The following is a 56665-nucleotide window of genomic DNA, read 5'->3' on the forward strand; positions in this document are numbered from 1 at the left end:
CCACCAACCGCCCCAAACCCCCAGAACCGCAGCCCGGGCCACGTGACCTCTGGAGCAAAACCCCACAGAACCACGCCCAAAATGGCCACGGCCAAAGGTGCGGAATACACAAACCGGGCAAACGTGGCCCCGGCGGCAGACAACGACACCTGCGCCAGATGCTTTTGCAACATAAAGCGCACCGTTTGAAACAACGCTGCAGCGATCGAGGCGACAATCCAGAATTCCATGCAGCCTTACTGCCTGCCTGCTACGACTTTGGCCAGAGCGGATGTGGCACCGGATCTTTGCGCACCCGGAAATAGCGTCGGAACACCTCGGCATAAGACCGATAATAATAGCCTCCGTTGCGCGCCAGATAGCGCGCCCGGTTATCGCGGAACATTTTTGGCAATTGATACCACGGCATTCGCGGATGCGCGTGATGCACCACGTGCAGATTGTTGTTCAGGAATATCCACGACAACGGCCCGCGATCTTCGATAATCACGGTACGTCCACGCGCGCACTCATGCGCCTGATGCTCCAGAAATGTTCGGATTTTCAGGATCGACAGCGCCAGATAGGCCGACATCAGATAGGCCCAGACCGGCATTTGCGCCACACTCATCATCCACCCCACAACAATTGCCAGCGCGGGAATATGCCACAACCAACCGCGCAACGTCGCCTTGTCTCCGCCCCGGATAGCGACCCGGTCAGAGGTCATGAACGCCACTTGCGCCACGATTGGCCCAATCAGCAATCGCCCCGCCAACGTGTTGTTAAAGCTCAGAACCTTACGTCGCCAACGCGGCAGATCAGCCCAGATTTCCGGGTCCTGATAATTGCTCTCGGGATCGTCATAAGGATCGGTCAGGATCGCATCCAGATGATGCGCCAGATGCGTATCGCGAAACCGCAGATAGGGAATGAACACTCCAATCGCAGGAAATACCAATGCCTCGCTTAACGCGCGAGACCGGAACGGATGCCCATGTAACACTTCGTGGCTCAGTGATGAATGCAGCGCCATCGACAATGTTGTCACCACAATCCCGGCAGGCAACCACCAGTCCGCAAGCCAGATCGTTCCCAACCCAAACGCGCTATAGCATAAGACGATCAGCGCCAAAGTGGGCCATTCGACCCCCAAAGATTTGCGGCGCGCTTTGTCAGACATGCAGCCGACCCCACCGCACTTTGGACCAGACACGCTCGTAAATCACATACAACGTCAGCCCGATGCCGGTATTGATCACCGCCATTTTGCCCCCCGTCTCCAATGATCCGGTTGCCACCACCCCAACCAGCGCCATCACAGCCAGTCCAATTGCATTCCAGATCATTGCCTTCAGAATTGAACGCCGTCGGGTTTCCATTTCGTTACCTTGCCTGTTTTTCGGATGCCTCACGACTTTGTTACCGACAGGGTGTGATTTGCGAAATTCTGAATATGATTAACAAAATTCAGCATTGATGATATAAATCATCATATGACTGAAATTATCGACAAACGCCTGCGCGCCGACCGTTTTCGCCAAAGGCTCGCGGCCGCAATGCAGGGTCAGGGCATGACGCAAAGCGCCCTGTCGCGCCGGATTGGCGTTGACCGCTCCACCGTTTCGCAATTGCTCAAAGACAAGGGCGCGCGTCTGCCCAATGCGCAGGTCGTCGGAGAATGCGCCGCCGCATTGGGTGTTTCGGCGGACTGGCTGCTTTCGCTGACCGACCGTCCTGAAAGTGCCGCCGACATTCTGGCTAATTCGCTGACCGTGACCCATGCCCCCCGCGCGCTGGTGGATGAGCAGATATTCAACTGGCATCAAGAGGCCGCAGGCTACAAAATCCGTCACGTCCCGGCGAGCATGCCAGATATGCTCAAGACCAACGACATGCTGGTTTGGGAATATTCCCCGCATCTGGGTCGCACCACAGAACAGGCGATCAACGCCTCGCGCGACCGGCTGAACTGGATGAGCACATCACAATCGGATTATGAGATTGCGTTACCCCGGCACGATCTGGATAGCTTTGCACGTGGCACCGGCTATTATCGCGGGGTTCCATCAGACGTGCGGCGCGAACAGCTCGACAAATTTGCCGAGCTCACCTCAGACCTTTACCCACGTCTGCGCCTCTATCTGTTTGACGCCCGCCGACTTTATTCCAGCCCGATCACAATCTTCGGGCCGCTCCTCGCGGTGCTCTATCTGGGCCGCAACTACCTTGCGTTTCGCGACACTGAACGGGTCACGTCCTTTACCGAACATTTCGACAATCTTGTGCGCCAGTCCGACATCACTGCACGCCAGATCCCGGATCACTTCGCAGGCCTCAAAACGCTGATCTGATCCGCCAGCCATCACGCCGGGAACAGGAACCGCGTCGTTATACTTTTGGGTCCGGGTTCACCGTAAACCCATCCACCGCGATCACCTGTCCAGACACCAGCCGCGCCGCGTCTGAGGCCAGAAATACAGCCATCTCGCCAATATCGCGCGCCTCAACAAACCGGCCCATCGCCGTACCGCTGGCATAACCATCATAGACGTCATCGCGCGACATGCCCTTTTCGGCGGCTTCACGCTCCAGCACACCCTCCATGCGTGCGCCTTCCACGGCACCGGGGCAAATCACGTTCGCCCGCACACCATAAGGCCCCAATTCCATCGCCAAGGTTTTGGTCAGCCCGATCACCGCCCATTTCGCCGCCGCATAGGGGGCGCGGTACGGATAGCCATATTGCCCGGCGGTGGAACTGGTCACAACAATCGCCCCGCGCCCGGCGGATTTCATCATCGGGGCGGCGTATTTTGCAGCCAGAAAAGCACCCTCCAGATTGACCGACACGCAAGACTGCCAATCCTGCAAGGATACCGTCTCTATCGGCGCTGTGGGACCTGCGATACCTGCATTTGCGCAAAGCGCATCCAACCCGCCCCATTGCGCGTCAACCTCGGAAAACATCGAAGAAACAGCGGCTTCGTCTGTCACGTCCACCATACTGCGCTGCCAGTGATCCGGCACAGATGCCAGCGCAGCATCATCCTTGTCCGACACCCACACCTGCCATCCGGTTTGGTCAAACGCTTCGCCCATCGCGCGCCCAATACCAGACGCACCAGCCGTGATCAGAACCCGCCGCGTCACCGGGGTTGTCCAACATATCGCCCTGCCCCGTCAGGGGCCGCCAACCCGGACTGAGCCGCGCTGATCATCTCAAGGTTCTTTGCAATCTCGGGACTGAACGGCGCCGGACGCCGGGTCTCAAGACTGACATGGATCAGGATATGCTCCCCGGTTGCCAACAGCGTCTCCCCGGCAAACATCTCGTGCCAAACATGCATTTTCTTACCCTCAGCCATCAACACCCGGGTGCTGATCTCGATCACCGACCCCAGATGGGTTTCATCAATGTGGCGGATATGGGTTTCTGCGGTGAAAAAGCTGCCACCAGTCGCGATATAGGCCTGATCACAGCCGACAATCTCCATCAACCGATCCGTGGCATCCGCAAACGCCTGCAGATACCGGCTCTCGGTCATGTGCCCGTTATAATCCAGCCAATCCACCGGAACCGCCCGACGCACCGTGACAATGGGCAACGACGGATCAACGATCTGATCTGTGCGCCGGACCATCCCGGCCTCTTCGGAAATCTTCGCGTCATGCTTGTTCAACACCGCACCCGAGGCCCAATCCCGCGCCTTGAGCGCGCGCATCATCGACACCAGGTTGTCGTCGCGAATGCGCTCCATCTCGCGAATGCTCATATGCCCGGATTGCGCATCTGATTGCCCTGCGATCAGATCAACCAATTCGTCCGTGAATTCCGGCACATCCATCAGCTTTGTCCATGGCCATTCCAAAGCCGGGCCAAACTGCGCCATGAAATGCTTCATCCCGGCTTCGCCCCCGGCCACACGATAGGTGTCAAACAACCCCATCTGCGCCCAGCGAATGCCAAACCCCATGCGGATGCTTTCATCGATTTCCTCGGTTGTGGCCACGCCGTCCTTGACCAGCCACAACGCCTCGCGCCAGACTGCCTCCAGAAACCGGTCCGCGATATGCGCGTCAATTTCCTTGCGCACATGCAATGGATACATCCCGACCGAGGTCAGCAATTCCTTGGCCTGCACCACCATTTCGGGTGGGTTCTTTTCGGTTGGCACCACCTCGACCAGCGGCATCAGGTAGACCGGGTTAAACGGATGCGCCACCACAATCTGCCCGGGCCGCGTTGCACATCCCTGCAATTCGCTCGGTTTGAACCCGCTGGTCGAAGACGCCAGAACCGCACCCGGATCGCAATGCTCCTGCAGCGTCTGATACACCTTGCGCTTCAACTCCAACCGCTCGGGCACGCTTTCCTGTATCCAGACCGCTCCGGAAACCGTCTCAGACATCGTCGTATGAAAGCTCAGCCGCCCTTCTGCTGGCAACGCCGTATCGCTTAACCCGGGCATTGACCGGCGCGCATTGTCCAGAACTTCGCCAATCTTACGCGCAGCGTCCGGGTCAGGGTCAAACACCCGCACATCCCACCCGTTCAGCAGAAACCGGGCCGCCCAGCCTCCGCCAATGACACCACCACCAATTATCGCTGCTATTGTCACGTCGCATTACCCTGCATCATTGATTGTACTTTAACCGCAATCGCCGCCCCCAGCGCGCGATGCGCTGCGGCATCGAAATGCACCCCTTCGTCCGGGTGACTTTCAATCACGCCCCCCGCATCAAAAAACGCCACCCCCTGTTCCTGGGCCACGTCCGCGAATTTCGCCGCCAAACCTGCGCTGCGCGCCTCGGCCCCGGTAAAAACCTCGGCCGGATCGCCGCGCTCTAATACCTTGGGCGGACATACCAACAACACTTGCTCCGGCAGGCCGCTGGCCAACGCAATTTCCACAAGCCGCCCTGCCCCCAGCGCGATATCACGTCCTGTTAATCCAAACCGCGCCTTGTGATCGTTGGTGCCCAGCATCAAAACCAACACCTCCACGGGCCCGTGGGTTTCAAGCACGGCCTTTATCATCCGGCGTCCATTGCGATACGGGCCCTCGATTGGATCATCATGCACCGTAGTACGGCCAGGATGCCCCTCTTCGATCAGATGCCAATCAGGGCCCAAATCCCGCGCCATCACACAAGGCCAGCGCACATCACGCCCCCAGCGGCGCACATCGCCAAACTCTGGCAACATCGGACGTGAACCATGTGTATTGCTGTCTCCAAAACATAAAATTTCAGGCATCGCTCATTCCTTATCCTTTGGATCGACCATGCACCGCACCAGATTGTCAGTCACCCCGGTTTCATCGACGATCAGCAAGCGATCCTCATGGGTCACCATGAAAATCTGCGCCTGAGTGTACTCAAATCCAGCGTCCAGACAGGTTGTCGAGATGGCCCAGCTTTGCCCCACGCCGATTTCGGACACGCTTTCGATCTCACAGCTCCATTCGATCCCGAAAAACCCATCGCGTCCAAACCATGTTGGGGTCTCATCCCCCACATCGCCAGCCCGGGCGCACCAGCTTGCGTTCCCGCTCCAAAATCCCTCCCAGCGTGGCGCGTCCTGCGCAGCTAGCGCTGCAGGAACCACCGCTGACAAAATAACAAGCCCGGACCGACGCAATACCGACGGGATACCGACGCAATGCCGAAACGTGTTTTCGGCCACGTTTGCGGCCCGAGCCAGCTTCACTGATCGACCGGCGCGCGCTTGGTCAATCCAAGCTTGGCGCGTGCATCTTCTGGTCCAATGACCCGTGACCCCATGTTTTCAACAATCGTCTGCGCACGTTCCACCAGTTGCCAGTTCTCTGCCAAAACACCTTTTTCCAGCCACAGATTATCCTCTAGCCCAACCCGAACATTGCCCCCGGCCAGCACGGATGCCGCGACATAAGCCATCTGGTTGCGCCCCAGCGCAAACGCGCTGAACGTCCAGTCGTCCGGCACGTTGTTGACCATAGCCATGAACGTATTCAGATCATCCGGCGCGCCCCAGGGCACCCCCATGCACAGCTGAACCAAGGCCGGGCTGTCCAGAACGCCGTCTTTAACCAACTGTTTTGCATACCACAAATGGCCGGTGTCAAATGCTTCGATCTCGGGCTTAACCCCAAGCTCTGTCATCATTTTTCCCATTGCCGTCAGCATGCCCGGCGTGTTGGTCATCACATAATCAGCTTCTGCGAAATTCATTGTTCCGCAGTCAAGTGTGCAGATTTCCGGCAGGCATTGCGCCACATGTGCGACCCGCTCTGTCGCGCCAACCATGTCGGTGCCGTCCACCACCGGAAACGGCGCTTCGGTCCCGCCAAAGATGATGTCGCCGCCCATCCCGGCAGTCAGGTTCAGAATGACATCTGTGGCGCTGTCACGCACCCGGTCCGTGACTTCGCGATACAGCGCCATATCCCGGCTGGGCGCGCCAGTGTCCGGGTCACGCACGTGGCAATGGACAATCGCCGCACCAGCTTTGGCAGCAGCGATCGCACTGTCAGCAATTTGTTTGGGAGACCGCGGTACATGAGGGCTTCGATCCTGTGTCCCCCCTGATCCGGTCACAGCACAGGTGATAAACACATCGCGATTCATTTCCAAAGGCACGGCACTTCCCTCTCTTCAGTTGCCCCCACTATCCCCCGGCTTGCGCCGCACAACTTTTCATTTTACGAATTTTAATTAATGAAACTCGCAAAAAATATCTATTCTCCGGACACATCGCCGCTGAAAACGGCGATCCTTGTTCTGGACGACTGCAACACACTCAGCTTTGCCGCAGCAGTGGACCCGATGCGCGCTGCCAACCGACGGGCCGGAAAACCCTTGTTTAACTGGGAGTTTTACACTGCCTTAGGTGCCCCGGCGCATCTGACCAGCGGTCTGAGGGTCGAAGGCGCGCCCATCGCTGATCTTGTGCAATGTGATCTTCTGATCATCGTCGCGGGATTTCGGTTAAAAGACCACGCAACTCCGCGTTTGCTGTCCAGCCTCAAGCGGTTGGCACGTTTTGGCACGCCAATGGCCGCCATCGATGGCGGGCCGTATTTGCTGGCCAGTGCCGGGTTGCTAGATGGGCATCAGGCAACAACGCATTGGGAAGATCTGGATGAATTTGCATCACAATTCCCAAATATTCAAACGCGCCGCGATCGGTTTTGTATCTCTGGCCCCTTTGCCACCAGCGGCGGCGCTGCCCCATGTATCGACATGATGTTGCATCTGATTGACGCGCGGTACGGATCGGATTTGGCCCAAAGCGTGGGTGGCGCGTTTTTGTACGATCCCATGCCCGCCGGGCAGCAAAGCCCACGCTCAACTCCGCGCCCTGTCCGGCACCAACCCCAAATTGCCCGGGCTCTTGAGTTAATGGAAACAACACTGGACGACCCCTTGCCGCTTGCACGTATCGCAGCCCATGCAGGCGTTTCTCTGCGCACTCTTGAGCTTCGGTTTCGCGCCCATCTTGGCCGCTCGCCCAAGGCACATTACCTGTCGTTACGTTTGGCCGAAGCACACCGGCTGGCAGCAGACACATTGCAACCGGTTCACGACATCGCACTGGCAACCGGTTTTGCCTCTCCGTCCAGTTTTTCACGGGCATTTCGCGCGGCATTTGGCACCACAGCACGCGCGGTCCGGCAAGCTCAATCGGCACGAAAATAGACCCGTGAACCTATCGTGCAGTCGCCAGAATTTGTTCTACATCAAGGTGTTGTTCGACATGGTCAGCCAGCTGGTCCAACACGCGCTGCACTGTCACGTCATAACCGTCCGTCTGTGCCATCGCGCCAAACCCCTGCAGCCAGGCAGCCCGGAAATCATCATCACGAAACATACCGTGCAAATAGCTACCCGCGATCCTGCCATCCGCGCTTGTGGCACCTTCGGCGCGAGACTCCACAGTGGCAAACGGACGCGCCCGGTCAGCGCCTTCGGTCCGGCCAATATGAATTTCATAGCCCTGAAAGCTTTGATTTGTGGCAACATGAACCGCGCTCGCTTCCGTCAACCGCTTGTCCGGTGACATCACGGTTTCCACATCCAGAAAACCCAAGCCTTCGGTATCTCCTGCAGGGCCTTCTATGCCTTCCGGATCACGAATAACGCGGCCAAGCATCTGATACCCCCCACAAATTCCAAGCACATGCCCGCCACGCCGCACATGCGCCTTCAGGTCAATATCCCAACCCTGCGCCCTCAGAAAAGCCAGATCACCCCGGGTCGACTTGCTGCCCGGAACAATCACAACATCCGTATCACCCGGCAATACCTGCCCGGCCCGCAACATCGTAACGCTCACACCGGGTTCCTGTAGCAACGGGTCTAAATCATCGAAATTGGCAATCCGGGACAGGCCAAGACACACCACATTTAACGCACCGGAACGCTGCGCATCGCGAATGTCCAGACCATCTTCTGCCGGTAATTTCCACGCTTGATCGAAATAAGGCAGAACCCCAAATCCGCGCCAACCGGAGTGTTTCTCGATAAACGCGTACCCGTCGTCAAACAGGCTCGGATCACCGCGAAACTTGTTGATCAAAAACCCGGATACCAGCGCCGCGTCGCCCGGATCGATGACCGCTTGCGTGCCGATGATCTGCGCAATAACCCCGCCCCGGTCGATGTCTCCCGCCAGAATAACGGGCACATTTGCGGCTTGGGCAAACCCCATATTGGCAATGTCCCCGGCTCTCAGGTTCACTTCAGCCGGGCTGCCTGCGCCTTCAACAATCACGAGATCATGCTGCGATTTCAGGCGATTAAAGCTCTCCATCACGCTTTTCAAAAGCTGCGGCTTTAGTTTGGCATAATCGCGCGCCCTGGCCGTGGTCAGCCGTTTGCCCTGCACAATCACTTGCGAGCCGACATCCGATTCCGGTTTCAGCAAAACCGGGTTCATGTCCACCACCAGCGGCACGCCACAGGCCAGGGCCTGCAATGCCTGCGCCCGCCCGATCTCACCCCCATCGCTGGTCACGGCGGCATTGTTGGACATGTTTTGGGGTTTGAATGGCGCCACCGACAGCCCACGCCGCGCGGCCGCGCGGCACAAGCCCGCCACCAACATGGATTTGCCCACATTCGACCCTGTGCCTTGTATCATTAGCGCGCGCGTCATCCGGCATCCCTCAGAACCGTGTCAGATTGATACCCGACGAACCGCATCATTTCCGGCATCAGAATATGCAGACGAGCGCAATTCACCCCTGTTTCCGCAGAAACGCTTCAACGGCGGCGGACGCCACCACGATCACATTGCCAGTGTCTGGATTGGTCACGTTCAAACCGCCAAAAACCGCCGTAACCGTCGCCTGTCCACGCGGCAATCCGGCGACCAACGCCGCACAATCCACCTTATCCGGCTCTTGCACGCCCACAGTCACCTGAACCCGCATCTCGCCATGATCCATCCCCAAAGCATCAAACATCGGGATCGTCGAATGGCGGATCGCGTCCTCAATGGCCCGGGACGCGGCTTTGGTATAGTCCTGACCGTATTGGTCATTTCCCATGCCCATCTCAATAATGAACCGCTGATCGCTCATGCCCCGGTCTCCAGATCAAGCGCTACCGAGATGGCGACATTCGCAATAACGGTTGGATTTCCACCATCCGCGCGCGGCACATCCAGCCCGCCCGCCACCGGAAGAACCGTGACCTGACCATACGGAAAAATCGACGCCACCTTGTCGACGGCGATCTTGTCAGGTTGCTGCACACCAACCTCAACCGTAATGCGCATGTCTTCTTTTTCTTTGCCAAACAGCTCGGCCAGATTGATCGAATTGTGCCACAACGCATCCTTCACCGCACGACAAGCAGCTTCGGTATAATCCTGACGGCGCAGGCTGCTGCCCATTCCGAATTCTGTGAGAAGCCTCTTATCGACCATCAGAATTCAACCCCCTTCTGCGCCTTAATACCGTCACGGAACGGGTGTTTCAGCAGCGTCATTTCTGTCACCAGATCAGCGGCCTCGATCAGTTCAGGCTTGGCGTTGCGGCCGGTCAGCAAGACATGCGTCATGTCGGGTTTTTCGGTCAGAAGAAAATCGACCACATCGTCGATGTTCAGATAGTCGTTGCGCAGCGCGATGTTAATTTCATCCAGCATGACAAACTGGTTGGCAGGATCACGGATCAGGTCTTTGGCCAACTCCCACCCGGCCTCTGCCTTGGCAATGTCACGTTCGCGGTCCTGTGTTTCCCATGTAAACCCTTCTCCAGACACATGGAATTTCACCTCTTCGGGGAAATGTGTTTCCAGAAATGCGCGTTCACCGGTGGCCATGGCGCCCTTGATAAACTGCACAACCGCAACCGGCATATCATGGGCGATACAGCGCATGATCATGCCAAATCCGGACGATGATTTGCCTTTGCCGGGGCCGGTATGCACGATGATGAGACCTTTTTGGTCGGTTTTGCCCGCCATCATGCGGTCGCGGGCGGCCTTGATTTTCTTCATCTTTTCGGTGTGGCGGGTGTTTTGGTCTGTCTCGGACATAGAGGCCTCATGAGCGTACGCATTTGCCGGGCAAAAAAGCATAGCGAAACTGCAAGCACAAGGCAGGTGGCGACGTTTCAGCGGCTGCGCGCGCCACTGAACACCGGGCGTGGCACGGGTCCGTGCAATAACGGCAGGAGTGTGAGGAAATAAATCAGCCAGCCGAAGCACCATGCGATGGCGGCAAAGTCCAGAACTCCTGCCATGCGCAAAACTGTCGCCAGAGTGATGAGAGCAAAGCACAAAACCACAGGTCCACGAACTCTGAGACCGTCGTCCATACGATGCGCAAAAGCACGCGCTGAAACGGCCATGATCAGGCCCCCCATCGCACCCATCGTCAAAGCGTGGGTCGCCCCGGACGTCCCGACGCCGCCGATAAAAAACAGCAGTAGTCCTATCGGCAACCACATGAATCCAATCACCAGCATTGCAAGAAGTGGGTCGCGTAAAGCGGCCCGCAATGGCCACCGGACCATCTGGACGATAAGCACAAACGCAACCAGCGCAAAAACCGCCTCGCCAATCTGCTGATGTCCAGCCACGAATACCACGTTTCCAACGATCAGCAGGACCATCCCAGGCCAATTTTGCCAGACAGGTATGACTGAACCGGTTCTACCCGCCCGTTTGTCGGCAGTGTCCAAATACGCGGGCACCATGCGTCCCCCACCACGGTCAACAGCACCGCACAGCCAAGGACCGGCCAGATAAACCGGGCTTGATCAATCATCGGCATAGCATAGATCCAGATCGCTGACCCAAAACCTGCTGCAAGACAAACCGCCACAAAAAATGGCCGGCCTGCTTTTCCTCCCTGCTGTGCTTCACGCAGCAACAGGGCAGCAATGCCCCAGAAAAACCCCAGCGTTGTGACAATGGCCACCCCTTCTGCCAAAGCACCGCCAAGCAAAAGGCAAACACGTGTGGCCGTCCAGAATGATGCAAGCATCACCAGCGCCACGCCGCCCACTGGGGCGCGGCCTGTCCAACTGCTGCAGGCTGTCAGCAAATAGCCCGCCACCGCGGCGCCACCAAACCCAAAAACCATCTCGTGAATATGCCATTCCAGGGTCAGCCCTAGATTCGGCCAAATCTGATTTCCCCACTGCCATAAAGCCACGCAAACAGCCGCCCAAATCGCTGATAGCGGAAACATTACGCGAAAAGATGCGGCCCAAAAGCCGGTTTTCGGCCAAACCCGGTCGCTTAGGGGACGATCCGATACCAACGGGCGACTCTCCTTCTTGACAAAGCCTGCCTTGCTGCCTCACTTGGGCGCGCTGGTGCCTGTTCTAGGACAGGTGAATAGGGAATGCGACACGCGGTTTCACAAAATCGCCAAGCGCAGCCGCCCCCGCGACCGTGACCGGAGAGGTTGCCCAATGCCACTGGTTTTCCGGGAAGGCAGGGTCACCGAAGGCCAGATGGGCCGAAATCCGCAAGCCGGGAGACCTGCCAGCGACTGAGTTGACGTAAACCGGACGGGGTGTTTCCGGTGTCGGGCTGACGCATGGCAACCCGTCCCTTCCCCCCGTCCCCGCAAGGGAAGAGTCCATGACCGACCCCAAGGCACCTGTCGAATTGCTGGTCTGTACGACCTGCCGCGCTGGCGCACCAACCGATCAGGAAGGGCCCCGCCCCGGCACCCAGCTGTTTGAGGCACTTCAAGGCTGTAAATTGCCAGACAACGTCACCCTGCGCGGTGTCGAATGTTTTTCGAACTGCGATTTTGGCTGTTCAATCACATTACGCGGTGGTTCGGATCGCTGGACTTATGTTTATGGTCAGTTCACCGGGTCTAAGGACGCTGATCTGATCGCAGACGGGGCCAGTAAATACGCTGCAACGCCAGATGGTCTTGTGCCCTGGCGCGAACGCTCGACCCATTTTCGCAAAAACTGTATCGCCCGTATCCCACCCCAGGAGATCCCTGAATGAGCACTCTCGAAAAACTCCCCGTTACTGTGATCACCGGATTTCTGGGGTCTGGCAAAACCACCCTGATCCGCAACTTGATGCAGAACCCCCAGGGCAAACGTCTGGCTGTGATCGTCAATGAATTTGGCGATGTTGGGGTCGACGGCGACATCCTGAAATCCTGCGCGATCCCAGATTGCCCCGAAGAGAATATTCTGGAGCTGGCCAATGGATGCATCTGCTGCACAGTCGCGGATGATTTCATTCCTACCATAGAAGCGTTGATGGCGCTGGAACCACGCCCCGAACACATTCTGATTGAAACCAGCGGTCTGGCGCTGCCCAAACCTTTGCTCAAGGCGTTTGACTGGCCCGATATTCGCTCAAAGATCACCGTAGATGGCGTCATCGCGCTGGCCGATGCCGAAGCTGTTGCGGATGGGCGCTTTGCGCCCAACGTGGCCGCTGTTGATGCACAGCGCGAGGCGGATGGCTCGCTGGATCACGAAACACCGTTGTCCGAAGTGTTTCAGGATCAGGTATCTTGCGCCGATATCGTATTGTTGACCAAGCCGGATCTGGCAGGACAGGCTGGTGTGGCCAAGGCCAAAGAAATGGTGCTGGCCGAAGCCCCCCGCCCATTGCCAGTGGTCGAAGTCGCCGAAGGCGAAGTTGATCCGCGCATTATTCTGGGGCTTGGCGCCGCAGCCGAAGACGACATGGACAACCGTCCAAGCCATCACGACGACCATGACGATCATGAACATGACGATTTCGAAAGCGTCGTGATTGACATCCCGGAACAAAGCGATCCGGCCGCGCTGGTTGCGAAAATCGAAAAGCTGGCCAAGGATCAGAACATTCTGCGCGTCAAAGGCTATGCGGCTGTCTCGGGCAAACCGATGCGGTTGCTGGTTCAGGCCGTTGGCGCTCGCGTGCGTCACCAGTTTGACCGCCCATGGAAACCAGATGAAGCGCGACAAGGTCGAATGGTCGTGATTGCTGAACATGACGACGTCAATGAAGAAGCGATCCGCGCGGCGCTGGTGGATTGATAGCTGATGCACGTCGTCTTTCGCGAAAGCCATGGGTTGGATGAAACCGAAACCCCGATTGACCTGGGTCAAACCCCGGCTGATCTGGTTGTTTTGTCGTTTTCTGATTCCGACCTTGGCGCTTTCGCGGCGGGATGGCACCGTGCCGACGGCAGCCTGCCGACCCTGCGGCTGGCGAATCTGACGGCGCTCAAGCATCCTTTGTCCGTAGACACATATGTCGAACAGACGTTGTCAGGCGCCAAGGCCATTTTGATCCGCCTGATCGGGGGCATTTCGTACTGGTCCTATGGCATTCAACAGCTGCGCGCGCTGGCCCAGGAAAAAGGCATCGCGCTGGCCGTGTTGCCTGCGGATGGTCGGCCTGATGAACGGTTGGACGAAGTTTCAACGCTGCCCGTCAGCACGCTGCACCGTTTGACGCACCTGTGTGACACGGGCGGCGCGATTGCGGCGCAGGCCGCGCTGGCGCAACTGGCTTTGGCAGCCGGGCTTTATGCCCGCCCCGTGCACGGTTCAAAAAACCTGCCAGACACCGGTGCGTGGACCCCGGAAACAGGGCTTTGCGCCATCGAAGCGACGCGCGATCCTGCAAAACCATTGATCGCAATCACTTTTTACCGCGCCTATATCAGCGCTGCGGATACTGCCCCGATCGAGGCGATGTTCACCGAATTTCGCGCCCGTGGGTTCGACGTGATTGGTCTTTTTGCCCCGTCTTTGAAACAGCCTGACACAGCGAAATGGTTGTCACAAACCCTGCGCGGTCTGCAACCATCCGCCATTGTGAATGCCACCGCTTTTTCAGGCAAAGGCAGCACCGGTATTTCACCGCTTGATGCCACGGATGCGCCCGTGTTTCAGGTCGCGTTATCCACCGCGCGCCGCAAAGACTGGGCCGGGTCTGAACGTGGCCTGTCGCCTGCCGATCTGGCGATGCACGTCGTGTTGCCCGAGGTCGACGGGCGTCTGTTCGCCGGTGTTTCGTCGTTCAAGGAACCCGGCAAGAAAGACGCCGCCCTTGAATATTCACGGTTTGCCCATCGCGCCCATGCTGAACGGATCAGCGCTTTGGCCGACAAGGTTCAAGGCTGGATCAAACTGGCGCGAAAGCCGAACGGTGACAAGAAAATTGCCATTGTGCTCAGCACGTATCCCGGCAAAAACTGGAATATGGCCCACGCTGTTGGGCTTGACGCGCTCGCCAGTACCGAAAGCATTTTACTCGATCTTGCCAGGGATGGGTTTTCCATTTGTGATGGCCCGGCGCTTGCCAATGTCTTGTCCGAGGCAACGCTGGACTGGTCAGTCGACGCCTATCGCGGCGCACTGAATTCGCTGCCTCAGCAGCTTCAAGATGATCTGAACGAAACATGGGGTGATCCAGAGGCTGACCCCGCTGTGCAAAACGGCGCGTTTCAGTTCAAAGCCGTAGCGCGCGGCAACGCTTTGATCACCCTTCAACCCGAGCGTGGTCAGCCTGACAAACGCGACGAAGAATATCACGATCTGACGCGCACCCCGCGCCATGCCTATGTTGCCTTTTACCTCTGGCTGCGTCATGCCCGCAGCATTGATGCACTGGTGCATATCGGTGCGCATGGCACGCTGGAATGGCTGCCGGGCAAGTCCGTTGCGCTGTCTGACACCTGCTGGCCCGAGGCGCTGATTGGATCGATACCGGTCATCTACCCGTTTATCGTCAATGACCCCGGTGAAGCCGCGCAAGCCAAACGTCGGATCGCGGCAATCACACTTGGCCATGTGCCACCACCGCTCAAAACCTCGGCCACCCCGCAACGGTTTGTCCGCCTTGAGACACTGCTGGATGAATTTTCAAATGCCGACGGGTTGGACCCGCGGCGGCGCGACCGGCTTCAGCAAGACATCAGCGACGAGGCTCAGGCCCTTGGTTTACAGCAAGAGCTGGGACTGGAAACGGCCATCTCACTTGCGGAAACCATCACCCGGATCGACACGTTTGTTTGCGACATCAAGGAAAGCCAGTTTGGCGACGGTCTTCATATCTATGGCCGTGCCCCTGTAGTGGAAGGCAGCTTCGACGCCGCACCTTCCGCACATTCGGAACGAGACGGTCTGTTGCGCGCCCTCAAAGGGCTGCGTGTCGGAGCTGGTCCATCCGGGTCGCCCTATCGCGGCCGCCATGATGTGCTGCCGACCGGACGCAACCTTTATACGACGGACCCGCGGTCTGTACCGTCCCGGGCGGCCTATGCACAAGGCGTTGCACTTGCCGAAGAGCTGGTGCGCAAACATCTGCAGGATGAAGGCGATTACCCGCGAAACCTGATTGTTGATCTCTGGGGATCAGCCACCATGCGCACAGCGGGCGAAGAGTTTGCCATGGCGCTGCATCTGCTGGGTGCCAAGCCGATCTGGGACGAAGGCAGCGAACGGGTCAGCGGTGTTGAAATTCTGCCAATCACGCTGCTGGAACGCCCGCGCATTGACGTGACATTGCGGGTTTCGGGCTTGTTCAGAGACGTGTTCCCCACGCTTTCAACCCTGTTTGGTCAGGCAATCAAAGCCCTGTGTGAACGTGATGAAGCCAAGGACTGGAACCCATTTGCAGGGCGCGTCACCGCGCCGCGTGTGTATGGCCCCGCGCCGGGCAGCTATGGGCTTGGCATGGGGCAGGACATTGAAAACTATACGGATACCGGGCGACAGGCAGCGGGCCAGGCATGGCTGACAGCCTCGTCATGGGCGCTGGACGGCGACAAACAAACGATGGACCGGGATGGCATTTCGGAACGCGTCGCCCAAGCCGACAGTTTCGTGCATTTACAGGACCTTCCCGAGACCGACATTTTGCTGGCGGCGGATTATGCTGCCCACGAAGCGGGTTTTGCCGCTGCTCAACAGATCACAGGCGGGTCTGCCGCGCTTTATCACATTGATAATACCAACCCGACCGCCCCCCGCGCCCGCAACCTGACCGAAGAAATTGCCCGCGTCGTTCATGCCAGAGCGACAAATTCTGACTGGCTGGCCGGTATGCGGCGTCACGGATTTCGCGGTGGCGCAGAAATAGCTGCAACGCTGGATCACATGGCGGCCTTTGCGCATCTCGCAGGCGCGGTGCCCCCGCATCTGTTTGACGCCTACCATGACGCCACGCTGGGCAATGACGCCATTGTTGATTTCCTGAACCGCGAAAACCCACAGGCTCTGGCCGCGATGCGCGACCGGTTCGCAGCGTTGTTTGAGGCCGGACTTTGGTCAACCCGGCGCAATTCGATCCTTGCCGATCTGGAGAACCAGCCATGAGCCGCCCCGAGGGCAAAGGATGGTGCCCCGGGGCTTATCGCCCGATGATGTCGGGCGACGGGCTGGTTGTACGGGTGCGCCCCATGATGGCACGCCTTGATCGCGACCAGATACTGGGCCTTAGCGAAACGGCACTTGAATATGGATCGGGGCTTATCGATCTGACCAGCCGCGCCAATCTGCAAATTCGCGGCGTCGCGGAAAAAGATCACGAGGCAGTTTTGACCCGGCTCAACGCCCTGTGTTTGCTGCCGGATGATCCCGATCTGGAAAGCCGACGCAATATTCTGGTGTCCCCGCTTTGGCAGCAGGACGATGAAACCTTTCAACTTGCGTCCGAGTTGACCAACCGCCTGCGTGAACTGCCCGACATGCCTGCCAAAATCGGGTTTGCAATCGACACCGGCCCTGCCCCGTTGTTTTCATCGGATTCAGCAGATTTCCGGCTTGAGCGCAGCGATGGCGGGATTGTGTTGCGGGCCGATGGCAACTCCAAAGGTCTGGCCGTTTCTTTGAACACCGCAATCGACGCGCTTATCGATATGGCGCGCTGGTTTGTGGCAACCGGCGGCGTCGAAAACCGTCGCATGGCTGCGCACTTGTCGCATGAGCCTTTGCCATCAAAATGGCAGACTGCACAATCCGACAGACCTGCCCCAGAGATCACACCCGGCCCCTGCAAAGCAGGCGACGTCTACGGCGCCGCCTTTGGCAAAATCAACGCTACAGAGTTGCGCGACTTGATGCACACAACAGGCGCAACCGCCTTGCGGGTAACACCCTGGCGATTGTTTTTGCTGGAGTGCGCAACCTCATTTTTGTCGGACGCCCCAAATTTCATCACGCACCCTGCGGACCCGCTCTTGCAGGTCGACGCCTGCCCGGGTGCCCCGCTGTGCAATGCGGCGACGGTCGAGACACGCGCCCTGGCACATACGCTCGCCAAAGTGTCCCCCACGCCACTGCATATCAGCGGGTGCGCCAAAGGCTGCGCCAGACCGCGCGCCTGTGCCACAACCCTTGTGGGACGAGATGGTAAATTCGACCTTGTTCGCAATGGGCGCCCATGGGATGAGCCGCACCTGACCGACCTCACACCTGAAACGCTTGTCCGACATATCGGAGACATTGATGCCCTATGAATACGAAAAAAACGGCCAGGCAATCTATGATGAGAGCTTTGCCACCATCCGACGTGAGGCTGATCTGACAGGCTTTGACGCCGATGAAGAACAGGTGGCTGTTCGTATGATCCACGCAACCGGAATGGTCGGCTTGGAAAAACATGTAAAATTTTCGGCAGGGATGGTCGCCGCCGCGCGCAGCGCTATGGAAAATGGTGCGCCGATATTCTGCGACGCCCGTATGGTGTCCGAAGGTGTCACGCGCCCGCGCCTGCCAGCGGATAACGAGGTGATCTGCACCTTGCATGCACCGGGAATACACGAGCTGGCGGCAAAACTGGGCAACACCCGGTCCGCTGCCGCACTGGAACACTGGCGCGACCGGCTGGACGGCGCCATTGTCGCTATCGGCAACGCGCCAACCGCCCTGTTTCACCTGCTGAATATGCTTCAGGATCCGAACTGTCCGCGCCCTGCTGCCATCATTGGGTGTCCTGTTGGGTTTGTCGGCGCCAAAGAAAGCAAAGACGCGCTTTGGAAGGATCAACCGGTGCCATGCTGCATCGTCGAGGGCCGTCTGGGCGGTTCTGCCATTACTGTTGCCGCCATCAACGCAATCGCGAGCCGTAAAGAATGACCAAAACAGGTACCATCTATGGCGTTGGCCTTGGCCCCGGAGACCCCGACCTGATGAGCGTACGCGCGCATCGGTTGTTAGGCGCGGCCAATCATGTCGCTTTCTTTCGCAAGGCAGGCCGCAAGGGTCAGGCCCGTCAGATCGTGGATGGGCTTTTGGCACAGGATGCGGTTGAAATTCCGATGGAATACCCGGTCACAACCGAAATTCCTGTGCATGATCCACGCTACAACGTACTGCTGTCAGCGTTTTATGAAGAGGTGACCCAGCACCTGATTGCTTTGGTTCAATCCGGTCAGGATGTCGTGGTTCTTTGCGAAGGGGATCCGTTTTTCTACGGCTCGTTCATGCATCTCTATGCCCGTCTGCGCGACGTGGTTCCGGTCGAGGTTGTGCCTGCGATCACCGGAATGTCCGGGGCGTGGACGGCCACCGAAACCCCGATCACGTGGGGCGACGATGTTCTAACAGTGTTGATGGGCACGTTGCCACAAGACAAACTGGTCGATCATATCAAACGCACCGATGCGCTGGTCATTATGAAGATCGGCAGCAATTACCAAAAGGTTGTGGCCGCGCTGAAAGACGGCGGAAAATTCGATGACGCATGGCTGGTTCAATTCGCGACCATGGGCAAACAAACCGTTACCAAGCTGTCCGATATGACCGATTCCGGCACGCCTTATTTCTCGATCATCATTGTGCATGGACAGGGGCGTAGACCATGAGGGGGTCCTTGGTGATCGCCGGTCTGGGGCCGGGAAATGACGCGCTGATCACACCCGAGGTGCAGGATGCGCTGGACAGGGCGACTGATATTGTTGGGTATATCCCTTATGTCGCGCGCATCGCCGCGCGCCCGGGGTTGACCTTGCATCCTTCAGACAACCGGGTGGAAATTGACCGGTCACGCCTAGCGCTGGACATGGCATGCAACGGTAGGCAAGTCGTGGTCGTATCTTCCGGGGACCCGAGTGTTTTTGCAATGGCTTCTGCGGTTTTTGAAGCTGTCGAACACGGCGAACCCGACTGGCGCGATCTGGACATTCAGGTTCTGCCCGGCATTACTGCCATGCTCGCCGCATCTGCAGCCTGTGGCGCGCCGCTTGGGCATGATTTCTGCGCCATCAACCTCAGCGACAACCTTAAGCCATGGGACCTGATCGAAAAGCGTTTGCGCCTTGCGGGCGAGGCTGATTTTGCAATGGCGTTTTATAATCCCAGATCGAAATCACGCCCCGAAGGGTTCGCCAAAGCGCTGAAAACGCTACAGGATACTTGCAATGACGCGCGCCCGATCATCTTTGCGCGCAATGTGTCCCGCCCTGATCAGACAATCAATATCGTGCCTTTGACAGAGGCCACGCCAGACATGGCCGACATGCGCACCGTGGTTTTGCTTGGATCGTCGCGCACACGGATTATTCAGCGTAACGGCACGCCCTTTGTCTATACACCCCGGTCTGTCGAGGGATGACCAATCCAGTCAATCACTTGCTCAACATGTGCCACTTCCGGCCGGGGCGGCAGTGCGGGGCGGTCAATCATGATCACCGGAAGCCCCAGCGCGCGCGCAGCATGCAACTTGGCCTCGGCTCCGACACCTCCTGCATTTTTGCAAAGCACAATGTCCAGTTTATGGTCCCGGAAAAGCGCCGTATCCTGCGCAATTTCAAAAGGTCCCCGCGCCAGCACAACCGAATGGTGCGGCAAGGGTATCGACTCACCGGGCGCATCAACAAGCCTCAGCACATAATGATGCTGGGGTTGGCCGCCAAACGCGGGCAGATTGAGCTTGCCAAGTGCCAGCATCACACGTCTGGCAGGTCCGTTCAGCGCCGCCACAGCACCAGTCACATCCGCCACGTGCCGCCAATTATCCCCGGCTTGCGCCTGCCACGGCGGGCGGGTCAATGCCAGCAAAGCAACATCCTGAGCTCGACACGCCTGATAAGCATTCCAGCTCATCTGCGCGGCAAATGGGTGAGTGGCGTCGACAACATGGGTAATGTTATGATCCCGCAAATACCGGGCCAACCCGTCGACGCCGCCAAATCCTCCGACCCTTTGGGCAATCGGCTGGTCTTTGGGGGTCGCCACACGGCCCGCATAGGAAAACACCGCCGTAATCCCACGCTCAGCAATCGCGCGGGCCAGCGCACTTGCTTCGGTGGTACCACCGAGAATAAGGAGATTTGGGTCCATGGCTGATACTCCGTGGCTGACCATAGTGGGCCTTGGCGAAGATGGACCGGATGGCCTGCCCGCCGCAAGCCGCAAAGCGCTGGACGACGCGCAGATTGTCATGGGCGCGGCGCGGCATCTTGGATTGTTACCGTACCTAAACGCCAAAACGATCGAATGGCCTGTGCCATTTGCCGACGGTTTGCCCATGCTGATCACGCAGCGCGGCACGCCAACAGTTGTGCTGGCCTCTGGCGATCCATTCTGGCACGGCGCAGGCAGCACAATCGCCGCGCTTTTGGAGTCTTCCGAATATCGCTGCCTGCCTGCCCCTTCGACCATGTCCCTTGCGGCGGCGGCTCTTGGCTGGCCGCTGGACCAGACCCCAACGATTGGCCTGCATGCTGCCCCTTTCGCCCGCCTGCGCCCCCATTTGCACGCAGGACAACGCGCCCTTGTCACTGTGCGTGATGGCGCGGCCGTTTCCGGTTTTGCCAATTGGCTGTCCGATCTCGGGTTTGGCGACACAACCTTGCACATTCTCGAAGCGTTGGGCGGACCGCGTCAACGCATCCGGCAGGCTTTGGCGAGCGATATGACATTCCGGGATATCCAGCATCCGGTGTGTATCGGACTGGACATATCCGGCAACGGCGCGGTCATTCCGCTCAGCTCAGGTCGCCCTGAAAGCCTGTTTGATCATGACGGCCAGATCACCAAGCAACCGGTGCGGGCCCTGACCCTTAGCGCCCTTGCCCCACTTGCGGGCGAACATCTTTGGGACATTGGCGGCGGATCGGGGTCGATCTCCATCGAATGGCTTTGGGCGCACCCGGCCAACCGCGCCACAATAATCGAAACCGATCCCACGCGCGCCGAACGTATTTCCGCCAACGCGTCCCAACTTGGCGTCGACCGTCTGACAGTTATCACCGGGACCGCCCCCGAGGCGCTGCGCGACCTGCCCTCCCCAGACGCAGTATTCATTGGGGGTGGGCTAAGTCATGAAATGCTGGAAAGCGTTTGGACAATTATTCCCGCTCAGACACGTCTGGTGGCGAATGCTGTGACGCTTGAATCCGAAGCGGTGCTTGCTAACTGGCATGGCACAAAGGGTGGCGACCTGACCCGCATCGAATTGGCGCACGCAAAACCTCTGGGTCGCAAGCACGGTTGGAAATCATCTTATCCCATCGTGCAATGGAGCGTGCGCAAATGATTGTCGCAGGTTTTGGATTTCGAGCCAGCGCCACCGTGGCATCCTTGCGGGCCGCGATGGCGGCAACCGGGCACCCTGCGCCGGACGTTCTGGCCACACCTTCAGACAAAGCGCATTCCGACTGTATCAGGCAAATTGCCCAGGAACTATCGCTTGAAATTTTGCCGATCCCCCCTCAAAAGATGCAAACCATGGCCACAGAAACGCATTCCGAAACCGTACGCGCAAAGCGTGGCACTGGCAGCGTCGCAGAGGCTTGCGCGCTTGCTGCAGCGGGCAACAACGCCCGCCTTTTGACACCGCGCCACGTTTCCCCGGATCGACTTGCCACCTGCGCCATTGCCAAAGGAGAGCCACAGTGACTGTCCACTTCATTGGCGCCGGTCCCGGTGCCCCGGACCTTATTACCCTGCGCGGGCGTGATTTGATCGCGTCCAGCCCGGTTTGCCTTTATGCGGGGTCGCTGGTGCCCGAGGGCATACTTGCCCACTGCCCGGACAACGCCACTGTCATCAACACCGCGCCGCTTGATCTGGATGCCATCATCGCACATTGCAAATCCGCCCATGACGCGGGTCAGGATGTGGCCCGCCTGCATTCCGGCGACTTATCAGTCTGGTCCGCGATGGGCGAACAACTTCGACGATTGCGGGACTTGGATATTCCGGTCTCTGTAACGCCCGGTGTGCCCAGCTTTGCTGCCGCCGCCGCCGCGCTGCAAACCGAGCTGACCCTGCCCGGTCTGGCGCAATCAGTGATTCTGACCCGCACGCCCGGGCGCGCCTCTTCTATGCCGCAGGGCGAAAGCCTGACCAATTTCGCAGCCACTGGCGCAACTCTGGCCATCCATCTGTCAATTGGAAATCTTGAAACCGTGATCAACGATCTGACACCCGCTTATGGTTCGGATTGCCCGGTTGCGGTGGTGTACCGGGCCAGCTGGCCTGATCAACAAGTGATCCGCGCCACATTATCCACAGTACAACAGGCCATTGGCCAGGACATCACCCGAACCGCATTGATCCTTGTCGGCCCTGCCCTTGGAGCTGAGGGTTTTGATGATTCCTGCCTCTATGCCACCGAATATGACCGGCGTTATCGCCCACAAACCGCCGACAGCCAGTGGTCGGGCTGGAGACATGGCGATGATTAAACCCAGCGATGCTTGCTGTCGTAATCCACGCGCACAACTGCCCATTCTTGCCAAGGACGTCCAACCATGACCGCAGCTCCCGGCCTTTTGATCTCTGCCCCCTCGTCGGGCACGGGGAAAACAACCGTTATGCTTGGCCTGCTGCGCGCGCTCGCGGATGATGGCCTTACCGTGCAACCTTTCAAATCCGGTCCGGATTATATTGACCCCGCGTTCCACCGCGCCGCAGCGCATCGCCCGTCATTCAATATCGACACATGGGCCATGCCACCGGCGCTGATTGGGGGTATCTCGGAACAAGCGGGCGGCGCTGACATTATTATCTCCGAAGGCTCGATGGGGCTGTTTGACGGAGTGGCGACAAAAGGTGAAAGCGGGTTTGGGTCATCGGCGGAAACCGCGCTGAAAATGGGCTGGCCTGTCATCCTCGTGATTGATGTTGGCGGGCAGGCCCAATCGGCCGCGGCCACGGCCCTTGGGTTTCAGTCTTACAATCCCGATCTGCCATTTGCCGGTGTCATTCTGAACCGCTGCGCTTCTCCGCGTCACGAAAGACTGGCGCGGCTTGGCATGGATAAGGCCGGTATTAACGTTCTGGGCGTCCTGCCACGACGCGGAGACCTTGCACTGCCAGAAAGGCATCTGGGGTTGATACAAGCGGTCGAACACCCCGATCTGGAACAGGCCATTCAGGGCTATGCAACATTTCTGCGCGAAAATGTCGATCTGGACGCTATCAAGGCTGCGGCGCGCGCCGGGGCCGCCGACACCGGTGCATTACCCAAACCACCCGCACAAAGCATCGCACTGGCACAAGACGCCGCCTTTTCCTTTACCTACCCCCATGTTTTGACCGGATGGCGCAATGCCGGCGCGCAAATCCTGCCATTTTCTCCGCTTAACGACGAAGCTCCTGCACCAGATGCCGATCTGGTCTGGTTACCCGGCGGCTACCCCGAATTGCACGCGGGAACGCTTGCCAACAACGCTCAATATCTGGCTGGATTGCGCAAACACGCCCAGACCAAACCCGTGCACGGCGAATGCGGCGGGTACATGGCGCTTGGCACTGCACTGATCGACAAAGAAGGCACACGGTATGAAATGGCCGGGCTTTTGGGATTGGTGACATCTTACGAAAAACGCAAGTTCCATCTTGGCTATCGTCAGGCGACATTGCACGCGCCAATGCCTGGCTTTGGCACAGGTGCCCGCTTGCGGGGCCATGAATTTCACTATTCCACCATTCTGGAAGAACCTGACGCACCGCTTGCGCAGGTTGGAGACGCAGACGGCAATCCCGTCCCTGAAACGGGGTCTGTGCGTGGCAACGTCACCGGCACGTTTTTCCATATGATCGCAGAGGCCACGACATGAGCGGTTTTGTCAGTTTTGTCGGTTCAGGTCCCGGTGATCCTGAACTCCTAACACTCAAGGCGGTTGATCGGCTCAAACGCGCCGAGGCGGTGTTGTTTGACGACCTCTCATCCGGTCCCATTCTTGAGCACGCAAGTCCGGAATGTGACCTCGTCGGCGTTGGCAAACGCGCAGGTCGCCCCTCGCCCAAACAGGACCATGTCAGCCAGCTCCTTGTAGACTATGCCCAATCCGGAGCGCGCGTTGTGCGTTTGAAATCAGGTGACAGCGGTATTTTCGGGCGCCTCGAAGAAGAGATCGACGCCCTGCGCGCCGCCGGGATTGAGTTCGAGATTATTCCCGGCGTCACATCGGCTTGTGCCGCCGCCGCCGCTGCGCAAATTCCGCTAACCCGCCGCATGATGGCGCGGCGCGTGCAATTTGTAACCGGCCATGACGTTGCAGGCGCCCTGCCCGGCGATCTGCACCTGCAATCATTGGCCGATCCCGGAGCAACCACGGTTTTGTTCATGTCCAAACGCACGTTCCCCGCTCTTGCGGAAAAACTGTTTGATACCGGATTGCGGCGCGACTGCCCTGCCTTGCTGGCCGAAAACGTCAGCCACCCGGATCAGACGTTGCTCCGAACAACGATGGAAGACCTTGCAACACTGCTGGCGCAGGACATCACCGGCGCACCGGGTTTGATATTGTTTGGGGAACTGGCCGAGTCACCTTAGGTCACAAGCCGAAGGTTCAGAACACAGGGTGCGAAAGGACGATTATGATCCAGCTTTCACTTGTTGGCATCGGCTCGGGAAACCCCGACCATCTGACGTTGCAGGCCATCCGCACTCTGGAAAATGCGGACCTCATATTGTTGCCCCGCAAAGGCACGGACAAATCCGAACTGGCCGATCTGCGCCGTTTGATTGCCCGCGACCACCTGAAGACCGCACCGCACATTGTCGAGTTCGACTACCCGGTGCGCGACACCTCGACCCCCAAATATCTGGACGGGGTCAACACATGGCACGACGCGCTGGCGGCGATCTGGGGCAAATTGATCGACCAGCACATCCCCAATGACGGCCATGTTGCTTTGATGGTTTGGGGCGACCCGTCGCTTTATGATTCAACCCTGCGCATCGCCGAACGATTGACGGCGCAAGGCTTGGCAATCGACGTCAATGTGGTGCCCGGAATAACGTCTTTGCAAATGTTAACCGCCGCCCATGCAATACCGTTGAATACACTCGCAGGCAGCGTGCAGATCACCACAGGGCGCAACCTCAGAGATCACGGCTGGCCGTCTGACGCCGAAACCGTCGCCGTCATGCTGGATGGAAATTGCTCTTTCGAACACCTGATCGCGGACAATCTGATGATTTGGTGGGGGGCATATGTAGGCATGCCTCAACAGATATTAATACACGGTTCACTGGCAGATGTGGCACATCAGATTTCGCAAACCCGCGCCAGTGCGCGAGTCGAAAATGGCTGGATCATGGACATTTACCTGATGCGAAAATGCACGCCTTCTTAGCGACGCACTCGCCTTAAAGTACGATTCCACCCCCAATTTGCACGCAATTGCATATCGAATACGCGGTTTGATTATTCCAAAATTCGCGTTTTTGCCTAACAAACACTGATCATTTCACGCTGATTGGCGTCAAACCCGCCATTCAGCCGATCAAATTCGCGTCAAATTGCAATAACCAATTTTTCGTCAATTTGTCGACGCATTCCACCAGCAAAATCAGCCTGTCGAACACAGTATCTTTCTGTTGTCCGGCGTGTTTGTAAATTGTGCTTTGCTTGGTCCACCGAATGAACAGCCAAACTGAAAGGGCTGATAACATGAAGATTCTGGCCGTCGACGATGACGAAAGTATCCGTGAACTGCTGACCGAGGCAGTTGCGGCAAAGACATCTCATTCGCTCCAGACTGCGCCTTCGGGGCCAGAAGCCATTCGTATGATTGCGCGTGAAACTGAGCCATTTGACTGCTTCCTGCTGGATATTCAAATGCCGGTCATGGATGGCATCACACTGTGCTCAAAGATCCGCAAGACCAAAGGATATGCCCGCAAACCGATCATCATGCTGACAGCCATGTCGCAGAAGAAATACATCGACTCGGCCTTTGCCGCAGGGGCGACGGACTACGTGACGAAACCATTTGATTTTCTGGAATTGTTCAGCCGGATCAACGTTGCCGAAAAGCTCGCCAGCGAACAGATGCGTGTAAACGAAGGCATCTCGGAGATGTCAGCACTCAAACGGGATTTGCTTGAGAATGCCGCCCACAGCCTGAACGAACCGGTCGAAATCTCGGGTGTGACCCAGGTCGTCGGCTATGTCGCCTTTGAGAACTATATCATGCAGCTATCGCGCGCCTCATTGCTGCGCGCCTCGGTATTTTCAGTGAAAATTGCCGGTGTTGAGCGTCTCTTTGACTCCGTCAGCCACCTGTCTTTTAAGCAAATGATCACGGATATCGCCAGCGAGGCCGTGTCTGTATTTGCAGATAACAACGCGCTGGCCACGTATCGCGGCAATGGCGTATTTCTGGTGATTGCTCCAAAGATGGGGCATTTCTCGCATACGAAATTCGAAGTTGATCTGAACAGCCGGCTGGATTTTGTACCGTCCCTTCATGTGGAAGGCCAGAATGTCAAAACCTGTGTTGGCGAACCTGTTTCCATGCGGTCTCTGACCAAAGCTGGCGCTTTGTTTTCGCTCCAGAAGGCCTCAGCGAACGCAGAACAGCGCGTCAAGAACCAGAAAGAAGTCCTCGCGCTGCTGCGCAAGTCCATGCGGTTGCACCGCCGGTCCGGATTCCAAAACGAAATGGAGCGCCGCGCTTACGAAGTGTTGTTGCAGGACGCTCTGACTGAGGACACGTCAGGGGCCGGAACAAAAGCCTACAGCTAATCCAAAAGGCCTCCTACAACCTTTTGGGTTAATGGTGATGCGTATGTTCGAGGTCCATCAGCGCAACCTGAATTTTGACACCGTCCAGCAACATAACCGGCCCAGCAGGTTCAGCAACAAGACCCAGCCGACCAATCCATCTAGACCACACAGCGGGTACCAGCCCCAGGACTTTTTTTGCCCGCAGATCACGCGCCGTTTCGATCAATTGGTTCATCAGCTGAGCTTGCACTTTGGTACGGTCTTTTGCCGGAACATTGTGGGAAATGAACACGCGGCTGGATTCCCAGATATCGGGGTCCACTGGGGCCTCGAAATTCAACAAGTCAGACGGTATCGACTCCAACATACCCTTTTGCGCATCGCGGATCATATACGTGTACATGCCGCACTTTGCCGTCGTAGGCGTCAGCCTGATACCAGCAAGAACCTCGCCCGCTTCATGTACCGCGATCCAGCGGCTGGCGGGTGTATCATACTGGTCGTATTCCATGCCCTCAGCCTCGGGCAGGTCCCAGTTATTCTGAACAATAAAACACTGACGGCGCGCCTTTAGAAGCTTTACCAAAAGCTCGCCATGGTTGTGCATATTTTCAAAGGACAGGGTAGTCGTAAGCATGTCCCCATCTCTCCTCAGTCGAAAGATTATCAGCGGAATACAAGCAGAACTAATTCACCAAATCCGTTCGAAAACAGAAGTGTTTACCAAGCAGAGTCAGGCAGAAATGGTTAACAAATGGTAAACAACATGCCAGGGAACAGGCCTCAAACAGGTGTCGATTGCATTTCTATTTTGGCACCAAGCCACAATAGCTCCGAAATCGATATGAACATCACCCAATCGAGGCACTTGCCGCCCTATTTCATATCTGCGCTGCCACCGATACTGCTCACCACTCTTCCACCTCAACGTTTTTCTTTTAATAGAGACACATAAGCGCCACTCTTTCCACAAGAAAAAGCCGCAATTCATCCAACAACACTCTGACTGTGGCAGAAAAATCGCCAAATGTTACACGTTTTGCGGTAGCGACAGGCATTGATGTGTCAAACTGTCTCGCCTCGGCAGATTACGGCCTAATGATTTTCCTAAAATCGGCAATGCGACTTCGCGGAAATTCCCCCTCAACACCACGAAATCGCCACCTTGGCCTACCAAATTCAGTAAGCGTTCTGGAGCTCGCCTCCTGATATGCAACGCCTGATTGCTGCCAAGAGGATGCCATGCAACCGTTTTTTATGACTTTTCATGTCAAAGGTGAAATCGCCGGAACACTGCTTCTGCGCGAACCGCAGAAAAAGCTTCTGATCGACCTTTCGCCGGAAGTGAGCACCGGAGCCAGAGCACCAGGCTACGCCTATCCAGAACGGGTGTGTTTCACGCTGACAAATGAAGACCTGATATCGCGCTTTGATCAGGACATCGCCGCAGGCGACGTGATCGAGGCGACCGGCACGTTTTCTCAATCTGCTTATATCCCGCACAAGACCAGCCACATCGACACGACATTTCTGATGCTCGACTTTGTACGCTGTTCACGCCGACTGCCGGACCCGCGCCATAAAGGGAACGTCTACCCTATGCCTGATATGGTCTGGATGCATTGAACCCAAATGGTCGAAACTGGAACATGGCGATGCCACATTCGCCTGATTTACTGGATTTGAACTAACAGGTGTCAAAACGACATCCTGAAAGCCGGAAATCGCAGAATGCACACCGACTATTCAAATGATCAAGCGCCGCCGCTTACAATCGAACAACGCTTCGAACGTTTGATTGCGCGCGTGTTCTTGTCTGGCAAGCCGACACTTGAGAGCGCGCGGCGGCATGAAAAACAGATCCGCGATTTTGCCAGCGGCGGACTCGCCTTGTTCTGGCAGCGGCAGGGTATTTATTTTGGCGCAGCCCTTTTGTGCGGCTTTTACTATAGCATCACGATTGCAGTACTCTGTTATCTGCTGTGTCAGGTTGCAGATGCATTTGACAGCTTTGTATCTCTCAAAGTTGTTAAGCGCACTGATCGCTCTTTAAGACACACCCGGCGCTTATTAGGGCTTCTCTTTTTCTCCAACCTGTTCAGCTCGCTTGCAGTAGCCACGTTCACCTTGTTGGTTGCGGACCTCGAAGGTCCAGCGGAACACTTTACATCATTGTTCTTCCTGTTTGCGGCTGGGTTGTTTGCTGCAGTGAACAACCATCAATTGCCCCAAGTACTCGCCGTGCGACTGATCATTTATGGTGCCTTGTTCATCTACATCCCGGCCCGCGACATCTGGAATGAAAGCCCATATTACGGCTCTCAGATGTGGTTACACTTTGCGACCGCGATATTCGTGCTGTATTTCGTCCTTGAATGCTCGATGATCTTCCTGCGGCTCTATCAACGTGGCCTGGACCAGCTAGATGAATTGCGCACCGAACGTGACCGCGCACGCGAAGCTTACGAGGTGAAGTCACAGTTTGTGTCTGTCGTCAGCCACGAGTTGCGCACCCCGCTAACATCCATAAACGGCGCCCTGGGTTTGCTGCGCGATTCCGATCTGTCCAATAATCCCGAAAGCGCGGCGCGCATGCTTGATATCGCCCATAAAAACAGCCAACGGCTGAGCAAGCTGATCAATGATCTGCTGGATATCCAAAAGATGGAGTCCAGCAAGATGACCTATGATTTTGCACCGCTCGATCTGACTGAGTTGATCAACGAGGCTGCTCATTCAATCGCGCCGTATGCAGAAAAATATGACGTTTCCGTTTGTCTCACGGGCGACAGTGACGCGCTTCATGTTAGCGCAGACCGAGAGAGGTTGATGCAGGTTCTGGACAATTTGTTGTCCAATGCAGTCAAATTTTCAAGCGCCGGTGGCGAAGTGCACCTTAGCGCCCGGGCCGAAGACGATTTTGCGATCCTTGAGGTGCGCGATTTTGGGGTCGGTATTCCCAAGGATTCCGAGCATCTTGTTTTTGGCAAGTTCACTCAGGTCGATGGCTCGGACAAACGCAATCACGACGGCACCGGTCTGGGACTGTCCATCGTTCGACAGATTGTCACCGACCACGACGCGCATATCGATTACGAAAGCCAGCCCGGTCAGGGCACCCTGTTTTATGTCGAATTCCCCTTATTGCGGAGACCATCATGAACCAAGCAACCCATATGTTTCCGGCCGAACATCAGGATAAATTTGCCCAACTGCGCGCGCATTTCTTATCAGGTCTGCCAAAACGCGAGACGGAGTTGGAGGACCTCACTGCGACGCTTTTGATCCAACCAAACTGCTCAAAAACTCTGGAAAACCTGTATGTGGCAACGCACAAGCTGGCCGGGATTTGTGCGACTTACGGCCTCGCGTCTGCCGGGGTTCAGGCGGCACGTGTGGAAGAGCAAATTGAACAAGCGCAGAATCACGAAATGAGCGAAGACTCGTTGTATGAGATTCTAGCAGAAATAGAATTGCTGTCGGACGAATTGCGCCGTGTTGTGAGCGTGCCGCAGGCCTAGGCCAATGCCTTCATCGCAAGCTGGCGAATTTGATCGGGCAACGTCACCGGATCAAACGGCTTTTGAATCGCTCCAATTGCCTGATTGCGGATCGCCCCCTGATGTTCGGTCGCGACGTTTTTAGACGTCATAAAGATCGCCGGCGTTTCAGCTAGCGCCGGTATTTCACGCAGCGCCGCGAGCGTTTCAATGCCGGTCATACCTGGCATCATCATATCCAGAACAATCACATCCGGCCCAAAACCTTCGGCCTTTTGCACCGCAATATCACCACTCTCGCATTGCAATAGCTCAAATCCGCCCAGATCAACCAGCGCAAGACTGGCGATTTCGCGAATGTCGGGATCATCCTCCACATGCAGGATTTTTTTGATGTCTTGCATTTTCATAGCCTTACACGTGTATCCGCACTTAACTTAAGGCCCAATTTCAACCGGCGAAAGAGTCCGATTGTGTCAGCCTGACCCCAAATAGCACCAGATTTGGCGACATGATGCTATTTGGCCTCGGTCAAAAGCTCCTCTGACAACACGCGCGATTCACACAAAATCGATGCTATGGTACAAGGGCAATTCGCGAATGCGCTGGCCTGTTGCCGCAAAGATTGCGTTGGCCAATGCGGGCGCAGCTGGCGGCACGGGTGGCTCGCCAATACCTCTGACTTTTGCGCCGTTCTCTAGACCTTTTACGAAAATCTCAGGGCATTGATACAATCTCATACCTTCATGACTGTCGAAATTCGATTGCTCTGCCATGCCATCTGAATACGTGATTTCGCAATTGATCGCATGCCCCAGCCCAAAGATCACGCCGCCTTGCACAAGGTTTTCAAAGTTGACCGGGTCCACAACCGTGCCGACATCTGCCGCAACCCAAACCTTGTCGATTTGAATACCGTCTTCCGTTGCGGTCACTTCGATAACCTCAGCCGTCGGCACACCAAAACTTTCGACAAACGCAACCCCGCGCCCTTTGCCCGGCGCAAGCGGTGCGCCCCAGTCTGACATCTCGGCCACTGTCTCCAAAACCTTACGGCTCACATCGTGTTGCATCAGCCGAATGCGCTCTTCCATCGGGTCCGCCCCGGCCGCATGGATCAACTCATCCAACACGCTGTCAAAAAAGAACCCGTTGGCGGACGCGCCCACCGACCGCCAGGACGAAACCGGTGCCAACTCTGGCGCGCGGTAGGCCCGCATGCGATAGTTCGGCAGCGCATAAGGATTGTTCCAGGCGCCCGCCGCAATCTGGCTGTCTGGCCCGGGCACCGGAATATTGGCACGCCCCATCTGCGACGAAATAACAGACGGCATCGCCACCTGAAGATCCATTGCAACGACCTGACCGTTTTTGACGCTACCGGTAGCGCGGGCAATACCCGGCTGACGCGGGAAATCATGTGTCATGTCTTCTTCGCGCGAATAAGTCAGCTTGACCGGTGTTCCCCGCATCTGGTTGGCAATCTCAGTGGCTTGTTTGATGTGTTCAAATTCCAGCCGGTGGCCAAAGCTGCCGCCCATAAACTGGTTGTTAAAGGTGACCTGCGACGCATCATGCCCCGTCACACCAGCAACCATGTCCTGCAAGATACGCGGCATTTGATGTCCGGACCATACAGTGACCCCACCCTCTTCCACCAGAACTGTGGCGTTCAATGGCTCCAACGGGGCGTGCGCGACATAGGGCACACGGTATTCCAATGGGGCGACGGCCCCCTCTTTCATCGCCGCATCAACATCCCCGTCATCGCGCCAGGTGCTGTCCAAATGCGTTTCGGTAAAGGACGCCGCAATTTCCTGCCAATGCTGGTCCTGTTCTGCCGGATACGGCGCCTCTGCCCATTCGCAGTCAATAGTTTCAGTCGCCTGAATGGCCCGCCACGTATTGTCTGCAATCACGGCAACACCGTTGGTCACCTCTAGCACGTGCTTTACACCGCGCATGCCTTGCGCCGCGCTTGCGTCATAGCTGATCATGCCGCTGCGGCGCGGATTTACTTTGACAGCCGCGTGCACTGCACCTTCGATCTCCAGATCGATACCGTAGGTCTGCGTGCCTGTCGACTTTGCGACAATGTCCAACCGTTGCGTGGGTTTGCCGATCAATCGCCATTGGCTTGGGTCGCGCAGCTTTGGATCGCGCACCGGCGCAATATTCGCCGCGACGCCCGCCAGTTCCTGATAGCTCAGCTTGCTGCCATCAGGCAGGATCACATGCCCCGCCTTGGTTTTCAGCGCAGTTGTGTTGATCCCGGTCTGTTGGGCCGCCGCAGCCTTTAGCGTTTCCCGCGCCATCGCGCCTGCCTGCCGCAGCTTGTCAAAACTGTCCGGTACACTTGTCGACCCGCCCGTTCCCTGCAAACCGATCAGCTTGATCACGCCCCCCATAACACTGCGCATAGACTCCGCCGGAAACCCGGCATCTGACGCCATAAACGGCACGCCTTCGCCCGCCATCGCAGTATTCCAATAGGCTTTGTCAGGCTTTCCGAAACTGATTTCAAATTGCCCCGGTTCAAGGTCCATCTCTTCTGCAATCAGAATAGCCTGCGCATGCGCCACACCCTGCCCTTTGTCCGCATGCGGTCCGATAAGCGTGATCTTATCCGCGTCGATCAGAACCCATGGGTTAAACGATGCTGCCCCGTCGTTCAGATCCTGTTCCAACGGGTTTGGATAAGGTGTTTTGACCTTATATACACCAAACGCCACACCACCGAGCACCGCAGCAGAGCCTATCAGAAAACTACGACGCGCTATTTTGCCAGCTTTACCCATCAATCAGGCCCCCTGCATCTTGGTTGCGGCCAGTTTGACGGCGGCGCGAATGCGTGGATACGTCCCGCACCGGCACAGGTTGCCTGACATCGCTTCGTTGATTTCTTCATCTGTCGGGCTTGGGATCTCGCTCAGCAATGACGCCGCCTGCATGATCTGACCAGACTGGCAGTATCCACACTGCGCCACCTGTGTTTCGATCCAGGCTTCCTGAACCGCGTGCAATGCATCGGGCTGCCCCAACCCGTTGATCGTGGTGACAGGCCCGTCAACATCCGACACAAACGTCTGACATGATCGCACAGCCTCGACGTTGATGTGAACGGTGCACGCGCCGCAGGCCGCAATGCCGCAGCCATATTTCACCCCTTTGATATTCAACTCATCCCGTAACACCCACAAAAGCGGCATGTCGTCTTCAACATCCACCTCATGACGTGCACCATCTACGATCAATTCCACGGCTCTTCTCCGGCTCTCAAGTCTGCTGTCACTCTCAAGATAGGGTGCGCCAACAAGTTCACACTCGCAGATTGCGCCATTCTACATGCAACTCGTGCCAGAACGATTAAAGGCCAAGTAGCGACCTGCCTCATCAGATACCCAGAATCGGACCGTAATTGCCCAGTTCGCTGCCCCGGAACGCAGCGCGATGGGTCGTCAGAATCCCTTTTCTCGCCTTTGCCCCCCGGATAAGCCATGATCGTTAGCGCCACCGGGCGACAAGCCGCCACATTTTGCGCTAACACTTTCAAATATTGCGATTTTTTTCTTCCCCCACTGCGACCCGCCCCGTATAGCAACCTCAAATCGAACCACGTATTTGTAAGTCAGGAGATCGACATGACTGTCACCGTAGGTATCAACGGATTTGGCCGTATCGGTCGCTGCACCCTTATGCACATTGCCGAAGAAGCGCGCGAAGATGTTCGGGTGGTCAAGGTCAATGCGACGGGCCCGCTGGAAACGGCGGCACACCTGATCCGATATGACAGCCTGCACGGCCGCTTTCGCAACGAAGTTATCGCCGGCAACGGCAGCATGGATGTGGGCCAGGGCCCGATCCGCATGTTCTCGACTTATGACATGGACGAACTGGACTGGAGCGGTGTTGACGTTGTTCTGGAATGTACCGGCAATTTTAACGACGGCGAAAAAGCCCGCAAACATTTGGAGCGCGGCGCGCGCAAAGTTCTGATCTCGGCGCCCGCTAAAAACGTTCAAAAGACAATTGTGTTCGGCGTGAATGACCACCGGCTCGAAGCCAATGACAACATGGTTTCGAACGGGTCCTGTACCACAAACTGCCTGGCCCCGATTGCCAAGGTGCTGAACAACGCTTTTGGCATCGAAAACGGCATCATGACCACGATCCACGCCTATACTGGCGATCAGCCAACGCTTGATCGTCGCCACGACGATCTTTACCGCGCCCGCGCCGCCGCCATGTCCATGATCCCGACCTCGACAGGTGCCGCCAAAGCACTGGGCGAAGTTTTGCCAGAGCTCAAAGGCAAGCTGGACGGTTCAGCCATCCGCGTTCCAACACCAAACGTATCAGCGGTTGATCTGACGTTCACCGCCAGCAAAGACGTCACAATCGCGGACGTCAACGAAGCAATGGCCGAAGCCGCTGCCGGTGAAATGAAGGGGGTTCTGGGCTACAGCGACGCACCGCTCGTGTCTGTCGACTTCAACCACACCACCGAAAGCTCAACTTACGCGGCCGATCAGACCAAGGTTCTGGGGTCACGTCTGGTGCGCGTTCTTGCATGGTACGACAATGAGTGGGGCTTCTCGGCACGCATGGCTGATCTGGCCTCCAAGATGGGCCGCATCTAAGCCGGTCTTTCACAGTAAGCTTGCGCCCATCGGGGCGGTCGGTATATCTGAATCAACCGACACTTTTTCCCGGGGGCGTTCCGCGTCATGACCAATCCAATTGCAGTATTTTTGGCTGTCCTGATCATCGTGGGCCTGGGTGCGGATATGTTGTTGAATAATGGCGACGCTACAATGCTACTTGCACGCAAATTTTTTGACTTGATCGAGTGGGTCGCGTTCTGGCGATAACCGGCCTAAACGGTCCTCTGCCCTGCGGCTATAATGGCTGGGACAACGACGCTGCCACCGGCAAGACTTGCTGCAGACTGATCAGGCTTTCAAACGATAACCCGTTTTGATCATCCACCACGCCAGCGCCATCACCAAAAAGGTTACGCCGCATACCACGGCCATCCCCACACCGGGTGCGCCGTCTGAGACGCCAATAAACCCATAACGCGCGCCATCAATCAGGTAAAATATCGGATTGATCCGGGCAATGCTCTGCAGCACCTCAGGCAGCGCCGTCACTGAATAAAACGTGCCGGATAGAAACGCCAACGGCGTGACGATAAAGTTCGTAATCGCAGCCATCTGGTCAAACTTGTTTGCAAATATCCCCGCCACAACACCAATGCTGCCCATCAATGCCCCCCCTGTGGCCACGAAAACCAGCGCCCAAATCGGATGTGCAATCGACATGCCCAATACAAGCACCATGCCAATCGCGATTCCGACCGCCACCAGTATGCCTCGCACCATGGCCCCGGTAACATAGCCAATCACTAGTTCCAGCGGCGCCAACGGCGGCATCAGCGTGTCCACGATATTGCCCTGTACCTTGGAAACCACAATAGATGACGATGTGTTGGCAAACGCATTCTGGATAACCGTCATGGTCAAAATACCCGGTGCCAGAAAGACAATAAAGGGCACCCCCATCACATCACCCCGCCCCGGGCCAATCGCTATAGAGAAAATCAGCATAAACAACCCGGCCGTAACCAGCGGGGCCAACAACGTCTGTGTCCACACCACCATAAACCGCATGACTTCCCGGCGGATCAACGTCCAAAGACCAAGCCAGTTCACGCGCCCGAACCGCCTGACACCCAAATCCAACTGACTCATTTGCCTGCTCCCCTGCCTGCGGTGATTCTCGGCCTTGTAACTCGGACCGGGGTGACTAGAATAGGCCCCTGACCAAGAAATGCAGGGGCGGCCCCAAAGGGCCGCTTTTTAGCTAAGGAAACATTGATGTCCTGGACCGATGAGCGCGTAGAGCTTTTGAAGAAACTTTGGGGCGAGGGCCAGTCGGCCAGCCAGATCGCCAAGGAACTTGGCGGCGTGACCCGCAATGCAGTGATCGGCAAGGTCCACCGGCTGGGCCTGTCAAACCGCTCGTCCGGCGGTGCCAAGGCTGATGCAAAGCCCAAGGCAGAGGCCAAACCCAAAGCGCCCCCCAAACCCAAGGCGCCGCCGAAACCCAAGGCCGCTGAACAACAACCCAAGCCCGATCTGAAAACCGAGCCAGCAGTCGCCCCCAAAACCGGGAACTCGCTGCGCAAGGCGATTATTCCCGCCGGACAGCCGCTGCCACCGCAGCCGTCCGCGAACGAGATCAGCCCCGAAGCGCTCGCCAAGGTGAACGAGGTCGAAAAGACCGCCAAAAAGCTGGGCTTGATGGAATTGACCGAACGCACCTGTAAATGGCCTGTCGGCGATCCCGCCACACCTGATTTCTGGTTCTGCGGTCTGCCTGTTCAGGCTGGTAAGCCCTATTGCGAAGCCCATGTCGGCGTCGCGTTCCAGCCCATGAGCGCACGCCGCGACCGCAAGCGCTAATCGGCGTAGCCGCACATAATTAAACCTGCAAACCCCGGTCCATTGGACCGGGGTTTTCCTTTGGATCACGCCTGCTTATCAAACTGAATACGCAGTTCTGCGGCCCGGTCAAAAAAGGCACCCCGCACTTCTGCCGCGTATGGGTTGGCGGTTTCAATCGCATGCAACACCGTGGGCGGGTCGTTTTTCACCATCTCCACCGCCTGCTTTAGCAAATCGAAACTTGCGGTGGTCATCTGATCTGGCAACGGTCCAATATCAGACAACACTTTCGCAATCAGATGCGTCAGCCCTTGTACCGTTGCCGCCTCCTTGTCGTGCGCCTCGGGCGTGGTGACAACAACCTGCAATCCAATGCGCCGCAAGAACCCGGCCACCACTCGCCAGCGCGGCCCACGCAACGGACAAACCGCAATCTTACGCCCGACAACGCCGCCATCCGCGCTCTGAGGGCCAAACAACGGGTGAGTCCCGACAATATCCACCGCCGCCGGCAGACACCGCGCCATCACCTGCATTGGCGCGACCTTCACTGAGCTGACATCGACAACCAAACACCCCGGACGCAAATATGGCGCGATCTGGGTGCACAGATACTCCATGCGCGCCACCGGCACACTCAAGACAATCACGTCACACCGGGCAATCTCGCTCAGCTCGACTACGGCCAGGGCGCGCCCATCCTCCAGAAGAGCCCCGACATAAGCGGGGTCACAGACACGTATGTCAAAAAGCGCATTCAGTTCGCGCGCCATCAGTTTTCCAAAGGCACCAAATCCAATGAGCCCCAGTGTTGGTTTTGTTCGATGTCCCATAGCAGGACCCCTTATTTAGGGCCGCACAGGCGGGAACTGAATGTTTTTAGATGCCTTTCACTGCAACCCCCGACGACGCGCGGCAGTTGACCATGATAAAAGCCCCGCCACTATGTGGACAGGCGATAATACTCAATCGTGAAGAGGCGTTTGTGTTTCATGTATGTTTCCTGCCACGGCGCGTAGCTTGGGTCAAGCCACTTGCCCCTCACGTAAATCAATCAGTCGCACATAGAGCCCGGCGACAAGAGACACCAATACACTGCCCAGCATCACAACCAACAACATAACAGCGCCGTTCCCGGGGGTCAGAATTGCGCCCGTGATCGATGTCAGAAAAGCCCCACCCGCAACACTCATCGCACCTGAAAGCCCGGATGCGCTCCCGGCAAGGTTGGGACGCACAGACATGATACCGCTGGTTGCGGCAGGCATAGTTAACCCGTTCCCGACACCAACAAACATGACAAACCCGACATAAGTCACCGGATGCAAAATGCCGCTTAACACCACGACCAACCCCACACTCAGGCCCAACGCAGCAACAATTCGACCTGCCAGTACCATCACAAAAAGCGGATAACGCCGGGACAGTTTGCCTGATAAAAAGCTGCCGAACGCAAACCCAACTGTGATCGCGCCAACGGCCAGACCGATCGCCGCTGGCGTCATGCCGAACACCACCGCACCAACCAGCGCCGCCCCGGTGATATAGACATAAAAGCCACCCAGCGAGAATGTCACGCAAATCGAATATCCCCAAAACCGGCGCGACCGAAACAATTCCGGATACGCCCGGAACTGCGCCGCAATGCTGGAGGCACGATTTGAATTGGTTTCGCCCAGATCGCACCACGTCAACACAAACAGCCCGGCCCCTGCCAACGCAAAAAACGCAAAATTGGCCCGCCACCCCAGAAACTGATCCAGCAATCCGCCCACCAACGGGCCTGTCATCGGTGCCACGGCCATGACCATCGAAATATACCCCAACAGGCTGGCGGCATCGCGCTCTTCATATTGGTCCCGCACCACCGCGCGGCTTAACGCCATCGCGCCAACCACCGCCCCCTGAATCATCCGCCAGGCCAGAAACACGCGAAAATCCTGCGCCAGCAGGCACCCGATTGACGCCACCGCGAACATGGCCAATCCAATCAGCAGAACCGGTCGGCGCCCAAACCGGTCGGACAACGGCCCCATCACGACCTGCAACACCGCCGTCACCGCGAGATACCCACCAATTGCCAGATTGGCCACGCCGTATGAAACGTCAAAATCTGCCGCGATATGGGCCAACGACGGCAGAAACATATTCAGCGAAAGCACTGAAATTGCGGTCAGCAACACCAAAGTGGTTAAATGTGGCGGTGTCCGTGCGGCAGAAAACATGCCCACTTGTGGCATGCGGATCAGTTATTGCCCAGCAGCTTCAACAATCCTTTGGTCGCTTCGTCCTCAAGCGTGCGCCGCACCGCGTCCTCGGTCGACTCGCCTTCCTGTTTTTCAACACCCAGCTCTTCTTCGACGCGTTTCACCGCTTCTGCTTCAAGTTCTTTCAGTTCTTCATCCAGATTCTGTTTGAGGATCGCGTCCAGATCCGGTGCAATACTGGGATTGTCCCAACTGCCCTCAACCTTAACCGGCACGGCCAGCCCTGTGCCCTCTTCTTTGCGCAGCTGCGGCGTAAACCGGTAATCAATGACCCTTTGACCCAGCCCCACCGTCCCAGCGCCTATGGCAATGACATTGGGCAACTCCATCAACAAATCCTCGTTGCGCATCACGCCTTTTTCGATGGTCCAACTGGCCCCCATATTGTCAAACACGGTTGTGCCACCGGTAAGATCACCACGAAACAAACGGTCCAGATCTATGCCTTCGATCGTCCCACGTCCAACTTTGACGGTGCCACTGCCTTTCAGGGAATTCATGATGGCGTACTCTGACTGTCCTGACCCCAGAAAATCCATTTTCATGTCCGCCTTTCCCGTGAACCGGTTCAGACCAGCCGTTGCTGACAAAAGCTCTTTGAGCGCTATTTGACTAACGTCCAGATCGCCGCGCATTGAAAACCCATTGCGATTATTGGCAACAAATTGCCCTTTGATCGCCCCACCATACGCCGCCAACTCCGTCAGCGTCGCGACAGCGCGCGCATTTTCGATCTGCACACTGGCCCGCGTGCGCCCCAGATCAATATCCCCCAAATCAATCGCTTCCGCGCCAAAAACAATTTTGCCATCCATAAGCGCAAGGGCGCTGGCATCAATCGGCTCCCTGGACCACTCAGAAGACGACGCAGTTGAACTTTCAGAACCTGAAGACCCCGCCAAGCTGCTCAAATCCAGTTTTCCTGCCAGTACATTTGCCGTGACAATCGGCCTTACCCCGCCAAGCGCGGCATCCGCTTCGGCATTAATGGTGTTGCCCAACGCCGTGATGATCCCTTTGCGCAAACTAAACCGATGGTCCTTGGTCAGTGTGACATCACCCTCCAGACGCGCCCGTCCCGGTACGCCACCGCCAAGCCCCAAGGCCGCCAAAAATGCTTCCGCATCAGAAAAATCTGCCACAACCTGCCCTGCTGCCTCGGGCGCAATACCGACACGGCCATCGAAATCAACTGTTCCGCCCGTCGCGCTGACTTTGGCCACCAGCGACGAAACCGACCCACCAATCAGGTCGTTCAGGTTCCCAACGGTCGCGGCAACATCCACATCCTTGCCCGCAGGTCGCGCGGTCACAGAAATCTCAGCAGGCTTGGTCACATCCGGCCAGCTGAGTCCAATGTCCAGATTGGCCACTTCAAAATTGTCGCCGCCATGATCCAAATATCTCAAACGGGCGCCTTTGATGATCAGGCTTTCCAAGGACACGTTTGTGTCCGCCCCGGCACTTGCCGCACCTTGGTCTGCGGCAACTTCGCCAGTGGGCAAAAGCTCCCAGTTCACACGCCCGTCACGCGCCTTTTCCAGCAACACATCCGGCGCGACAGCCTCGATTTTTGTAATGCGGATATCGCCGGTCAGTGCACCGATCACATCGACGCCGATGGCAGCACTTTTCGCCTGAAACATTGGCCCCGCATCCGACCATTCCGCATTGCCCAGCGATACCGGCCCGGTGGACACACCAAAAATCGGATACCAGCTGATCCCGACGTCACCATCAAAGACCAGGTCCCGGCCGGTCTGTGTTTTGACCTGATCGGCCGCCAGTTGCGCAATCTTTTCCCCCGGCAGGATCATCAAGACGCCCACCAGCCCCATGACAACCACCACAATCACGCCCAACAGGATACGGATCAAACGCATGAAAACCCCCAACGTTCACCTTTGCCTCAGCCTAGCCGCCAGATGGGCACCGGCGCAATGATCAACCCATCACAACCTGGTGCGCGCCCGCTGCGGCAACCACAGTTTGACAATCGCGTCTTAGGATCATCCACAAACGCTCAGTCGCTTACTGCCAATTCAACAATTCCCAATTCCCATTCTATCCCCTATACGCCCCGGATGAGCACCAACCCGCCAGACCTGCGCCCCGACCTCGCCCGCGCCACTTTGACCGGAGACACCCGCCCCGGCCAGCCGACCATCGGTATGGTCTCTCTGGGATGTCCCAAAGCGCTGGTGGACAGCGAACGCATCCTGACCCGGCTGCGCGCCGAAGGGTACGGTATTTCGCCCGATTATTCCGGTGCAGATGCAGTGGTCGTGAACACCTGTGGATTTCTTGACAGCGCCAAGGTCGAAAGCCTCGAGGCCATCGGAGAGGCTCTGAAAGAAAACGGCAAGGTCATTGTCACCGGCTGCCTAGGCGCTGAGCCTGAGTATATCACTGGCGCACATCCCAAAGTTCTGGCCGTGACTGGTCCGCACCAATATGAACAGGTGCTCGACGCGGTTCATTCCGCCGTGCCGCCCGATCCGCACCCGTTTGTTGACCTTCTGCCCGCCTCGGGTGTTTCTCTCACTCCACGACACTATAGTTATCTCAAGATTTCAGAAGGCTGCAATCACGCCTGCAAATTCTGCATTATCCCCGCTATGCGCGGAAAACTGGCCAGCCGCCCGGTGCACGCCATCCTGCGCGAGGCTGAAAAACTGGTCGAAAACGGTGTGCGCGAACTGCTGGTCATTTCACAGGATACGTCGGCCTATGGGCTTGATCGCAAATACTCGCCCCATCCATGGAAAAACCGGGAAGTTCGCAGCCATATCACCGATCTGGCACGTGAACTCGGACAGTTCGATGCATGGGTGCGACTGCATTATGTCTACCCGTATCCACATGTGCGCGACCTGATCCCACTTATGGCGGATGGCCTGATCCTGCCTTACCTAGATATTCCGTTTCAGCATTCCCACCCGGACACGCTCAAACGCATGGCCCGCCCCGCCGCCGGGGCCAAAACCCTCGATGAAATCGCCCGCTGGCGCGATACCTGCCCGGACATCACCCTGCGCTCGACATTCATTGTTGGCTATCCGGGGGAAACCGAGGCTGAATTCCAGCACCTGCTTGACTGGATGGACGAAGCCCAACTCGACAGAGTCGGCTGCTTTCAATACGAAAACGTCGACGGTGCCCGCTCAAATGCGCTGTCTGACCATGTTCCACAAGAGGTCAAACAGGATCGCTGGGACCGCTTCATGCAAAAAGCGCAAGCCATCTCAGAAGCCAAACTCGCCGCCAAAGTTGGCGAGTTCATGGACGTCATTATTGACGACATCGATGCAGACGGCATCGCCACATGCCGCACCAAAGCGGACGCGCCAGAAATCGACGGCAACCTGTTTATCGACGAAAACACGAGTGAGCTGAAAGTCGGTAACATTGTGACTGTGGAAGTGGATGAAGCCGGGGAGTATGACTTGTGGGGGCGGGTGACGTCTTTGAATTGAGACCGGGAGAGAAGTCAGCTACAGACTTCCCCTCTTTGCAGACAGTCACGGTTCCTCGTAAGTCGGACAATCTGTCCGACCTACCTGCCTCTGCTTGACCTCCACACAAACATCAGGCACCCCGCGTCCCATGAAATATGACACAATCATCCTTGGCGCTGGTGCGGCTGGTATGATGTGCGCCGCCCATTCGGGCGGGCGTACATTGGTACTGGATCATGCCAAGGCGCCCGGCGAGAAAATCCGCATCTCGGGCGGTGGGCGTTGTAATTTCACCAACATGTACGCTGCACCGGAAAATTTCCTGTCGAAAAATCCGCATTTCTGCAAGTCCGCTCTTAAACGCTACACGCAATGGGACTTTATCGAGCTTGTCGCGCGCCACCGCATTCCCTACCACGAGAAAACACTCGGGCAGTTGTTTTGTGACTCCAGCGCCAAAGACATCATCGCCATGCTGCGCGCCGAGATGGACAGCGCTGGGGCTGAATTGCGGGTGAATACCACGATCCAAAGAGTCTCTCACGATGGGGCCACATTTACGATCGAAACCGAGACGGAAGGTCAGCGCGAAGCCCTGAGCGCTCGTAATCTGGTGTTGGCCACTGGCGGCAAGTCGATCCCGAAAATGGGTGCAACCGGGCTCGCGTATGACATCGCCCGACAATTTGATCTGGCCCTGACAGACACATGCCCCGGTCTTGTCCCCTTCACCTTTTCTGACAACCCGTTCAAACCACTGTCTGGCACCGCCTTACCCGTTCGTGCCACTGCTGGCGGCACCGCATTTGACGAAGCGCTGCTGTTCACACATCGCGGCCTGTCTGGCCCGGCAATGTTGCAGATCAGCTCTTACTGGCGTGAAGGTGAAGACATTGCACTTAACTTGTTGCCCGACATGGATGTCTTTCAATCGCTCCGCCAAAAGCGCAGCACTGATGGGCGACGTAATCTTTCCACAATCCTTGGACAGATCCTGCCGTCAAAACTCGCCGATCATCTGACCAAAGAATGGGCCCTGACCGGAAACATCGCAGATCAAAGCGACACCGCTTTGAAAGACCTTGCCGAACGAATTTGCAATTGGCGTCTGCGCCCTAATGGCACCGAAGGCTATCGCACTGCAGAAGTGACCTTGGGTGGCATCGACACGGACGAATTATCCTCAAAAACCATGATGTCAAAGACAGTTCCCGGCCTTTACGCAATAGGCGAAGCTGTCGACGTAACCGGTTGGTTGGGCGGGTTTAACTTTCAATGGGCCTGGTCATCTGGCTGGGCTGCGGGCCAAGCTATTAAAGCGCGCGAAACCTGACCGGTTTCACCCCTCTACACGCGCGACCTGCGTCATGAAATCATCGCCACGCTTTTCAAAGCTGTCGTATTGATCAAAGCTGGCCGCAGCCGGAGCCAACAGCACTGTGTCCCCCTCGGTGGCCTCCTGCGCCGCGCGTGTCACAGCCTGCTCCATGGAAGTGCACACTTCAGCATCGACACCTTTCAGCTGCATGGCAAACGCCGCCGCCTCGCGCCCGATCACATAGGCTTTGACAACCGCGCCCGCATGGTTTGGCAACGCGCCCAGACCACCTTCTTTCTCAAGCCCGCCACAGATCCACCGGATGCGCTTGAACGCGGCCAGCGCTTTGGCGGCAGCATCAACATTGGTTGCTTTTGAATCGTTCACATAGGTGACGCCATTTTTCTCGGCAACAATCTGGCTGCGATGCGGCAAGCCGCCAAAACTCGCAAATCCCTTTTCGATCACTTTGGGCGCCAACCCCAAGGTGCGCGCCACGGCGTAAGCTGCACTGGCATTCTGATGATTATGCGTGCCCGGCAACCCTTTGATGAGGCGCAGATCAATCGACCCGGTCTGACGCGCTTTGCGCCACTCGCTCAGGAACCCTTTGCGCGCAAAAACCTGCCAGCCTGGCCCGGTCAGCTTGCCCGCCACAGACACCCGGATCACCCGGTCATCGCCCGGGCCCTCGGACAATTGCCCCGCCAGATACCGCCCCTCGGCCTCATCCACGCCAATAATCGCGCGATCCGGGCCACCTTCGGCAAACAACCGGCGTTTCGCTGCAAAATAGCCGCCCATTCCCCCATGCCGATCCAGATGATCCGGCGACAGGTTTGTAAAAACGGCCACATCCGGGGTCAGCGACCGGGCCAGCTCTGTCTGATAGCTGGACAATTCCAGCACGATCACTTCACCATTTTCGGCCGGTTCCAAATCCAGCACACCACGCCCGATATTACCCGCCAATTGCGTGCGCCGCTCGCTTTCCTGCAACACATGATGGATCAACGCCGACGTGGTCGATTTGCCATTTGAACCGGTCACCGCAACAACTTTTGGCGCGATATCGAAATTGTTCCACTGGGGCGTGGCAAACGATCGGAAAAACAATCCTATATCGTTGTCCACCGGGATCCCGGCAACTAGCGCTGCGGCAACCACCGGGTTTGGTTCGGGATAAAGATGCGGAATACCCGGGCTGACGATCAGGGACGCGACCGCTTCAAACGCCCCCGGCGCCAACAAATCACGGCATTCAAACCCATCTTCTTCGGCCAAGGCGCGCGCGGATGGATTGTCATCCCAACAAACCGCAATGGCGCCCCCGGCCCGCAAGGCCCGGGCAGAGGCCAGACCAGACCGGCCCAAGCCCAAAACGGCCACCTCGGTCCCTGCAAAACCCTGAACTGGAATCATGACACATCCTCACTTCCTGCAAAAGCGACCTTGCCTGCCCGCGCAAGCCAGCACAAGTGATCCCAACGGCCCAGCCAGCGACCAGACCCATACTCGGCAGAAATTCACATCGTAAAAATCGGGCCAAAAAACCGGCTTAGCGAACTTTCAGCGTCGCCAAACCAATCATCGCCAGGATCAGGGAAATGATCCAGAACCGGATCACGATCTGCGGCTCAGCCCATCCCTTTTTCTCATAGTGATGGTGGATTGGCGCCATCAGGAACACCCGCTTGCCGGTGCGTTTAAAATACAGCACCTGAATGATCACGCTCAATGCTTCGACCACAAACAAACCACCAACGATGCCCAACACCAGCTCGTGTTTGGTGGCCACGGCAATCGCGCCCAACGCCCCGCCCAACGCCAAAGACCCGGTATCCCCCATGAACACAGCCGCAGGTGGTGCGTTGTACCACAGGAACCCAAGCCCCCCGCCTGCTATGCCGGCCGTAAAGATCAGGATTTCACCGGTGCCAGGCACGTAATGCAGATCAAGATATTCGGTAAAGTCGACGCGCCCGACCGCATAGGCAATGATGCCCAGCGTCCCGGCGGCAATCATCACCGGCATAATCGCCAGCCCATCCAACCCGTCGGTCAGGTTCACCGCATTTGCCGCCCCGACCACCACAAACATGGCAAACGGTACAAACAAAAAGCCAAGATTAATCAGCGTATCTTTGAAAACCGGCAGGGCAAGCCGCATCTGCAGGGCCTCGGGTTGCAAATACGCAGCCCACCACGCCGCGATTCCGGCGATGATAAACCCCAGCAACAGCCGGATTTTCCCCGACACACCCTTGGTATTCTGCTTGGACACCTTGGCATAGTCATCCGCAAAACCGATCATGCCATAAGCCAACGTGACAAACAGCACGAGCCAGACAAACCCATTGTCCAGACGTGCCCACAGCAATGTCGAGGTCAGCAATGCCCCCACAATCAACAGACCACCCATTGTGGGTGTTCCGGCTTTGACAAAATGCCCTTCGGGGACGTCATCGCGAATGGGCTGTCCTTTACCCTGTTTGCGCCGCAACACATTGATCAGCGGTAGCCCGAAAATGAACCCAAACAACAACGCCGTCATGAACGCGCCACCGGCACGGAAAGTAATATAGCGGAACAGATTAAAGAAATCCCCGCCATCCGACAGCTCGGTCAGCCAATACAGCATTCACGCGTCCTCGTTTTTTGATTGCGGGGCGGGATGACCCAGTTTTCGCACGGCGTCAACCACCTTGGCCAAGCCCATCGACAATGATCCCTTGGCCAGCAAACAATCGCCTGCATCAACCAGGTTATGCACCTGCCCGGCCAGTTCTGTACTGGTTTCGACCCAAAGCCCGCGTTTGTCTGTTGGCAGCGCGTTGTGCAAATGCTGCATCAACGGTCCCACGCAATGCACAACATCTATCGCCTGCATCGCGGTATGGGTGGCAAGCGCTGCATGCATCGCGTTTTCCTGCGGTCCCAATTCCTTCATGTCACCGACAAAGGCGATCCGGCGGCCTTTTCCGATCCGCCCAACACCATCGACCGGTTGCGCCGCAGCCAAAACATCCAAAGCCGCGCCCAAAGAGGTCGGATTTGCGTTATACGCGTCATCAATCAGATCAAGCGTGCGATCTGTTTCAACCGGGTCCAGCCAGATCGTCTCGCGCACGCCGCGCCCGGAATAAGGCGCCCAACGCCCCAGATCACTGGTTGCCATGGCAAGATCAGCGCCCAATGCGTCAACAGCTGCCAGCGCGCCAAGGGCATTCATCGCGAAATGCGCACCCGCGCTTTGAATTTTGAACACCAACTGGGTGCCTTGCGCCCGTGCCTGCGCCACCGTGGTGTCACCACTCAGCCGAACATCCCGCAACACCCACTCAGACGCCGCGCGCCCAAATTCAATCGCCTGCATGCCCAACTTGTCGGCGCGGGACCGTAAAATATCGGTTGTATCCAGATCCGCATTGAAAATGGCCACGCCATCACGATCCATTCCGTCAAACAATGCAGCCTTTTCACGGGCAATACCTTCAACGTTCTCAAAGGCTTCCAGATGCACCGCCGCGACTGTCGTGATCAACGCAACATGCGGTCGTGCGATCTGGGCCAGCGGTGAAATTTCGCCGGGATGGTTCATGCCAATCTCAATCACCGCAAACTCTGTGTCCGCAGGCATCCGGGCCAACGTCAATGGCACGCCCCAATGGTTGTTATAACTTGCCACGCTGGCATGCGTGCGTCCCTGTCCGGACAGCATCGCCCGCAGCATCTCTTTCGTGGATGTCTTGCCGACCGACCCGGTCACCGCAACCACACGCGCATCGGTGCGCGCACGACCAGCCTGGCCCAGAGCCTCCAGCCCCGCCAGAACATCGTCAACAATCAAAAGCGGTGCGTCTGCTGGCATGCCATCTGGCACCCGGCTGACCAAAGCCGCACCAGCCCCGTTTTCGAGCGCCTGAGCCACAAACTCATGCCCATCCCGCGCGGCGGTCAAGGCCACAAACAGATCACCGGGTTGCAATGTGCGGGTGTCAATAGATACGCCGTCGCATACCCAGTCGCACGTGGCACGCCCATTGGTGGCCTGCGCCGCAGCGTCCGAAGTCCAAAGGCTCATGCCAATCCCCCATCCAGCGCCGCAACAGCCACGCTGGCCTGTTCGCAATCATCAAACGGCAAAACATCATTGCCGATAATCTGCCCGCTCTCATGGCCCTTACCGGCAATCAACAAAGCATCCCCTGCCCCCAGCGCATCAACAGCGCGCAAAATCGCCTCGGCACGATCGCCCACTTCGGTGGCCTCGGGCGCGCCCTGCATCACCATGGCGCGAATGCTGGCCGGGTCTTCGCTGCGCGGATTGTCGTCGGTGACAAACACCACATCCGCATTGCGCGCCGCCGCTTGCCCCATCAACGGGCGCTTGCTGGCATCACGGTCGCCGCCCGCGCCCACAACCGCAATCAGACGTCCCATCACATGCGGACGCATCGCGATAAGCGCCGTTTCCACCGCATCGGGTGTATGCGCGTAATCCACAAAAACAGCGGCACCGTTTTCGCGCGTCGCCGCCAGCTGCATGCGTCCTCGCACCGTGACAAGATCACCGAGAACTTCAAACACCCGCTCGGGTTCTGCGCCACAGGCAATCGCCAGTCCCGACGCCAACATCACATTCTCAGCCTGAAAACCACCAATCAGGTTCAGCCGCGCCTGATAGGTCCGGCCGCGAAAGGCAAAGCGCACATCCTGGCCAATGCTGTCAAACCGTTGCCCCAACAGCTCCAAATCCGCGTCCGTGCGACCAACCGTGATCACGTCCTGCCTGCGCGCCTTTGCAATCGCCACCATATCAACGCCTCGCGCATCATCGGTGTTGATCACAGCGACGCCGTCTTCGGGCAAAACACGGGCGAACAGCCCCGCTTTTGCGTCAAAATAGTCCTCAAAGCTGTCGTGATAATCCAGATGATCCTGCGTGAAATTCGTAAATCCGGCCGCCCGCAACACCACGCCATCCAGACGTCGCTGGGCAAGCCCGTGGCTTGACGCTTCCATAGCCGCAAACTGAACCCCTGCGTCGCAACACGCGGCAAGTGTACGATGCAATGTGATCGGTTCGGGTGTGGTGTGTTGCAAAGGCGCTTGAAAATCGCCCTCAACCCCGGTGGTGCCAAGATTAACCGCCTCAAGCCCCATCGCCTGCCAGATTTGACGCAGAAACGTCGAAACCGAGGTTTTTCCATTGGTGCCCGTGACCGCCGTCATGACACCGGGCTGCTCACCAAACCAAAGCGCGGCTGTGAAGGCCAATGCCTGTCGGGGGTCTTCGGCAATAACCAACGCCGCGCCATACTCGGCAAGCTCTTTGGCCGCGATGCGCGCGCCTTCTGCGTCGGTCAATACGGCCGAGGCCCCCATACGCAATGCATATTGAATGAATTCGCCGCCATGCACCCGTGTGCCGGGCAAAGCGGCAAACAAAAAACCGTCTTTGACCTCGCGGCTGTCCACGGCAAGTCCGGTGATTTGCGGGTTCGCTCCCTTTGCAGCGGTCAGTCCCAGATCCGAAAGCTGTCTTGCCTGTACTGCCATCTGCGTTGCCCTTGTTCGGCTTAATTTGATGTCAGCGTTATATCAGCCAAATGCCCGGGTTCAACGTCAGGACGTAGCCCCAATAGAGGCGCAATTCGCGTGATCATTTCTGCGGCCACCGGAACAGCCGTCCAACCTGCCGTACGGCGTGGTTTTGGCCCCGATGTTTCGACCGGTTCGTCCAGCGACACAACCAGTACATATCGTGGGTTATGGGCCGGGAACATCGACGCGAACGTCGCAATCACCTTGTCCTCATAATAGCCGCCGCCGCTTTCTTTGGGCTTGTCGGCAGTACCGGTCTTACCACCCACCGCATAGCCGGGCACATCCCCAAAACTGGCCGTTCCTTCGGTCACAACCAGACGCAACATACGACGCGCCTTTTCGGCGCTGGCCCGTGACATCACGCGCGGCCCTTCCTGAACGGCATTGCGTTTCAGCAAAGTTGGCAGCACCCGCGTACCGCCGTTGGCAATCGCTGCATACCCAGCCGCCAGATGCAGCGGGCTTGCCGATAATCCGTGCCCATATGAAATTGTCATGGTCGACAACTCCGACCAGTTTTTCGGCAACAATGGCTGTGCGCCACGCGCCTCTACAACTTCAACCGGCGTCGGCTCAAAGAAGCCAAGATCGCGCAGGAACCCTTTTTGGCGTTTGGCACCAATGATTTGCGCCATGCGGGCCGTGCCGATATTGGACGATTTCACAATCACCTTGGTCAGGGTGAGCTCTGCGCCGTAATTATGGAAATCGCGAATTTTGAACTTGCCCCACCGCAGAGGCCCGGCTGTCTTGATCATGGTCGACGGATTGGCCAGTCCTAATTCCATCGCCTGTGCTGCCGTGAAAATCTTAAAGGTAGATCCAAGCTCGTAAAGCCCCTGCACCGCCCGGTTGAACAACGGGCTATCAGCTGCGTGGCCTTTCGTGGGCGGACGTGGCCGGTCGTTGGGGTCAAAATCGGGCAGGCTGACCATCGCGATGATCTCACCTGTGTGCACATCCATCAAAATCGCCGCAGCGCCCTTGGCATTCAGCAGCTTCATACCACCATACAGCACCCGCTCTGCCGCCGTCTGAACCGTCAGGTCCAACGACAGGGTCAACGCCTTGCCGCCATTGGCCGGATCACGCAACGCTTCGTCAAACTGCTTTTCGACACCTGCAACCCCGATCACCTCGGCAGCATGCACGTCTTCTTTGCCAAAACTGGCGCCGCCCAGAATGTGAGCCGCCAGTTTTCCGTTGGGATAAAGACGCATTTCACGGGAGCCAAACTGCAATCCCGGATCACCGATGTCATGTACTGCTTGTTTTTGCTCCGGGCTGAGTTTTTTCTTGATCCACAAGAACTTACGCTTGCCGGTGAAATCCTTGACTAAACGCTCCTGATCCAGGTCGGGGAAGATATCGACCAGCTCTTTGGCAACACGTTCTTTGTCGATCATATGCATCGGCTGTGCATACAGCGAATGCGTTTCCAGATTGGTCGCCAGAATGCGCCCCTTGCGGTCTACGATATCGGCACGTTGCGCAACAATACGGTTGGCCGAATAATTGGCGCGCGGTTCGACCGCTTCGGAATAGCTGACGATACCCATGCGGGCACACACCGTCAGAAAACCTCCCAGAAACAGGATCGACATAATGAACAGTCGCCCCTCGGCGCGCTGCCGTCCTTTGTCGCGCATTTCTTCGTGGCGTTGCCGGATATTTTCACGTTCGATCGCGTCTGGGTTTTCACCAACATCACGCGCACGCAGAATCGAGGCCAAAGGCCGGAGCGGTTTGCGGATCATGGGTACGCCTCCTGGCTGGACACATCGACCGCGCCGCTCAGATCAATCTCAAGATCGCTTGGCGGATATGCCACCTGATCAATCTTGCCAAACTGGTTTGGACGCAGCGGCAAAAGCTGCAGGTCATCATAGTTAATTTCTGCCAGATCACGCAGCCGTTCAGGCCGGTTCAGATAAGCCCATTCGGCCTTGAGCACCGCCAACCGTGCCCGGGCGTCACCAATCTGGCGTTGCAATTCTTCGGTCTCAACAATCGTTTTCTGCGTACGGTAATTTTCCTGATAGGCCCAAACAGCCAGACCAATCACCGCCATTGCTGCCATCATGAACAAAACAGTTCGCATCAGCGTCGCCCCTCAAGTATCGGCATTCCAATGTCTTTTCCGAAAACTTCGCCCGAAGGCGCATCCGTACGGCGCGCCACTCTCAGCTTGGCCGACCGTGACCGCGGATTCACCGCCAACTCGTCCGCATCCGGCCCAACCGCTTTGCGCGTCATCAATTCAAATGCCGGCGCATCGCGCTCCACCTCTGGGGCATATCTGTTAACGTTTCCGGTGCGACCCGCACGCGATTGCATGAACCTTTTGACCATACGGTCTTCAATTGAATGGAACGTCACAACCGCCAGAACACCGCCCGGCTTTAGCGCCCGCTCGGCCGCCATCAAGCCGCGAAACAGCTCGCCATATTCGTCGTTTACCGCGATCCGCAACCCCTGAAAGCTGCGCGTCGCCGGGTGGCTTTGCCCCGGTTTCGAGCGCGGCAGGCATCCTTCGACAATCTCAGTCAACTCAAGCGTTGTGCTCAACGGCTGCACAGCACGTGCCTTACAGATCGCGCGCGCAATCCGTCGGCTGGCGCGCTCTTCACCATAATGAAACAGAATATTGGCAAGTTCTTCTTCTGTGGCCGTGTTGACAATATCAGCCGCCGAAGGCCCGTCCTGGCTCATCCGCATGTCCAGCGGACCGTCTCTCATGAACGAAAACCCACGCTCTGCCAGATCCAGCTGCATCGAACTCACACCCAGATCCAGCACAATCCCATCCAGATCCTGCGCATAGTCATCCATCTTCGAAAACACACCGGCAACCAGCTCAATCCGGTCGCCATACTCCCCCACCCAAGGGGCCGCCATCTCAAAGGCCAGCGGATCGCGATCTACGCCAAAAACCTTATCCGCGCCTGCATCCAGCAGACAGCGGGTATATCCACCAGCGCCAAATGTACCATCCAGCCACCGCCCCGAAATCGGTGCACAGCGCGTCAAAATGGCATCAATCAATACGGGAATGTGCGGCTTATCAGACCCCATCTCAGCCAAGATCGCCATCCAGATAGACCGACGGGTCTATATCCGGGTCAAAACCATCCTCTTCCAATGCATCTCGCAACGCATCGTCTGCTTCGGGCTTCCAGATTTCAAACGTGTCACCCGAGGAGATAAACCGCGCCATACCGTCCAGCCCGATCTTTTCGCGCAGCTTGGCGGGCAAGACAATCCGGCCTGTATCGTCCAGAACGATCTCGACGGTCTGCGCCGAATAAAGACGCTCCATCGCCTTACGCTTGGCCGATCCACGTGGGAATTTTGAGATTTTTTCGTCGACCTCATCCATCGCTTCGATGGTGAAACCTTCCAGATAGTCGCGCGTCGCACCGCCATAAACAAGGATCAGTCGCGGGGGCAGACCATCGGTCCATTCAGGATCACAGCTTTGAATGACACGGCGAAACGAGGCCGGGATAGACACCCTGCCCTTACTGTCGACCTTATGGTCGCTTTCGCCTCTGAACCTGCGTGCCACGGCGTGCTGGTCCCTTTCTAACTACGTCCCATTTTTTGCTATCCCGGAAAAGGAAACGGCGGATTGATCTGCTGCCACTGATCAATCCACCGCCCTCGTCCCGCTCTAGCGGGTGTCCAGCTGCGCGCGCCACCTGGGGGGATGTCTGCTCGCCCGCGCGCCGGATCTCTCTAATTCGATGAAAGCGGTGCCTGTATGAAACCTGACTTTGATTATCTCGGGGTCTTTAGCGCCCCTTTGTTCCCGTCTTCATCTTGTATATAGGGATGACATGGGAATTCATGGAAATCAACAAAAAAATTTGCCACCAATTACTAACATCAGCCTTCATCTGACCTTAAAAACTTGAGGTTTTCAAGAAATCTCTAAAGTTGCCGCGCTATATAGTGTTACATGAAAAATTGGTCGCTATATATAGTGATCGCCGCTCAGCAAAATATTTCCCATACTTTCCCGGAAATTATTATGATTTCGAAAAATGTTATGATTTCTTAGGCCAAAACAGAGCGGTCTCAGTCAATGGATCCTGCAAAAATTCACGATTCGTGGTCCCCGGCCGCTCAGATCACCCGTATATCCCACAGTTTCCCATCTTGCGTCCCATAATTTCCCAAGCATCCTGTAACTCCGGGTATCACGCCGCTTTTCTGGAGGAAGATCGTAGATAAAAGGCTCCTCAGACGCCCAGATACCGATCGGTGATGTCTGGCGACAAATCGGCGAACGGCCCGTCCCAGACGGTGACGCCCTTTTCAAGGATCACCGCAGTGTCAGCAACGCGCGACAATTCCCGGATCGACTTGTCGATCACAAGGATCGCCATGCCGGTGTCAGCTTTCAACCGCGCAATTGCCTGCCAGATTTCCTGACGCACAACCGGCGCCAACCCTTCTGTGGCTTCATCAAGGATCAAAAGCTGCGGGTTAGTCATCAAGGCCCGCCCGATGGCCAGCATCTGTTGCTCTCCACCAGACAGCGACGCTGCCAGCTGATCCCTGCGCTCTGCCAATCGTGGGAACAGGTGCGCCACGGCCGCAAAATCCCAGTTCCCCGGTCGCATTGCCGCGCTCAGGTTCTCATGCACGCTCAGGTTCGAAAAGCATCTGCGCCCTTCCGGCACCAATCCAATCCCGGCCCGCGCTGCCCGAAAACTCGGAAATCCAGCAATGTCGCGCCCGTCAAACAAAAGCGACCCGCCCTGGTGTTTCAGCATCCGGCAAATTACCTTCACCGTGGTCGATTTTCCCATGCCGTTGCGCCCCATCAACGCGACAACCTGGCCCTTTTCAATCTCCAGACTTACGTCGAACAGGGCCTGGCTGGGACCATAGAAGGCGGCGATTTGGGACAGCTTCAAAAGGCTCATGCGTCCGCCTCTTCACCCAGATAGGCGCTGCGCACCAACGGGTTGTTGCGAATGTCATCAACCGACCCGGTGGCAATGATCTCTCCGTAAACCAGCACACTGATCCGATCTGCCAGCGCAAATACGGCATCCATGTCATGCTCAATCAACAGAATTGGCGTCTGGTGGCGCAACCCGTCCAGAAACCCCATCAATCGTTGTGATCCCTCTGCGCCCAGGCCAGCCATAGGTTCGTCCATCAAAAACGCCTTTGGCTCCAGCGTCAGCGCCACGGCGACCTCAAGCTGGCGCCGTTGCCCATGTGAAAGCTCTGATGTGCGAAAGGCGCGAAACTCTTCCAACCCGACCTTTTGCAATGCCAGACTGGCGCGCTCCAGCAGAGCACGATCCTTCATCACCGGGCGAAAGAACCGAAACACATCGCCCCGCGCGCCAAGTGCCCCAAGCACGACATTCTGCAAAACCGTGTATTCCATGGCCAGCGACGAAATCTGAAACGTGCGCGCCATGCCCAGCCGTGACCGGGCCGCCGTGGACATCGCAGTGACATCCTGCCCGCCAAAAACCACCCTGCCGCTGTCGGGTTGCAATGCCCCGGCGATCTGGCTGATCAACGTGGATTTCCCAGCCCCGTTTGGCCCAATCAACGCGTGAATTTCGCCGCTGCGCAAATCAATGTCGATGTTCCGGCTCGCCTCAAGCGCGCCAAACGCCTTGCAAATGCCTTCTACGCTTAGAACCGGGTCAGTCATGCGCCACCTCCCGCCCGGTCAGCAGCCCAAACACGCCGCCCCGCGCAAACAGAACCACGCCCAACAGGATCGCGCCGAGATAGACATGCCAAAATGCGCTGAGACCGCCCAGCACGTGTTCCAGCAGGATAAACAAAACCGCGCCAGCCACCGGTCCAAACACCCGTCCAACCCCGCCGAGAATGACAAAGATCATGATCTCACCCGAGGTTTGCCATGAAAACATGGTCGGGCTGACAAAGCGGTTCAGATCGGCAAACAGCGCGCCTGCCAATCCGGTGATTGCGCCCGAAATTGTATAGGCCACCAGATACAGGCGGTAAGGCGTTTGTCCCACCGCCTGAACGCGATCCTCGTTTTGTCGCGCTGCGCTCAGCATAAGCCCAAATGGCGCACGCGCGGCACAATACACAAACCCCAGAACGGCCAGCAGCCACGCATAGCAAATGGCATAGAATTGAATGGGCACCATTGTGTTCAACCCGGCAAAGCCGTTGCGCACATAGATCGACAGACCGTCCTCTCCGCCATACGCGGGCCACGAGATCGCGAAATAGTAAAACATCTGAGCAAAGGCGAGCGTGATCATAATGAAATACACGCCCGAGGTACGCAAAGATAACGCCCCCAACCCCAGCGCAACCACGCCCGAAACGATGATTGCCACAACCCAGATCACCAGCATGGATTTGGTGCCTTCGATCACAAAAGGCCACTCCATCAACGGCGTGTAAGACTGCGCATGAAACGCCAGTATGCCCATCGCATAGCCACCAACGCCAAAGAACGCAGCGTGACCAAAGCTGACCAATCCCCCCAGCCCCAACGCGAAATTCAATCCCACACCAGCAATTGCAAAGATCACGGCGCGGGTGGTCAACGTGATCAGAAACGGCTCATCAACGCTCAGCGCCCAAAGCGGGAACACCAGCAGGATCAGCAGCAACGCGATGTTCAGACAGGTTTCTCTGCGCATATCATGCCCCCCGGAACAGGCCGGATGGGCG

At 57.2% G+C, this 56665-nt stretch carries 59 protein-coding genes and 1 riboswitch (2 of these 60 cut by a window edge); of the genes, 24 read left to right on the top strand and 35 right to left on the bottom strand.

Going from position 1 to position 56665, the window contains the following annotated elements; translation table 11 throughout:
• The 3 genes in view from ABJI08_RS21695 to ABJI08_RS21705 are tightly spaced (at most 20 nt apart) and all read right to left on the bottom strand, a layout consistent with a single transcriptional unit that may run on beyond the window.
• On the bottom strand, positions 1–230 hold the 5' portion of the coding sequence (locus ABJI08_RS21695; RefSeq protein WP_348403935.1) for a DMT family transporter. Its footprint begins 670 nt before the window's first position; 230 of the gene's 900 nt are visible here — the first part of the coding sequence; the start codon lies at positions 228–230; its stop codon lies beyond the left edge, outside the window.
• 20 nt (positions 231–250) lie between these two features.
• The gene (locus ABJI08_RS21700) at positions 251–1162 is read right to left on the bottom strand and encodes a fatty acid desaturase (RefSeq protein ID WP_348403936.1); all 912 of its coding nucleotides are present in this window, start codon (positions 1160–1162) and stop codon (positions 251–253) included.
• Positions 1155–1361, bottom strand: coding sequence for a DUF2061 domain-containing protein (locus ABJI08_RS21705; protein ID WP_348403937.1), 207 nt, complete (start codon positions 1359–1361; stop codon positions 1155–1157). Before ABJI08_RS21705 ends, ABJI08_RS21700 begins: the two co-directional genes overlap by 8 nt.
• 114 nt (positions 1362–1475) lie before the next feature.
• Here ABJI08_RS21705 and ABJI08_RS21710 point away from each other — a divergent pair, with 114 nt between their 5' ends.
• Complete coding sequence (locus tag ABJI08_RS21710) at positions 1476–2333, top strand: helix-turn-helix transcriptional regulator (RefSeq protein WP_348403938.1); 858 nt, start codon at positions 1476–1478, stop codon at positions 2331–2333.
• A gap of 37 nt (positions 2334–2370) precedes the next feature.
• Here ABJI08_RS21710 and ABJI08_RS21715 read toward each other — a convergent pair whose 3' ends face one another.
• The 5 genes from ABJI08_RS21715 to ABJI08_RS21735 are packed head-to-tail and all read right to left on the bottom strand — an operon-like array spanning position 2371 to position 6603.
• Complete coding sequence (locus tag ABJI08_RS21715) at positions 2371–3132, bottom strand: SDR family oxidoreductase (protein WP_348403939.1); 762 nt, start codon at positions 3130–3132, stop codon at positions 2371–2373.
• Complete coding sequence (locus ABJI08_RS21720) at positions 3129–4601, bottom strand: carnitine 3-dehydrogenase (protein ID WP_348403940.1); 1473 nt, start codon at positions 4599–4601, stop codon at positions 3129–3131. Before ABJI08_RS21720 ends, ABJI08_RS21715 begins: the two co-directional genes overlap by 4 nt.
• Positions 4598–5239 carry an SGNH/GDSL hydrolase family protein gene (locus ABJI08_RS21725; RefSeq protein ID WP_348403941.1) on the bottom strand — a complete coding sequence of 214 codons (642 nt, stop codon included), beginning with the start codon at positions 5237–5239 and terminating at the stop codon, positions 4598–4600. The genes ABJI08_RS21720 and ABJI08_RS21725 overlap by 4 nt, the downstream gene beginning before the upstream one ends.
• A 3-nt stretch (positions 5240–5242) precedes the next feature.
• Complete coding sequence (locus tag ABJI08_RS21730; RefSeq protein ID WP_348403942.1) at positions 5243–5692, bottom strand: hypothetical protein; 450 nt, start codon at positions 5690–5692, stop codon at positions 5243–5245.
• Complete coding sequence (locus ABJI08_RS21735; RefSeq protein ID WP_348403943.1) at positions 5689–6603, bottom strand: 3-keto-5-aminohexanoate cleavage protein; 915 nt, start codon at positions 6601–6603, stop codon at positions 5689–5691. The genes ABJI08_RS21730 and ABJI08_RS21735 overlap by 4 nt, the downstream gene beginning before the upstream one ends.
• A 78-nt stretch (positions 6604–6681) precedes the next feature.
• Between ABJI08_RS21735 and ABJI08_RS21740 the strand changes: the two genes are divergently transcribed.
• Entirely contained in the window at positions 6682–7662 is a 981-nt protein-coding gene (locus ABJI08_RS21740; RefSeq protein ID WP_348403944.1) for a GlxA family transcriptional regulator, read from the top strand.
• 10 nt (positions 7663–7672) lie between these two features.
• Here ABJI08_RS21740 and ABJI08_RS21745 read toward each other — a convergent pair whose 3' ends face one another.
• The 6 genes from ABJI08_RS21745 to ABJI08_RS21770 form a co-directional block, all read right to left on the bottom strand.
• A complete protein-coding gene (locus tag ABJI08_RS21745; protein WP_348403945.1) occupies positions 7673–9121 on the bottom strand; it encodes a cobyric acid synthase in 1449 nt (482 codons plus the stop codon).
• A gap of 82 nt (positions 9122–9203) precedes the next feature.
• Positions 9204–9548, bottom strand: coding sequence for a Lin0512 family protein (locus ABJI08_RS21750; protein ID WP_348403946.1), 345 nt, complete (start codon positions 9546–9548; stop codon positions 9204–9206).
• The gene (locus ABJI08_RS21755; RefSeq protein ID WP_348403947.1) at positions 9545–9895 is read right to left on the bottom strand and encodes a Lin0512 family protein; all 351 of its coding nucleotides are present in this window, start codon (positions 9893–9895) and stop codon (positions 9545–9547) included. The genes ABJI08_RS21750 and ABJI08_RS21755 overlap by 4 nt, the downstream gene beginning before the upstream one ends.
• Positions 9895–10509, bottom strand: a complete 615-nt coding sequence (cobO, locus tag ABJI08_RS21760; protein WP_348403948.1) for a cob(I)yrinic acid a,c-diamide adenosyltransferase — start codon at positions 10507–10509, stop codon at positions 9895–9897. The genes ABJI08_RS21755 and cobO overlap by 1 nt, the downstream gene beginning before the upstream one ends.
• Before the next feature lie 77 nt (positions 10510–10586).
• Positions 10587–11171, bottom strand: coding sequence for an NnrS family protein (locus tag ABJI08_RS21765; RefSeq protein WP_348403949.1), 585 nt, complete (start codon positions 11169–11171; stop codon positions 10587–10589).
• Entirely contained in the window at positions 11075–11740 is a 666-nt protein-coding gene (locus tag ABJI08_RS21770; protein WP_348403950.1) for an NnrS family protein, read from the bottom strand. Before ABJI08_RS21770 ends, ABJI08_RS21765 begins: the two co-directional genes overlap by 97 nt.
• Before the next feature lie 36 nt (positions 11741–11776).
• Positions 11777–11987: riboswitch (cobalamin riboswitch) on the top strand.
• A 79-nt stretch (positions 11988–12066) separates the two neighbouring features.
• Here ABJI08_RS21770 and ABJI08_RS21775 point away from each other — a divergent pair.
• Genes ABJI08_RS21775 through cobJ form a run of 7 tightly spaced genes read left to right on the top strand, consistent with a single transcriptional unit; the run spans position 12067 to position 20013 of the window.
• Positions 12067–12450: a DUF1636 domain-containing protein gene (locus tag ABJI08_RS21775; protein WP_348403951.1), complete on the top strand. Its 384-nt coding sequence runs from the start codon at positions 12067–12069 to the stop codon at positions 12448–12450.
• Positions 12447–13484 (top strand): cobalamin biosynthesis protein CobW, encoded by a 1038-nt coding sequence (cobW, locus tag ABJI08_RS21780; protein ID WP_348403952.1) that lies wholly within the window; start codon positions 12447–12449, stop codon positions 13482–13484. Before ABJI08_RS21775 ends, cobW begins: the two co-directional genes overlap by 4 nt.
• A 6-nt stretch (positions 13485–13490) precedes the next feature.
• A complete protein-coding gene (gene cobN / locus ABJI08_RS21785; protein WP_348403953.1) occupies positions 13491–16775 on the top strand; it encodes a cobaltochelatase subunit CobN in 3285 nt (1094 codons plus the stop codon).
• Positions 16772–17917, top strand: coding sequence for a cobalamin biosynthesis protein CobG (locus ABJI08_RS21790; protein ID WP_348403954.1), 1146 nt, complete (start codon positions 16772–16774; stop codon positions 17915–17917). The genes cobN and ABJI08_RS21790 overlap by 4 nt, the downstream gene beginning before the upstream one ends.
• A complete protein-coding gene (locus ABJI08_RS21795; protein WP_348403955.1) occupies positions 17907–18536 on the top strand; it encodes a precorrin-8X methylmutase in 630 nt (209 codons plus the stop codon). The genes ABJI08_RS21790 and ABJI08_RS21795 overlap by 11 nt, the downstream gene beginning before the upstream one ends.
• Positions 18533–19264 carry a precorrin-2 C(20)-methyltransferase gene (gene cobI / locus ABJI08_RS21800; protein WP_348403956.1) on the top strand — a complete coding sequence of 244 codons (732 nt, stop codon included), beginning with the start codon at positions 18533–18535 and terminating at the stop codon, positions 19262–19264. Before ABJI08_RS21795 ends, cobI begins: the two co-directional genes overlap by 4 nt.
• Complete coding sequence (gene cobJ, locus ABJI08_RS21805) at positions 19261–20013, top strand: precorrin-3B C(17)-methyltransferase (RefSeq protein WP_348403957.1); 753 nt, start codon at positions 19261–19263, stop codon at positions 20011–20013. Before cobI ends, cobJ begins: the two co-directional genes overlap by 4 nt.
• Here cobJ and ABJI08_RS21810 read toward each other — a convergent pair.
• Positions 19986–20741 carry a cobalt-precorrin-6A reductase gene (locus ABJI08_RS21810; protein WP_348403958.1) on the bottom strand — a complete coding sequence of 252 codons (756 nt, stop codon included), beginning with the start codon at positions 20739–20741 and terminating at the stop codon, positions 19986–19988. The genes cobJ and ABJI08_RS21810 overlap by 28 nt on opposite strands.
• Between ABJI08_RS21810 and cbiE the strand changes: the two genes are divergently transcribed.
• The 7 genes from cbiE to ABJI08_RS21845 all read left to right on the top strand — a co-directional run bounded on the left by cbiE (position 20740) and on the right by ABJI08_RS21845 (position 27388).
• Positions 20740–21939, top strand: coding sequence for a precorrin-6y C5,15-methyltransferase (decarboxylating) subunit CbiE (cbiE, locus tag ABJI08_RS21815; protein ID WP_348403959.1), 1200 nt, complete (start codon positions 20740–20742; stop codon positions 21937–21939). The two genes, ABJI08_RS21810 and cbiE, sit on opposite strands and share 2 nt — an antisense overlap.
• Positions 21936–22301 (top strand): cobalamin biosynthesis protein, encoded by a 366-nt coding sequence (locus ABJI08_RS21820; protein ID WP_348403960.1) that lies wholly within the window; start codon positions 21936–21938, stop codon positions 22299–22301. Before cbiE ends, ABJI08_RS21820 begins: the two co-directional genes overlap by 4 nt.
• Positions 22298–23092, top strand: coding sequence for a precorrin-4 C(11)-methyltransferase (cobM, locus tag ABJI08_RS21825; protein ID WP_348403961.1), 795 nt, complete (start codon positions 22298–22300; stop codon positions 23090–23092). The genes ABJI08_RS21820 and cobM overlap by 4 nt, the downstream gene beginning before the upstream one ends.
• A gap of 66 nt (positions 23093–23158) precedes the next feature.
• Complete coding sequence (locus tag ABJI08_RS21830) at positions 23159–24469, top strand: cobyrinate a,c-diamide synthase (protein WP_348403962.1); 1311 nt, start codon at positions 23159–23161, stop codon at positions 24467–24469.
• Positions 24466–25188 carry a uroporphyrinogen-III C-methyltransferase gene (gene cobA, locus ABJI08_RS21835; protein WP_348403963.1) on the top strand — a complete coding sequence of 241 codons (723 nt, stop codon included), beginning with the start codon at positions 24466–24468 and terminating at the stop codon, positions 25186–25188. Before ABJI08_RS21830 ends, cobA begins: the two co-directional genes overlap by 4 nt.
• A 44-nt stretch (positions 25189–25232) precedes the next feature.
• On the top strand, positions 25233–25994 hold the full coding sequence (gene cobF / locus ABJI08_RS21840) for a precorrin-6A synthase (deacetylating) (protein WP_348403964.1): 762 nt from the start codon (positions 25233–25235) through the stop codon (positions 25992–25994).
• Positions 25995–26311: 317 nt separating this feature from the next.
• Positions 26312–27388, top strand: a complete 1077-nt coding sequence (locus ABJI08_RS21845) for a response regulator (protein ID WP_348403965.1) — start codon at positions 26312–26314, stop codon at positions 27386–27388.
• A 28-nt stretch (positions 27389–27416) separates the two neighbouring features.
• Here the strand turns inward: ABJI08_RS21845 and ABJI08_RS21850 are convergent, their stop codons facing one another.
• Positions 27417–28007 (bottom strand): acyl-homoserine-lactone synthase, encoded by a 591-nt coding sequence (locus ABJI08_RS21850; RefSeq protein ID WP_348403966.1) that lies wholly within the window; start codon positions 28005–28007, stop codon positions 27417–27419.
• A 605-nt stretch (positions 28008–28612) separates the two neighbouring features.
• Here ABJI08_RS21850 and ABJI08_RS21855 point away from each other — a divergent pair.
• The 3 genes from ABJI08_RS21855 (at position 28613) to ABJI08_RS21865 (ending at position 30891) form a co-directional block, all read left to right on the top strand.
• Positions 28613–28996 carry a hypothetical protein gene (locus ABJI08_RS21855; protein WP_348403967.1) on the top strand — a complete coding sequence of 128 codons (384 nt, stop codon included), beginning with the start codon at positions 28613–28615 and terminating at the stop codon, positions 28994–28996.
• 105 nt (positions 28997–29101) lie between these two features.
• Positions 29102–30532 carry a HAMP domain-containing sensor histidine kinase gene (locus ABJI08_RS21860; RefSeq protein ID WP_348403968.1) on the top strand — a complete coding sequence of 477 codons (1431 nt, stop codon included), beginning with the start codon at positions 29102–29104 and terminating at the stop codon, positions 30530–30532.
• Positions 30529–30891 carry a hypothetical protein gene (locus ABJI08_RS21865; RefSeq protein WP_348403969.1) on the top strand — a complete coding sequence of 121 codons (363 nt, stop codon included), beginning with the start codon at positions 30529–30531 and terminating at the stop codon, positions 30889–30891. Before ABJI08_RS21860 ends, ABJI08_RS21865 begins: the two co-directional genes overlap by 4 nt.
• Here ABJI08_RS21865 and ABJI08_RS21870 read toward each other — a convergent pair.
• The 3 genes from ABJI08_RS21870 to ABJI08_RS21880 form a co-directional block, all read right to left on the bottom strand.
• Positions 30888–31274: a response regulator gene (locus ABJI08_RS21870; RefSeq protein ID WP_348403970.1), complete on the bottom strand. Its 387-nt coding sequence runs from the start codon at positions 31272–31274 to the stop codon at positions 30888–30890. The genes ABJI08_RS21865 and ABJI08_RS21870 overlap by 4 nt on opposite strands.
• Positions 31275–31430: 156 nt before the next feature.
• Positions 31431–33668 carry a molybdopterin cofactor-binding domain-containing protein gene (locus tag ABJI08_RS21875; protein ID WP_348404023.1) on the bottom strand — a complete coding sequence of 746 codons (2238 nt, stop codon included), beginning with the start codon at positions 33666–33668 and terminating at the stop codon, positions 31431–31433.
• A 3-nt stretch (positions 33669–33671) separates the two neighbouring features.
• Positions 33672–34130: a (2Fe-2S)-binding protein gene (locus tag ABJI08_RS21880; RefSeq protein WP_348403971.1), complete on the bottom strand. Its 459-nt coding sequence runs from the start codon at positions 34128–34130 to the stop codon at positions 33672–33674.
• A gap of 381 nt (positions 34131–34511) precedes the next feature.
• Here ABJI08_RS21880 and gap point away from each other — a divergent pair, with 381 nt between their 5' ends.
• The gene (gene gap / locus ABJI08_RS21885; protein ID WP_348403972.1) at positions 34512–35510 is read left to right on the top strand and encodes a type I glyceraldehyde-3-phosphate dehydrogenase; all 999 of its coding nucleotides are present in this window, start codon (positions 34512–34514) and stop codon (positions 35508–35510) included.
• An 87-nt stretch (positions 35511–35597) separates the two neighbouring features.
• The gene (locus ABJI08_RS21890) at positions 35598–35741 is read left to right on the top strand and encodes a hypothetical protein (RefSeq protein WP_348403973.1); all 144 of its coding nucleotides are present in this window, start codon (positions 35598–35600) and stop codon (positions 35739–35741) included.
• Positions 35742–35822: 81 nt separating this feature from the next.
• Here ABJI08_RS21890 and ABJI08_RS21895 read toward each other — a convergent pair whose 3' ends face one another.
• Positions 35823–36623, bottom strand: a complete 801-nt coding sequence (locus ABJI08_RS21895) for an ABC transporter permease (RefSeq protein ID WP_348403974.1) — start codon at positions 36621–36623, stop codon at positions 35823–35825.
• A gap of 126 nt (positions 36624–36749) precedes the next feature.
• On the opposite strand from ABJI08_RS21895, the gene ABJI08_RS21900 reads away from it, so the two are divergent.
• Complete coding sequence (locus tag ABJI08_RS21900; RefSeq protein WP_348403975.1) at positions 36750–37337, top strand: GcrA family cell cycle regulator; 588 nt, start codon at positions 36750–36752, stop codon at positions 37335–37337.
• A gap of 65 nt (positions 37338–37402) precedes the next feature.
• On the opposite strand, the gene ABJI08_RS21905 is transcribed toward ABJI08_RS21900, so the two are convergent.
• The 3 genes from ABJI08_RS21905 to ABJI08_RS21915 all read right to left on the bottom strand — a co-directional run bounded on the left by ABJI08_RS21905 (position 37403) and on the right by ABJI08_RS21915 (position 41469).
• Positions 37403–38152, bottom strand: coding sequence for a prephenate dehydrogenase (locus ABJI08_RS21905; protein WP_348403976.1), 750 nt, complete (start codon positions 38150–38152; stop codon positions 37403–37405).
• Positions 38153–38344: 192 nt separating this feature from the next.
• Entirely contained in the window at positions 38345–39559 is a 1215-nt protein-coding gene (locus ABJI08_RS21910) for a multidrug effflux MFS transporter (RefSeq protein ID WP_348403977.1), read from the bottom strand.
• A gap of 5 nt (positions 39560–39564) precedes the next feature.
• A complete protein-coding gene (locus ABJI08_RS21915) occupies positions 39565–41469 on the bottom strand; it encodes an AsmA family protein (RefSeq protein WP_348403978.1) in 1905 nt (634 codons plus the stop codon).
• 201 nt (positions 41470–41670) lie between these two features.
• Here ABJI08_RS21915 and rimO point away from each other — a divergent pair, with 201 nt between their 5' ends.
• On the top strand, positions 41671–43062 hold the full coding sequence (gene rimO / locus ABJI08_RS21920) for a 30S ribosomal protein S12 methylthiotransferase RimO (RefSeq protein ID WP_348403979.1): 1392 nt from the start codon (positions 41671–41673) through the stop codon (positions 43060–43062).
• Between the two features lie 130 nt (positions 43063–43192).
• Entirely contained in the window at positions 43193–44377 is a 1185-nt protein-coding gene (locus tag ABJI08_RS21925; protein ID WP_348403980.1) for an NAD(P)/FAD-dependent oxidoreductase, read from the top strand.
• Between the two features lie 6 nt (positions 44378–44383).
• On the opposite strand, the gene murD is transcribed toward ABJI08_RS21925, so the two are convergent.
• From murD to ABJI08_RS21985, 12 genes are all read right to left on the bottom strand, one after another.
• Positions 44384–45784 (bottom strand): UDP-N-acetylmuramoyl-L-alanine--D-glutamate ligase, encoded by a 1401-nt coding sequence (gene murD, locus ABJI08_RS21930; RefSeq protein WP_348403981.1) that lies wholly within the window; start codon positions 45782–45784, stop codon positions 44384–44386.
• A gap of 136 nt (positions 45785–45920) precedes the next feature.
• Positions 45921–47003, bottom strand: coding sequence for a phospho-N-acetylmuramoyl-pentapeptide-transferase (gene mraY, locus ABJI08_RS21935; RefSeq protein WP_348403982.1), 1083 nt, complete (start codon positions 47001–47003; stop codon positions 45921–45923).
• The gene (gene murF, locus ABJI08_RS21940) at positions 47004–48446 is read right to left on the bottom strand and encodes a UDP-N-acetylmuramoyl-tripeptide--D-alanyl-D-alanine ligase (RefSeq protein ID WP_348403983.1); all 1443 of its coding nucleotides are present in this window, start codon (positions 48444–48446) and stop codon (positions 47004–47006) included. It abuts the gene before it with no gap.
• Entirely contained in the window at positions 48443–49924 is a 1482-nt protein-coding gene (locus ABJI08_RS21945) for a UDP-N-acetylmuramoyl-L-alanyl-D-glutamate--2,6-diaminopimelate ligase (RefSeq protein ID WP_348403984.1), read from the bottom strand. Before ABJI08_RS21945 ends, murF begins: the two co-directional genes overlap by 4 nt.
• Before the next feature lie 20 nt (positions 49925–49944).
• Positions 49945–51729 carry a penicillin-binding protein 2 gene (locus tag ABJI08_RS21950; protein ID WP_348403985.1) on the bottom strand — a complete coding sequence of 595 codons (1785 nt, stop codon included), beginning with the start codon at positions 51727–51729 and terminating at the stop codon, positions 49945–49947.
• Positions 51726–52073, bottom strand: coding sequence for a cell division protein FtsL (locus tag ABJI08_RS21955; protein WP_348403986.1), 348 nt, complete (start codon positions 52071–52073; stop codon positions 51726–51728). The genes ABJI08_RS21950 and ABJI08_RS21955 overlap by 4 nt, the downstream gene beginning before the upstream one ends.
• The gene (gene rsmH / locus ABJI08_RS21960; RefSeq protein WP_348403987.1) at positions 52073–53065 is read right to left on the bottom strand and encodes a 16S rRNA (cytosine(1402)-N(4))-methyltransferase RsmH; all 993 of its coding nucleotides are present in this window, start codon (positions 53063–53065) and stop codon (positions 52073–52075) included. The genes ABJI08_RS21955 and rsmH overlap by 1 nt, the downstream gene beginning before the upstream one ends.
• Positions 53049–53540 (bottom strand): division/cell wall cluster transcriptional repressor MraZ, encoded by a 492-nt coding sequence (mraZ, locus tag ABJI08_RS21965; RefSeq protein WP_348403988.1) that lies wholly within the window; start codon positions 53538–53540, stop codon positions 53049–53051. Before mraZ ends, rsmH begins: the two co-directional genes overlap by 17 nt.
• A 676-nt stretch (positions 53541–54216) precedes the next feature.
• Positions 54217–54906: an ABC transporter ATP-binding protein gene (locus ABJI08_RS21970; protein WP_348403989.1), complete on the bottom strand. Its 690-nt coding sequence runs from the start codon at positions 54904–54906 to the stop codon at positions 54217–54219.
• Positions 54903–55658, bottom strand: coding sequence for an ABC transporter ATP-binding protein (locus ABJI08_RS21975; protein ID WP_348403990.1), 756 nt, complete (start codon positions 55656–55658; stop codon positions 54903–54905). The genes ABJI08_RS21970 and ABJI08_RS21975 overlap by 4 nt, the downstream gene beginning before the upstream one ends.
• Positions 55651–56634: a branched-chain amino acid ABC transporter permease gene (locus ABJI08_RS21980; RefSeq protein WP_348403991.1), complete on the bottom strand. Its 984-nt coding sequence runs from the start codon at positions 56632–56634 to the stop codon at positions 55651–55653. The genes ABJI08_RS21975 and ABJI08_RS21980 overlap by 8 nt, the downstream gene beginning before the upstream one ends.
• Position 56635: 1 nt before the next feature.
• Positions 56636–56665: the 3' end of a branched-chain amino acid ABC transporter permease gene (locus ABJI08_RS21985; protein WP_348403992.1), read on the bottom strand. It continues 888 nt past the right edge of the window; 30 of the gene's 918 nt are visible here — the last part of the coding sequence; the start codon falls outside the window, past its right edge — the gene reads right to left on this strand; its stop codon occupies positions 56636–56638.

Source organism: Shimia sp., assembly GCF_039969785.1.
Classification (GTDB): domain Bacteria; phylum Pseudomonadota; class Alphaproteobacteria; order Rhodobacterales; family Rhodobacteraceae; genus Shimia.

What these genes read in the sequence shown, in the direction of transcription:
- ABJI08_RS21750 (WP_348403946.1), bottom strand. Translation starts at nt 9,548, where the DNA reads ATGAGCGATCAGCGGTTCATTATTGAGATGGGCATGGGAAATGACCAA.
- ABJI08_RS21795 (WP_348403955.1), top strand. Translation starts at nt 17,907, where the DNA reads ATGCCCTATGAATACGAAAAAAACGGCCAGGCAATCTATGATGAGAGC.
- ABJI08_RS21975 (WP_348403990.1), bottom strand. Translation starts at nt 55,658, where the DNA reads ATGACTGACCCGGTTCTAAGCGTAGAAGGCATTTGCAAGGCGTTTGGC.
- cobF (WP_348403964.1), top strand. Translation starts at nt 25,233, where the DNA reads ATGATCCAGCTTTCACTTGTTGGCATCGGCTCGGGAAACCCCGACCAT.
- ABJI08_RS21950 (WP_348403985.1), bottom strand. Translation starts at nt 51,729, where the DNA reads ATGATCCGCAAACCGCTCCGGCCTTTGGCCTCGATTCTGCGTGCGCGT.
- ABJI08_RS21745 (WP_348403945.1), bottom strand. Translation starts at nt 9,121, where the DNA reads ATGACGCGCGCGCTAATGATACAAGGCACAGGGTCGAATGTGGGCAAA.
- ABJI08_RS21980 (WP_348403991.1), bottom strand. Translation starts at nt 56,634, where the DNA reads ATGCGCAGAGAAACCTGTCTGAACATCGCGTTGCTGCTGATCCTGCTG.
- ABJI08_RS21845 (WP_348403965.1), top strand. Translation starts at nt 26,312, where the DNA reads ATGAAGATTCTGGCCGTCGACGATGACGAAAGTATCCGTGAACTGCTG.
- ABJI08_RS21850 (WP_348403966.1), bottom strand. Translation starts at nt 28,007, where the DNA reads ATGCTTACGACTACCCTGTCCTTTGAAAATATGCACAACCATGGCGAG.
- ABJI08_RS21775 (WP_348403951.1), top strand. Translation starts at nt 12,067, where the DNA reads ATGACCGACCCCAAGGCACCTGTCGAATTGCTGGTCTGTACGACCTGC.
- cbiE (WP_348403959.1), top strand. Translation starts at nt 20,740, where the DNA reads ATGGCTGATACTCCGTGGCTGACCATAGTGGGCCTTGGCGAAGATGGA.
- ABJI08_RS21725 (WP_348403941.1), bottom strand. Translation starts at nt 5,239, where the DNA reads ATGCCTGAAATTTTATGTTTTGGAGACAGCAATACACATGGTTCACGT.
- cobO (WP_348403948.1), bottom strand. Translation starts at nt 10,509, where the DNA reads ATGTCCGAGACAGACCAAAACACCCGCCACACCGAAAAGATGAAGAAA.
- ABJI08_RS21765 (WP_348403949.1), bottom strand. Translation starts at nt 11,171, where the DNA reads ATGGTGCCCGCGTATTTGGACACTGCCGACAAACGGGCGGGTAGAACC.
- cobA (WP_348403963.1), top strand. Translation starts at nt 24,466, where the DNA reads ATGAGCGGTTTTGTCAGTTTTGTCGGTTCAGGTCCCGGTGATCCTGAA.
- ABJI08_RS21895 (WP_348403974.1), bottom strand. Translation starts at nt 36,623, where the DNA reads ATGAGTCAGTTGGATTTGGGTGTCAGGCGGTTCGGGCGCGTGAACTGG.
- ABJI08_RS21910 (WP_348403977.1), bottom strand. Translation starts at nt 39,559, where the DNA reads ATGCCACAAGTGGGCATGTTTTCTGCCGCACGGACACCGCCACATTTA.
- ABJI08_RS21970 (WP_348403989.1), bottom strand. Translation starts at nt 54,906, where the DNA reads ATGAGCCTTTTGAAGCTGTCCCAAATCGCCGCCTTCTATGGTCCCAGC.
- rimO (WP_348403979.1), top strand. Translation starts at nt 41,671, where the DNA reads ATGAGCACCAACCCGCCAGACCTGCGCCCCGACCTCGCCCGCGCCACT.
- gap (WP_348403972.1), top strand. Translation starts at nt 34,512, where the DNA reads ATGACTGTCACCGTAGGTATCAACGGATTTGGCCGTATCGGTCGCTGC.
- mraY (WP_348403982.1), bottom strand. Translation starts at nt 47,003, where the DNA reads ATGCTGTATTGGCTGACCGAGCTGTCGGATGGCGGGGATTTCTTTAAT.
- cobW (WP_348403952.1), top strand. Translation starts at nt 12,447, where the DNA reads ATGAGCACTCTCGAAAAACTCCCCGTTACTGTGATCACCGGATTTCTG.
- murD (WP_348403981.1), bottom strand. Translation starts at nt 45,784, where the DNA reads ATGATTCCAGTTCAGGGTTTTGCAGGGACCGAGGTGGCCGTTTTGGGC.
- ABJI08_RS21905 (WP_348403976.1), bottom strand. Translation starts at nt 38,152, where the DNA reads ATGGGACATCGAACAAAACCAACACTGGGGCTCATTGGATTTGGTGCC.
- ABJI08_RS21875 (WP_348404023.1), bottom strand. Translation starts at nt 33,668, where the DNA reads ATGGGTAAAGCTGGCAAAATAGCGCGTCGTAGTTTTCTGATAGGCTCT.
- ABJI08_RS21945 (WP_348403984.1), bottom strand. Translation starts at nt 49,924, where the DNA reads ATGGCAGTACAGGCAAGACAGCTTTCGGATCTGGGACTGACCGCTGCA.
- ABJI08_RS21790 (WP_348403954.1), top strand. Translation starts at nt 16,772, where the DNA reads ATGAGCCGCCCCGAGGGCAAAGGATGGTGCCCCGGGGCTTATCGCCCG.
- rsmH (WP_348403987.1), bottom strand. Translation starts at nt 53,065, where the DNA reads ATGGCGATCTTGGCTGAGATGGGGTCTGATAAGCCGCACATTCCCGTA.
- ABJI08_RS21755 (WP_348403947.1), bottom strand. Translation starts at nt 9,895, where the DNA reads ATGGTCGATAAGAGGCTTCTCACAGAATTCGGAATGGGCAGCAGCCTG.
- ABJI08_RS21870 (WP_348403970.1), bottom strand. Translation starts at nt 31,274, where the DNA reads ATGCAAGACATCAAAAAAATCCTGCATGTGGAGGATGATCCCGACATT.
- ABJI08_RS21900 (WP_348403975.1), top strand. Translation starts at nt 36,750, where the DNA reads ATGTCCTGGACCGATGAGCGCGTAGAGCTTTTGAAGAAACTTTGGGGC.
- ABJI08_RS21855 (WP_348403967.1), top strand. Translation starts at nt 28,613, where the DNA reads ATGCAACCGTTTTTTATGACTTTTCATGTCAAAGGTGAAATCGCCGGA.
- murF (WP_348403983.1), bottom strand. Translation starts at nt 48,446, where the DNA reads ATGAGCCTTTGGACTTCGGACGCTGCGGCGCAGGCCACCAATGGGCGT.
- cobN (WP_348403953.1), top strand. Translation starts at nt 13,491, where the DNA reads ATGCACGTCGTCTTTCGCGAAAGCCATGGGTTGGATGAAACCGAAACC.
- ABJI08_RS21830 (WP_348403962.1), top strand. Translation starts at nt 23,159, where the DNA reads ATGACCGCAGCTCCCGGCCTTTTGATCTCTGCCCCCTCGTCGGGCACG.
- ABJI08_RS21915 (WP_348403978.1), bottom strand. Translation starts at nt 41,469, where the DNA reads ATGCGTTTGATCCGTATCCTGTTGGGCGTGATTGTGGTGGTTGTCATG.
- ABJI08_RS21955 (WP_348403986.1), bottom strand. Translation starts at nt 52,073, where the DNA reads ATGCGAACTGTTTTGTTCATGATGGCAGCAATGGCGGTGATTGGTCTG.
- ABJI08_RS21820 (WP_348403960.1), top strand. Translation starts at nt 21,936, where the DNA reads ATGATTGTCGCAGGTTTTGGATTTCGAGCCAGCGCCACCGTGGCATCC.
- ABJI08_RS21865 (WP_348403969.1), top strand. Translation starts at nt 30,529, where the DNA reads ATGAACCAAGCAACCCATATGTTTCCGGCCGAACATCAGGATAAATTT.
- ABJI08_RS21700 (WP_348403936.1), bottom strand. Translation starts at nt 1,162, where the DNA reads ATGTCTGACAAAGCGCGCCGCAAATCTTTGGGGGTCGAATGGCCCACT.
- ABJI08_RS21740 (WP_348403944.1), top strand. Translation starts at nt 6,682, where the DNA reads ATGAAACTCGCAAAAAATATCTATTCTCCGGACACATCGCCGCTGAAA.
- ABJI08_RS21705 (WP_348403937.1), bottom strand. Translation starts at nt 1,361, where the DNA reads ATGGAAACCCGACGGCGTTCAATTCTGAAGGCAATGATCTGGAATGCA.
- ABJI08_RS21810 (WP_348403958.1), bottom strand. Translation starts at nt 20,741, where the DNA reads ATGGACCCAAATCTCCTTATTCTCGGTGGTACCACCGAAGCAAGTGCG.
- ABJI08_RS21925 (WP_348403980.1), top strand. Translation starts at nt 43,193, where the DNA reads ATGAAATATGACACAATCATCCTTGGCGCTGGTGCGGCTGGTATGATG.
- ABJI08_RS21860 (WP_348403968.1), top strand. Translation starts at nt 29,102, where the DNA reads ATGCACACCGACTATTCAAATGATCAAGCGCCGCCGCTTACAATCGAA.
- cobI (WP_348403956.1), top strand. Translation starts at nt 18,533, where the DNA reads ATGACCAAAACAGGTACCATCTATGGCGTTGGCCTTGGCCCCGGAGAC.
- cobJ (WP_348403957.1), top strand. Translation starts at nt 19,261, where the DNA reads ATGAGGGGGTCCTTGGTGATCGCCGGTCTGGGGCCGGGAAATGACGCG.
- ABJI08_RS21890 (WP_348403973.1), top strand. Translation starts at nt 35,598, where the DNA reads ATGACCAATCCAATTGCAGTATTTTTGGCTGTCCTGATCATCGTGGGC.
- ABJI08_RS21710 (WP_348403938.1), top strand. Translation starts at nt 1,476, where the DNA reads ATGACTGAAATTATCGACAAACGCCTGCGCGCCGACCGTTTTCGCCAA.